47 protein-coding genes (1 of these 47 running past the window's edge) are annotated in these 57,671 nt (G+C 44.2%); 30 read left to right on the top strand and 17 right to left on the bottom strand.

Features of this window, described 5'->3' with window-relative positions; genetic code table 11:
• Positions 1 to 423, top strand: the 3' portion of a protein-coding gene (locus EWM62_RS18455) for a response regulator transcription factor (protein ID WP_129878156.1). Its footprint begins 270 nt before the window's first position; 423 of the gene's 693 nt are visible here — the last part of the coding sequence; its start codon lies off the left edge, out of view; its stop codon occupies positions 421 to 423.
• Here EWM62_RS18455 and EWM62_RS18450 read toward each other — a convergent pair.
• Positions 420 to 782, bottom strand: coding sequence for a bleomycin resistance protein (locus tag EWM62_RS18450; RefSeq protein ID WP_129878155.1), 363 nt, complete (start codon positions 780 to 782; stop codon positions 420 to 422). The two genes, EWM62_RS18455 and EWM62_RS18450, sit on opposite strands and share 4 nt — an antisense overlap.
• A gap of 119 nt (positions 783 to 901) precedes the next feature.
• On the opposite strand from EWM62_RS18450, the gene EWM62_RS18445 reads away from it, so the two are divergent.
• Together EWM62_RS18445 and EWM62_RS18440 are read left to right on the top strand one after the other, a co-directional pair.
• Positions 902 to 2,470 (top strand): M28 family metallopeptidase, encoded by a 1,569-nt coding sequence (locus EWM62_RS18445; protein WP_129878154.1) that lies wholly within the window; start codon positions 902 to 904, stop codon positions 2,468 to 2,470.
• A gap of 139 nt (positions 2,471 to 2,609) precedes the next feature.
• The gene (locus tag EWM62_RS18440) at positions 2,610 to 4,187 is read left to right on the top strand and encodes a Na+/H+ antiporter (RefSeq protein ID WP_129878153.1); all 1,578 of its coding nucleotides are present in this window, start codon (positions 2,610 to 2,612) and stop codon (positions 4,185 to 4,187) included.
• Positions 4,188 to 4,258: 71 nt separating this feature from the next.
• Here the strand turns inward: EWM62_RS18440 and dxs are convergent, their stop codons facing one another.
• The gene (gene dxs / locus EWM62_RS18435; RefSeq protein ID WP_129878152.1) at positions 4,259 to 6,190 is read right to left on the bottom strand and encodes a 1-deoxy-D-xylulose-5-phosphate synthase; all 1,932 of its coding nucleotides are present in this window, start codon (positions 6,188 to 6,190) and stop codon (positions 4,259 to 4,261) included.
• A 137-nt stretch (positions 6,191 to 6,327) separates the two neighbouring features.
• On the opposite strand from dxs, the gene EWM62_RS18430 reads away from it, so the two are divergent.
• The 3 genes from EWM62_RS18430 (at position 6,328) to EWM62_RS18420 (ending at position 11,580) form a co-directional block, all read left to right on the top strand.
• Complete coding sequence (locus tag EWM62_RS18430; protein ID WP_129878151.1) at positions 6,328 to 7,071, top strand: segregation and condensation protein A; 744 nt, start codon at positions 6,328 to 6,330, stop codon at positions 7,069 to 7,071.
• 90 nt (positions 7,072 to 7,161) lie between these two features.
• Positions 7,162 to 8,442, top strand: a complete 1,281-nt coding sequence (gene glyA, locus EWM62_RS18425; RefSeq protein WP_129878150.1) for a serine hydroxymethyltransferase — start codon at positions 7,162 to 7,164, stop codon at positions 8,440 to 8,442.
• A 9-nt stretch (positions 8,443 to 8,451) separates the two neighbouring features.
• Complete coding sequence (locus EWM62_RS18420) at positions 8,452 to 11,580, top strand: PAS domain-containing protein (protein WP_129878149.1); 3,129 nt, start codon at positions 8,452 to 8,454, stop codon at positions 11,578 to 11,580.
• Positions 11,581 to 11,724: 144 nt separating this feature from the next.
• On the opposite strand, the gene EWM62_RS18415 is transcribed toward EWM62_RS18420, so the two are convergent.
• The 4 genes from EWM62_RS18415 to rlmN are packed head-to-tail and all read right to left on the bottom strand — an operon-like array spanning position 11,725 to position 14,222.
• Complete coding sequence (locus EWM62_RS18415; RefSeq protein ID WP_129878148.1) at positions 11,725 to 12,423, bottom strand: ComF family protein; 699 nt, start codon at positions 12,421 to 12,423, stop codon at positions 11,725 to 11,727.
• A gap of 21 nt (positions 12,424 to 12,444) precedes the next feature.
• Positions 12,445 to 12,849, bottom strand: coding sequence for a type II toxin-antitoxin system VapC family toxin (locus EWM62_RS18410; protein WP_129878147.1), 405 nt, complete (start codon positions 12,847 to 12,849; stop codon positions 12,445 to 12,447).
• A gap of 2 nt (positions 12,850 to 12,851) precedes the next feature.
• Complete coding sequence (locus tag EWM62_RS18405; RefSeq protein ID WP_129878146.1) at positions 12,852 to 13,097, bottom strand: hypothetical protein; 246 nt, start codon at positions 13,095 to 13,097, stop codon at positions 12,852 to 12,854.
• Between the two features lie 54 nt (positions 13,098 to 13,151).
• Positions 13,152 to 14,222, bottom strand: a complete 1,071-nt coding sequence (gene rlmN, locus EWM62_RS18400; protein WP_129878145.1) for a 23S rRNA (adenine(2503)-C(2))-methyltransferase RlmN — start codon at positions 14,220 to 14,222, stop codon at positions 13,152 to 13,154.
• A gap of 144 nt (positions 14,223 to 14,366) precedes the next feature.
• On the opposite strand from rlmN, the gene EWM62_RS18395 reads away from it, so the two are divergent.
• The 13 genes from EWM62_RS18395 (at position 14,367) to sov (ending at position 35,164) form a co-directional block, all read left to right on the top strand.
• Positions 14,367 to 15,539: an amidohydrolase family protein gene (locus tag EWM62_RS18395; protein ID WP_129878144.1), complete on the top strand. Its 1,173-nt coding sequence runs from the start codon at positions 14,367 to 14,369 to the stop codon at positions 15,537 to 15,539.
• 57 nt (positions 15,540 to 15,596) lie between these two features.
• Entirely contained in the window at positions 15,597 to 15,929 is a 333-nt protein-coding gene (locus tag EWM62_RS18390; protein WP_238989390.1) for an acylphosphatase, read from the top strand.
• Positions 15,930 to 15,947: 18 nt separating this feature from the next.
• Complete coding sequence (locus EWM62_RS18385; protein ID WP_129878143.1) at positions 15,948 to 17,450, top strand: lipopolysaccharide biosynthesis protein; 1,503 nt, start codon at positions 15,948 to 15,950, stop codon at positions 17,448 to 17,450.
• Positions 17,451 to 17,470: 20 nt separating this feature from the next.
• Entirely contained in the window at positions 17,471 to 19,207 is a 1,737-nt protein-coding gene (locus tag EWM62_RS18380) for a tetratricopeptide repeat protein (RefSeq protein ID WP_129878142.1), read from the top strand.
• On the top strand, positions 19,185 to 19,985 hold the full coding sequence (locus EWM62_RS18375; protein ID WP_129878141.1) for a DUF4292 domain-containing protein: 801 nt from the start codon (positions 19,185 to 19,187) through the stop codon (positions 19,983 to 19,985). Before EWM62_RS18380 ends, EWM62_RS18375 begins: the two co-directional genes overlap by 23 nt.
• Positions 19,986 to 20,001: 16 nt before the next feature.
• Complete coding sequence (locus tag EWM62_RS18370; protein WP_129878140.1) at positions 20,002 to 21,297, top strand: murein hydrolase activator EnvC family protein; 1,296 nt, start codon at positions 20,002 to 20,004, stop codon at positions 21,295 to 21,297.
• A gap of 53 nt (positions 21,298 to 21,350) precedes the next feature.
• A complete protein-coding gene (locus tag EWM62_RS18365) occupies positions 21,351 to 21,848 on the top strand; it encodes a Sec-independent protein translocase subunit TatA/TatB (RefSeq protein WP_129878139.1) in 498 nt (165 codons plus the stop codon).
• A 38-nt stretch (positions 21,849 to 21,886) separates the two neighbouring features.
• Entirely contained in the window at positions 21,887 to 22,081 is a 195-nt protein-coding gene (tatA, locus tag EWM62_RS18360) for a twin-arginine translocase TatA/TatE family subunit (RefSeq protein WP_129878138.1), read from the top strand.
• Between the two features lie 104 nt (positions 22,082 to 22,185).
• Positions 22,186 to 23,610 carry an Asp-tRNA(Asn)/Glu-tRNA(Gln) amidotransferase subunit GatA gene (gene gatA / locus EWM62_RS18355; protein WP_129878137.1) on the top strand — a complete coding sequence of 475 codons (1,425 nt, stop codon included), beginning with the start codon at positions 22,186 to 22,188 and terminating at the stop codon, positions 23,608 to 23,610.
• A gap of 58 nt (positions 23,611 to 23,668) precedes the next feature.
• Positions 23,669 to 24,919: a lytic transglycosylase domain-containing protein gene (locus EWM62_RS18350; RefSeq protein WP_129878136.1), complete on the top strand. Its 1,251-nt coding sequence runs from the start codon at positions 23,669 to 23,671 to the stop codon at positions 24,917 to 24,919.
• A gap of 108 nt (positions 24,920 to 25,027) precedes the next feature.
• Entirely contained in the window at positions 25,028 to 27,331 is a 2,304-nt protein-coding gene (locus EWM62_RS18345) for an NADP-dependent malic enzyme (protein ID WP_129878135.1), read from the top strand.
• Position 27,332: 1 nt separating this feature from the next.
• Positions 27,333 to 27,917, top strand: a complete 585-nt coding sequence (gene ruvA, locus EWM62_RS18340; protein ID WP_129878134.1) for a Holliday junction branch migration protein RuvA — start codon at positions 27,333 to 27,335, stop codon at positions 27,915 to 27,917.
• A 245-nt stretch (positions 27,918 to 28,162) separates the two neighbouring features.
• Positions 28,163 to 35,164, top strand: coding sequence for a T9SS outer membrane translocon Sov/SprA (gene sov / locus EWM62_RS18335; protein WP_449406690.1), 7,002 nt, complete (start codon positions 28,163 to 28,165; stop codon positions 35,162 to 35,164).
• Positions 35,165 to 35,281: 117 nt separating this feature from the next.
• Here sov and EWM62_RS18330 read toward each other — a convergent pair whose 3' ends face one another.
• Entirely contained in the window at positions 35,282 to 37,090 is a 1,809-nt protein-coding gene (locus tag EWM62_RS18330; RefSeq protein ID WP_129878133.1) for a hypothetical protein, read from the bottom strand.
• Between the two features lie 152 nt (positions 37,091 to 37,242).
• Between EWM62_RS18330 and EWM62_RS18325 the strand changes: the two genes are divergently transcribed.
• The 9 genes from EWM62_RS18325 (at position 37,243) to EWM62_RS18285 (ending at position 46,623) form a co-directional block, all read left to right on the top strand.
• Positions 37,243 to 38,736: a MiaB/RimO family radical SAM methylthiotransferase gene (locus EWM62_RS18325; protein WP_129878132.1), complete on the top strand. Its 1,494-nt coding sequence runs from the start codon at positions 37,243 to 37,245 to the stop codon at positions 38,734 to 38,736.
• A gap of 41 nt (positions 38,737 to 38,777) precedes the next feature.
• Positions 38,778 to 39,149, top strand: coding sequence for a four helix bundle protein (locus EWM62_RS18320; RefSeq protein WP_129878131.1), 372 nt, complete (start codon positions 38,778 to 38,780; stop codon positions 39,147 to 39,149).
• Positions 39,150 to 39,182: 33 nt separating this feature from the next.
• On the top strand, positions 39,183 to 40,427 hold the full coding sequence (locus tag EWM62_RS18315) for a sigma-54 interaction domain-containing protein (RefSeq protein ID WP_129878130.1): 1,245 nt from the start codon (positions 39,183 to 39,185) through the stop codon (positions 40,425 to 40,427).
• Positions 40,428 to 40,534: 107 nt separating this feature from the next.
• The gene (locus tag EWM62_RS18310) at positions 40,535 to 41,092 is read left to right on the top strand and encodes an LptE family protein (RefSeq protein ID WP_129878129.1); all 558 of its coding nucleotides are present in this window, start codon (positions 40,535 to 40,537) and stop codon (positions 41,090 to 41,092) included.
• A 21-nt stretch (positions 41,093 to 41,113) separates the two neighbouring features.
• Positions 41,114 to 42,817, top strand: a complete 1,704-nt coding sequence (locus EWM62_RS18305; RefSeq protein WP_129878128.1) for a hypothetical protein — start codon at positions 41,114 to 41,116, stop codon at positions 42,815 to 42,817.
• A 12-nt stretch (positions 42,818 to 42,829) separates the two neighbouring features.
• Positions 42,830 to 43,195, top strand: a complete 366-nt coding sequence (gene secG / locus EWM62_RS18300; protein WP_129878127.1) for a preprotein translocase subunit SecG — start codon at positions 42,830 to 42,832, stop codon at positions 43,193 to 43,195.
• Positions 43,196 to 43,437: 242 nt separating this feature from the next.
• Entirely contained in the window at positions 43,438 to 43,731 is a 294-nt protein-coding gene (locus EWM62_RS18295; RefSeq protein ID WP_129878126.1) for a co-chaperone GroES, read from the top strand.
• Between the two features lie 102 nt (positions 43,732 to 43,833).
• On the top strand, positions 43,834 to 45,468 hold the full coding sequence (gene groL, locus EWM62_RS18290; protein ID WP_129878125.1) for a chaperonin GroEL: 1,635 nt from the start codon (positions 43,834 to 43,836) through the stop codon (positions 45,466 to 45,468).
• 366 nt (positions 45,469 to 45,834) lie between these two features.
• Positions 45,835 to 46,623 (top strand): mechanosensitive ion channel family protein, encoded by a 789-nt coding sequence (locus EWM62_RS18285; RefSeq protein WP_129878124.1) that lies wholly within the window; start codon positions 45,835 to 45,837, stop codon positions 46,621 to 46,623.
• Between the two features lie 83 nt (positions 46,624 to 46,706).
• Here EWM62_RS18285 and EWM62_RS18280 read toward each other — a convergent pair whose 3' ends face one another.
• The 6 genes from EWM62_RS18280 to EWM62_RS18255 are packed head-to-tail and all read right to left on the bottom strand — an operon-like array spanning position 46,707 to position 52,766.
• Positions 46,707 to 48,053, bottom strand: coding sequence for a DUF58 domain-containing protein (locus EWM62_RS18280; RefSeq protein ID WP_129878123.1), 1,347 nt, complete (start codon positions 48,051 to 48,053; stop codon positions 46,707 to 46,709).
• 6 nt (positions 48,054 to 48,059) lie between these two features.
• Positions 48,060 to 49,037, bottom strand: a complete 978-nt coding sequence (locus EWM62_RS18275; protein ID WP_129878122.1) for an AAA family ATPase — start codon at positions 49,035 to 49,037, stop codon at positions 48,060 to 48,062.
• Entirely contained in the window at positions 49,027 to 50,208 is a 1,182-nt protein-coding gene (locus EWM62_RS18270; protein ID WP_129878121.1) for a DUF4350 domain-containing protein, read from the bottom strand. Before EWM62_RS18270 ends, EWM62_RS18275 begins: the two co-directional genes overlap by 11 nt.
• Positions 50,205 to 50,957: a DUF4129 domain-containing protein gene (locus tag EWM62_RS18265; protein ID WP_129878120.1), complete on the bottom strand. Its 753-nt coding sequence runs from the start codon at positions 50,955 to 50,957 to the stop codon at positions 50,205 to 50,207. The genes EWM62_RS18270 and EWM62_RS18265 overlap by 4 nt, the downstream gene beginning before the upstream one ends.
• A 1-nt stretch (position 50,958) precedes the next feature.
• Positions 50,959 to 51,813 carry a hypothetical protein gene (locus EWM62_RS18260; RefSeq protein WP_129878119.1) on the bottom strand — a complete coding sequence of 285 codons (855 nt, stop codon included), beginning with the start codon at positions 51,811 to 51,813 and terminating at the stop codon, positions 50,959 to 50,961.
• Positions 51,813 to 52,766, bottom strand: coding sequence for a stage II sporulation protein M (locus EWM62_RS18255; protein WP_129878118.1), 954 nt, complete (start codon positions 52,764 to 52,766; stop codon positions 51,813 to 51,815). The genes EWM62_RS18260 and EWM62_RS18255 overlap by 1 nt, the downstream gene beginning before the upstream one ends.
• Positions 52,767 to 52,858: 92 nt before the next feature.
• On the opposite strand from EWM62_RS18255, the gene EWM62_RS18250 reads away from it, so the two are divergent.
• Positions 52,859 to 53,608, top strand: a complete 750-nt coding sequence (locus EWM62_RS18250; protein ID WP_129878117.1) for an RDD family protein — start codon at positions 52,859 to 52,861, stop codon at positions 53,606 to 53,608.
• On the opposite strand, the gene EWM62_RS18245 is transcribed toward EWM62_RS18250, so the two are convergent.
• Entirely contained in the window at positions 53,605 to 53,940 is a 336-nt protein-coding gene (locus EWM62_RS18245; protein ID WP_129878116.1) for a DUF2752 domain-containing protein, read from the bottom strand. The two genes, EWM62_RS18250 and EWM62_RS18245, sit on opposite strands and share 4 nt — an antisense overlap.
• Entirely contained in the window at positions 53,940 to 54,317 is a 378-nt protein-coding gene (locus EWM62_RS18240; RefSeq protein ID WP_129878115.1) for a DUF805 domain-containing protein, read from the bottom strand. Before EWM62_RS18240 ends, EWM62_RS18245 begins: the two co-directional genes overlap by 1 nt.
• A gap of 115 nt (positions 54,318 to 54,432) precedes the next feature.
• On the opposite strand from EWM62_RS18240, the gene EWM62_RS18235 reads away from it, so the two are divergent.
• Positions 54,433 to 55,863, top strand: coding sequence for an L-serine ammonia-lyase (locus EWM62_RS18235; RefSeq protein WP_129878205.1), 1,431 nt, complete (start codon positions 54,433 to 54,435; stop codon positions 55,861 to 55,863).
• 209 nt (positions 55,864 to 56,072) lie between these two features.
• Here EWM62_RS18235 and EWM62_RS18230 read toward each other — a convergent pair whose 3' ends face one another.
• Together EWM62_RS18230 and EWM62_RS19405 are read right to left on the bottom strand one after the other, a co-directional pair.
• Positions 56,073 to 56,606 (bottom strand): hypothetical protein, encoded by a 534-nt coding sequence (locus EWM62_RS18230; RefSeq protein ID WP_129878114.1) that lies wholly within the window; start codon positions 56,604 to 56,606, stop codon positions 56,073 to 56,075.
• 11 nt (positions 56,607 to 56,617) lie between these two features.
• Positions 56,618 to 57,671, bottom strand: a 1,054-nt coding sequence (locus EWM62_RS19405; protein ID WP_203235083.1) for a hypothetical protein, incomplete at its 5' end; no start/stop codon positions are given.

Raw genomic sequence — 57,671 nt, 5'->3', positions numbered from 1 at the left:
CAGGCTTTTAACCTTGGCGGCGACGACTACATAACCAAGCCATTTAGGATAGAAGAGCTGTTGCTGCGGATAAACGCGTTGTTGAAACGGTCGGACATCAGCGAGAAGAAAGGCGACGATAACCCATCACAGTTTAAACTTGGCAGTTATGATTTTGATTACACATCGCAGCTGATAACCCGGGGTGCCGCGCTGCAAAAGCTATCTACCAAAGAGGCCGAACTGCTGCGCCTGCTTTGCATCAAAAAAAACGAGGTGCTTACCCGCGAAGAAGCCCTGCTGAATATATGGCACGATGATAATTATTTTAACGGCCGTAGTATGGATGTGTTTTTAAGTAAGATCCGCAAGTATTTGAAGGACGACCCATCGGTAGAGATCATTAACGTGCACGGCAGGGGGTATAAACTGCTGATCAATTAACCCTCATCACCGGCGGATATATCTTCGCCAAAATGGATGATGTTGCCATCATTATCCAATATGCTGAATTGTCGCATTTCCCAGGGCATATCCTGCAATTCGCCGTTGGGATGAATAACGCCCTGTGCCCTATACTCGGCAAATAATTTATCAACCCCGGTTACATTTACATAACAACCTGTAGCTTTGGGTATCTCAGGATCTTTACAGGGCCACATGTGTATATTTACCCCATCGCGACTGAAAATAAGGTAGCCATCCCAACTATTATGAAATGTAAAACCCAGCTTTTCGGTATAAAATTTCACGCTTGCTTCCTCGTTTAACGAGGCTAAAATGGGGGTGGCTGATTGGAACATGGTAGCATTTTTATTAAGCACAATTTAAAACTAATTATTGCTTGTAACAACTTTGTTAAATCTGCACTGCAAAAATAACGGGGCAAATAGATAAGTTTGCTTAAACTAACTGACTCATTATGAAATTAAAACTACTTTACACCTGTATGGCCATTACAGGTTTTGCAGCAACCGCCCTTGCGCAGGAAACTGTAGACCAGGCCGCCACGCAAAAAATACGCGAGGAAGGCATGAACCACTCCAAGGTAATGGAAACCGCCTTTTATTTAACCGATGTATCGGGCCCGCGTTTGGCTAACTCGCCGGGTTTAAAACGCGCGCAAGCCTGGGCTGTTAACCAGCTAAAAAGCTGGGGACTGTCAAACTCCAAATTAGAGCCCTGGGGTAAATTTGGTAAAGGCTGGGAAGTTCAAAAGAATTACGCGGCTATAACCGTGCCTTACTACCACGCCATTATAGCTATACCTAAAGCCTGGACACCCGGCACCAACGGCGCTATAAAAAGCGATGTTATTTTGGTAAAGGCCGATAGCCTTGCCGAGTTGGACAAGTATAAAGGCAAGCTGGCTGGCAAAATTGTAATATTTGATACTCAAAACACCTTAAAACGTTCTGCCAAGCCCGATCTGGAGCGTTACACCGACGAACAATTGGCTGAGATGGCTGCTGCTAAACCACAGCCGGCCGGCCAGCGCAGGGCCTTCGACCCAAATTCGCCGCAGTTTGCCGCCATGCGTAAAGCCAGGGCAATGCGTGCTGCCATGAGCCAGTTTTTGGTTGACGAAAAGGTTGGCCTGATACTTAGCCAGGGCCGTGGTACAGATGGCACAACCTTTACAACCAATGGCGCATCGTATGCCGATACAGCCAAAGCCGTTGCGCCAGAGCTGGAAACAAGCGGCGAAGATTACCTGCGCATTTTGCGCCTTGTAAAATCGGGACAAAAAGTTGAAATGGAAGCAGACGTTAAAACCCAGTTTGTAACCGACGATTTGCAGGGGTACAACGTGGTTGCCGAAATACCCGGCACCGATAAAAAGTTAAAAGAGCAGGTTGTGATGATCGGCGGTCACCTCGACTCATGGCATGGTGCAACCGGCGCAACCGATAATGCCGCAGGCAGCGCGGTAATGATGGAAGCTATGCGTATATTAAAAACCATAGGCTTTAAACCAAAGCGTACTATCCGTATTGCATTATGGAGCAGCGAAGAGCAGGGCTTGTTCGGGTCGCGCAATTATGTCCTTAATCACTTTGGCGATCCTAAAACTATGGTGCTAAAACCCGAGCAAAAAACATTAGATGCTTACTATAACCTTGATAACGGTACCGGTAAAATTCGTGGTATTTATTTGCAGGGCGATAGCGCGGCAGGGCCAATATTTAATGCATGGCTGGCACCATTTAAAGACCTGGGCGCTACAACTGTTACCATAGGTAACACAGGCGGTACCGATCACCTTGCGTTTGATGCGGTTGGCCTGCCGGGCTTCCAGTTTATACAGGATGCAATGGATTATGGTACACGTACCCATCACAGCAACCAGGATACTTACGACAGGCTTAGCGAAGATGACCTGAAGCAAGCCGCTACCATTGTAGCATCGTTTGTTTACAATACATCAGAACGTGCAGAAATGATACCGCGTAAAGCGTTGCCAACCCCGCCACCTGCGCCGGGCAAGTAATAACACAAACTCCAAAAGTAAAGCCTGTTGAATATTCAACAGGCTTTTTTATTATACAATTTGCTTATGGCCGATGTTTATATGTAGATTGGAGGTAAAAAAACATTCATTTATTTAACATCTAATATTGTATTGATAAATGCATCAACAATTACCTTTTATACTTGCGCTTATAGCGGCGATCGTGCTGATAGAAATGCTGGCTTCCAGGCTACGCATTGCCTATCCAGTATTGTTAGTGGTAGCAGGGTTACTGATTAGTTTTATACCCGGGCTGCCGGTGGTGAAGATCGACCCGAATATGATCTTCTTTATATTTTTACCACCTTTATTATTTGACGCATCATGGAGCATTTCTTTTAAAGAGATGAAAAAATGGTGGCGCATTATCGGGAGCTTTGCTTTTTTAGTAGTGTTGTTTTCGGCATTTGCCGTTGCTATACTCACTAATTATTTTATACCGGGTTTTACAATAGTATTAGGGTTTTTACTGGGAGGGATCGTATCCCCTCCGGATGCGGTAAGTACCGGGGCTATTATGAAATTTGTAAAAATGCCAAAGTCAACGGTTGCTATCCTGGAGGGCGAAAGTTTACTGAATGATGCTTCGTCGCTTATTATTTTCAAGTTTGCTTTAATAGCCATAGGCACAGGGCAGTTTATTTTTCATGAAGCGCTGCTTGATTTTTCGTGGATGATAATTGGTGGTATTGGTATCGGGCTGCTGTTTGGGTGGCTATTTTTGCAAGCACATAAGCGCTTGCCTACTGATGCCTCTTCTGACATCGTGCTAACACTTATCGAACCTTATTTCCTTTATTGGGTTGCCGAGCAAACTCACAGCTCGGGTGTGTTGGCTGTAGTGTCGGGCGGCCTGTTTTTGTCTACGCGCAGGCTTTTCTTTTTAAACAGTGCCAGCCGTATAAAAGGTTATAGCGTTTGGGAGTCGTTTATTTTTGTGCTTAACGGAATTGTTTTTATGATCATAGGCCTGGAGCTGCCCGAGATTGTGGACGGGCTTCGTGCAGACGGCGTTGCTTTACATACAGCTATTATTTACGGTGCCTTAGTAACGTTAATTTTAATTGCTGCCAGAACCATCAGCTCGTACGCCGCGTTGCTTGCTACCCTTTTATTTAGGCCGGGCGTGGCCCCTCACCGGGGAAACCGGCGCAGGATGTTTCGCATACCGCTTTTGTTAGGTTGGACAGGTATGCGCGGGGTGGTATCCCTGGCAGCAGCTTTGGCAATTCCTATTACGCTGCATGGGGAGCCGTTCCCTCATCGCAGCCTTATTCTTTTTATCACTTTTGTAGTTATATTACTCACATTGCTGATACAGGGGCTAACACTTCCGTACATTATAAAACGATTTGATTTTGCAGGTTATACAAATGATATCCCGGAGGAAGAAGCTAAATTGGAGGTAAGAAATAAGCTGGTGATAGAAACAGTCAGGCTGTTAAAGGACCTGCACAAAAAAGGTTTGTGCGGCGATTTGCACTTACTATATATGATTGAACAGTGGGAGCGCAAATTAGACCAGCCGGAAAGACAGCGGCTAAGCGATGAATCGAAACGAAACTACCTGGAACTGTTGGAGCAGCAAAGAATTTTTTTAGGCGAATTAAATAAAAATCCCGAGTTGGATGAAGATATCGTTCGCTTGCAGATCTATCAGATCGATTTGGAAGAAGAACGTATCAAATTATTTTAATAACTATCCAACATTGCACGTTTACCCTTGCCGTTTAAATAATCGCGTTGCAATAAAGGTTAAAATCGCTTTTAAGAGGCTATAATATGCGTGTTATCCCTTTTAATAGCGTATTTTTTAACCTGGGCGGCAATACCGGCTGCATCATAACCACATTCGGCCCAAAGTTCGGGTTGTTCGCCATGTTCAATTACCTTATCGGGGATGCCTAAACGGGTTACCTGTGCCTTGTAATTGTTATCGGCCATAAACTCTAACACAGCAGTGCCCATGCCACCTTCCAGGCAGCCGTCCTCAACGGTAATTATGTGGTTAAATTTCTTAAACACCTCGTGCAGCAAGGCTTCGTCAAGGGGCTTTACAAAACGCAGGTCGTAATGGGCGGGGTAATAACCTTCCAAATTCAGGTTAGTTATAGCATTCGCGGCCTCGTTGCCAATAGCGCCTATAGTTAAAACGGCTACTTCTTCGCCATCGCAAACCTTACGGCCCTTGCCAACAGGGATAGCCTTCATTGGGCGTTGCCAGTCTACCATTACACCGTTGCCACGTGGATAGCGTATCACAAACGGCCCCATGTTGTCCTGCTGGGCAGTATACATCAGGTTGCGTAATTCCTCCTCGTTCATGGGTGCCGATACCGTCATGTTAGGTATGCAGCGCATAAAGGCAAGGTCGTAAGCGCCGTGGTGCGTTGCGCCGTCGGCACCGGCAAAACCGGCGCGGTCAAGGCAAAAAACAACGTTTAATTTCTGTAGGGCAACATCATGTATTACCTGGTCATACGCCCGCTGCATAAAACTGGAGTAGATGTTACAAAAAGGCACAAGCCCTTGTGTGGCTAACCCGGCGCTAAACGTTACCGCGTGCTGCTCGGCAATACCCACGTCAAAAGCACGGGTGGGCATGGCCTTCATCATCAGGTTTAACGAGCAGCCTGATGGCATGGCCGGCGTAATGCCCATTATCTTAGGGTTCTGCTCTGCCAGTTCTATTATGGTATGCCCAAACACATCCTGGTATTTAGGAGGCTGCGGTTTATCATTTTTAGATTTTTTGATCTCGCCGGTTATCTTATCAAACAAACCGGGGGCGTGCCATTTGGTCTGGTCTTTTTCGGCCAGGGCATAACCTTTGCCTTTTACCGTAACGCAATGCAATAATTTGGGGCCGGGGATATCGCGAAGGTCGCGTATTAATTTAACCAGGTGTTTTACGTCATGGCCGTCTACCGGGCCAAAATACCTGAATTTAAGCGCTTCAAAAAAGTTGCTACGTTTAAGCAACGTGCCTTTTATGCTTTTTTCTATCTTCTTAGCTATTTTAAAGGCATCAGGGCCCATTGACGAGATCTTGGCCAGTACAGTGGCAATATCATCCCGGAAACGGTTGTAAGGTTTTGATGTGGTAATATCAGTTAAATACTCTTTTAGCGCACCCACGTTAGGGTCTATCGACATGTTATTGTCGTTCAATATCACCAGCAGGTTCGAGTTTTCGATACCGGCGTGGTTAAGCGCTTCAAAAGCAAGGCCGGCTGTCATGGCGCCATCGCCAATAACGGCTACGTGCTGCCTGTCGGTTTCGCCTTTGTACTGCGATGCAACAGCCATACCCAATGCTGCCGATATAGATGTAGAAGAGTGGCCCACGCCAAAGGTGTCGAACACGCTTTCGCTGCGTTTTGGGAAACCACTTAAGCCTTTATAAATACGGTTGGTGTGAAAGTTTTCGCGGCGGCCGGTTAGTATTTTATGGCCGTAAGCCTGGTGGCCTACATCCCAAACCAACTGGTCGTAAGGGGTGTTTAATACATATTGCAGGGCTACTGTAAGCTCAACAGTACCCAGGCTGGCCGCAAAGTGCCCCCCGTTTACCGATACTACATCAATAATATACTGGCGCAGCTCGTTACAAACCTGTTCAAGTTCATCTTCCTTAAATTGCTTTAAATCAGAAGGATAGTTAATGCGTTTTAAAAATTCACCGGCGGGTACCTGCATTGGATGATATTCACTCTGTTATAACTTACAAAGTAAGCTATTTAATTGCTAATAATTGGAATATATTAAAGGTAATTATTGTTTTGAATTTAACAATTTATAATTTTTTAAATCGTAAATAGCTGTATTTTTGGCACATGACCGAAGATGGGTTCTCCATAAAGTTATCGCAGTTTGAAGGCCCCTTTGATCTTTTGCTGTTTTTTATAGAGCGGGATGAACTCGACATCCACGATATCCCCATCGCTAAAATTACCGACGATTTCCTGAACTACATTCACCAGATGACGGTTTTGAACATGGAGCTGGCCAGCGAATTTATCTTTGTTGCCGCTACGCTGATGCGCATTAAAGCCAAAATGCTGCTGCCACGCTACAATGCCGATGAGGAAGAGAACGAGATGGATACCAAAGAGGGGCTTATCCGTAAACTTATCGAATACAAAAAATTCAAGGTGCTTTGTGAGGAGATCCGCCCTTTTGAGGACGAGCGTTTTAAACAGGAAAAACGCGGAAATATCAAACTCGACCTGGAGCAGGTAGAAAAGGTTACCGTACCCGGTGAGGAACTATCGGACCTGAACCTGTACAAGTTAATGATGGTGTATAACCGGCTGATGCGCCAGTACCTTACCCGTACCGAAGAAGTGCACCATACCGTTGTGCAATACCCATACACTATAGAGCATCAAAAGGAGGCTATTAATAACCTGCTGCGCATCAACAAAAAAATGGATTTTAAGAACATCGCCGGCAACAGCGAGAACAAAGTGCATTTTGTATATAATTTTTTAGCCGTGCTGGAGATGCTTCAGCAGGAAATGATAGATATAACGATAGGGTTGGGGTACAACAATTTCTGGATTTCGCCGAAGGGCTGAAAGCTAAAAGACTAAAGCCGAAAGCTTTTTGCTTTGGACTTTCAGCTTTTAGCTTCTAATAACTAACTTAGCGCCGTTTTACACACAACAATGAAAAGAGACAAATTAATATTCAAGCTGTTAGACGAAGAGCAGCAACGCCAGGAAGAAGGAATTGAGCTTATTGCATCAGAAAACTTTGTAAGCAAGCAGGTGATGGAAGCAGCAGGTTCTGTGGCTACCAATAAATACGCCGAAGGCTTACCGGGCAAGCGCTATTACGGCGGCTGCGAAGTGGTTGATGAAATTGAGACCATTGCTATTGAGCGTGCCAAACAATTGTTTAACGCGGAGTGGGCAAACGTGCAGCCGCACAGCGGCGCGCAGGCCAACGCGGCAGTAATGCTTGCGGTGCTAAACCCCGGCGATAAAATATTAGGATTCGATCTTTCTCATGGCGGTCACTTAACGCATGGTTCGCCGGTTAACTTTTCGGGTAAACTGTACGAGCCGCATTTTTATGGTGTTGTAAAAGAAACCGGCCTTATTGATTACAAACAGCTTGAAAAAGTTGCTTTAGCAGAAAAGCCTAAACTGATCATCTGCGGCGCATCGGCATACTCGCGCGATTGGGATTACGCCTTTATCCGTAAAGTTGCCGATAAAGTTGGCGCTTTGGTACTGGCCGATATTAGCCACCCGGCAGGTTTAATTGCCCGTGGTTTATTAACAGATCCGTTGCCGCACTGCCATATTGTTACCACTACTACACACAAAACCTTACGCGGCCCGCGCGGCGGCCTTATTTTATTGGGTAAAGATTTTGTAAACCCATGGGGCTTAAAAACACCAAAAGGCGAGGTGAAGATGATGTCGGCCTTATTGGATATGGCCGTGTTCCCGGGTACGCAGGGCGGCCCGCTCGAGCATATTATTGCTGCCAAGGCAATTGCCTTTGGCGAAGCTTTAACCGATGGTTACATGAAGTATATTGCCCAGGTAAAACTAAACGCTGCCGCCATGGCGAAAGCATTTGTTGCCCGGGGATATGATATTATATCAGGCGGTACCGATAACCACTTAATGCTGATAGACCTTCGTAATAAAAACATTACCGGCAAAGCAGCCGAGAATGTACTGGTTAGCGCGGATATCACCGTTAATAAAAACATGGTGCCATATGATGATAAATCGCCATTTGTAACTTCGGGCATACGGGTTGGCACAGCGGCCATTACCACACGCGGTTTAAAAGAAAAGCATATGGAAACCATTGTTGACCTGATAGATGCCGTATTAATTGATCCTGAAAATGAAACATCCATCAAAAAAATTCGTAAAAAGGTTCACAAGCTGATGGAAGACTTCCCGTTATACAGGGATAAAGATTAGCACTGATAGATGGGGATAAAGCAGGGACACTCTTTTGATATGGAGAACAGGCGTTTAAACGCCCTGGACTCGTACGACGTGCTGGATACGCTGCCCGAGAAAGAGTACGACGCTATAACCCGCCTGGCATCGTATATATGCCAGGCGCCTATTGCCCTTATCACCTTAATTGATGGCGAAAAGCAGTGGTTTAAATCGAAAGTTGGCCTTGAAATAAACGAAACGCCCCGTGCCGACGCATTTTGTAATTACACCATACAGGGCGACGAGATATTTGAGGTGCCCGATGCCTTAGTGCATGACGAGTTAAAAGCTAATCCGTTTGTTGATACTAATGATGGGATCCGTTTTTACGCGGGTGCCCCGCTCATAGATCCCGAAGGCTTTCGCCTGGGTTCGCTTTGCGTAGTTGACCATATCCCCCGTAAATTAACCGCCGAACAACGCGATGCGCTGCGCACGCTTGCCGACGAGGTGATGTCGCACCTTACCCTGCGCAAGCAAAAAAAGGAACTCGAAAAAAGCCTTGAGGTACATAAAGAGTTTTCTAACCTGTTCAACAGCTCGTCAGAGATCCATTTTATAGCGGGTGCCGATTCTAATATCGAAACCATTAACGATGCTGTTTTGCCTATTTTGGGTTACACGCCGCAACAGGCAATGGGTAAATCGTTGTGGGATTTTGTTGTGGGCAAAAACCGCGAGCAATACGTCCCGCTTATTGAAGAAGCCGTGAGGTCGCAAAAGCCCTTTGAACTGGAAACCAAAACAGTAACCGCAGGGGGCGAAGTAAAGCATATTAGCTGGACAGCGGTTAACAAAGGTGGTAAATGGTATGCCAGCGGGCGCGATACAACCTATCAGCAAGCCCTTATCGACCAAACCCGGCAGCTATCGTTAGTAGCCAGCAAAATACGTAACGGCGTTGTGATAAGTAACGCTGATGATGAGGTGGTTTGGATAAACGACGCCTTTGAACATATTACAGGTTACACTTTACAGGATGTAGAAGGGAAATTTTTAGGCGAAGTTTTAAAAGGTAAACCAAAGGATGCCGAAGCAGAAAGAATATTGATAGAGGCAAGGGATAAAAACCAGCCTTACGAAGTAGAGCTATCTATGGTAAGTAAGGATGGCCGGCCTTTGTGGATACTGGTTACTAATACAGTGCTTTATAATAGCGAAGGCGGATTAGAAAAGTATATCCGCATCATCACCAACATTACAGCCCGCAAGCGTGCCGAAAGTGATGTGGAGATACTGTCATTCGCCGCACGTAAATCGCCAAGCGGTATTATGATACGTGACGACAAAGGCAAGATAATTTGGATGAACGAAGCCCTTGAACACATTATTGGTTATACCCTTGAAGAACTAAAAGGGCAAACGGTAGGCACAAAACTGATTGGAAAAGAAACCAACCTGGAGGTTTTCCAGGCAGCTGTAGAGGCTGTTAAAGCAAATAAACCTTACGAGGTAGAAATAAAGATCTATAAAAAGGACGGATCTAACGCTTGGGTATTTATATCAAATAGCCCGCTGTTTAACGAAGTTGGCAGCGTTGAACGCCAGATAGGCGTAATGGTTGATATAACCGAACGTAAAAAAGTAGAAGAAGAGCTTACCATGCTATCGCTTGTGGCCAGCAAAACAACCAGCGGCGTGGTTATCAATAACAGCGATGGTAAAGTAGAGTGGGTGAACACCGCCTTTGAACACATTACCGGCTACAGTTTAAATGATGTTAAAGATAAGCACCTGGGCGATTCGCTTAAAGGTGAGCTGACAGATGTTTCCATTATACAAAAAACACGCGAACTATCTGCAAAAAAGCAATCGTTCGAGGTAGACCTGCTGATATACCGAAAAGATGGGCAGCCACTTTGGATATCGGTTATCAACTCGGTAATAATGGGCGAAAACGGTAAGGTTGATAAATACATTGAAACCATTATTGACATTACCGCCAAAAAGAAAGCCGAACTTGACCTGATAGCAGCCAAAGAAGAAGCGCTGCAGCTTAACCGCGCCAAAGATATGTTTATAGGCGTAATGAGCCACGAGATACGTACGCCACTGAACGCGGTTATCGGCATGTCGCACTTGTTGCTGAATGATGACCCGCTGGAATCGCAGAAAGAAAATTTAAGCATTCTTAAATTTTCGGCCGAAAACCTGATGACCCTGATAAACGATGTGCTCGATTTTACAAAGATAGAGACGGGGAACATCGAACTGGAGAAAGCAAAGGTTGATATCCGCGAGATGATCCAAAGCATCATCGGCTCGATGAAATATAAGGCGCACGAAAAGGATATTTACCTTACTTATACCGTTGATGATGCTGTGCCGCCCATTGTTATAGGCGATAGGGCAAGGCTTATTCAGATATTATTGAATTTAGTAAGTAATTCTGTTAAATTTACCGCCAAAGGGGGTGTAAATATCGACCTGAAGATAATTGAGCAAAATGATGATACCGTACGTATACGTTTTGGCGTATCAGATACCGGGATTGGTATTGCTAAGAACAAATTAAACACCATATTTGAGTCGTTTAAACAGGCAGAAGCCGATACAACACGTAATTATGGTGGCACGGGGCTTGGGTTAGCTATAAGTAAGCGCTTAATTGAACTGCACGATTCTCGTATAAACGTAGACAGTGTACTTGGGGATGGTTCAACATTTTGGTTTACTATTACTTTTAATAAGCTGGCCAACCATACTATTAATAACAACAAAAAAGTGGAAACAGGATTAAGTATTAATGTACTTGTAGTTGACGACAACCAGATAAACAGGTTGCTGATCAATAAGGTACTGAAAAAATGGGGGGCAACCGCCGATTTTGCCGAGAACGGACAGGAGGCTATTGATAAGCTTGAACTGCATAAAAACTTTGATGTTGTACTGATGGATATACACATGCCGGTAATGGGCGGCTTAGAGGCTGCCGGCGTTATCCGCGCCAAGGCCGACGCTTATTTCCAAAACCTGCCCATTATTGCCCTAACCGCATCTATGCTGAGCAACCAAATGGGGCAAATAGAAGATGCCGGTATGAACGATTACATCCTGAAACCCTTCGACCCAACCACCCTATTCGAGAAACTGAGCAGGTATCAGAAGCAGTAAGTGTGGCCCCCTAATCCCCTGAAGGGGGAATAGTATTTAATGATCTTTTTGTCATGCTGAGCGATAGCGAAGCATCTAAACGCGTGATGCTATCAAAGTTGCAAATCAAATCCCCTTAATCTGAAGAATCCACTTAATCCCGGTCTACTCCGCATAAGCAATAGTCGCTATACTTAGCTTCAGCCCCGGTACCTTAAGTAATTCGATCCCGCATGCTTCCAGCGTTGCGCCGGTGGTAACGATATCGTCAACAAGCAGCACATGTTTATGTTCAAGATCTTTTGGGCGGGCTACAGCAAAAACTTCCTGCATATTTTGGAACCGTGCAAACCGCGATTTGTGGGTTTGCGTTTTGGTGGATACTGTACGTATCAGATTATCCGGTTCTACAGCCGCATTTAACTTATCGGCTAACCCTTCGGCAAAGCAGGCGCTTTGATTGTACCCCCGGGTTTTTAAACGTTTTTTATGCAGCGGCACCGGGATAATATAATCAACCGTGCTGAACACAGAGTTTTGTAATAGCTGCTGGCCGGCAATATTCCCCAGCAAATTACCTATCCGGTGCATGCCATTGTATTTAAACTGGTGCACCATGTTTTGCACTTTGCTGCCTTTGTTGAAATAATAAAGGGAGTAAGCCGCCTCAATGTTAAGTTTACCCCAAAACTGTCGCGCAACAATATTATCGGGCTGCTGGTGAAAATTGGTGAATGGTAAATTATAAAGGCAATCGGTGCATAAAATATCCTCGTTTGCTACCAGGCTGGCCCTGCATGCCGCGCAAAGCTGCGGGAACAGCAGCGAAACAAAATCGGCCAGGTAAGTGCGTAATAAGGGCATTTTATATATGATATAGCAATATCAAATAAAGTGGATGTTTAATGTAGTATAAGGCTTAATACGTTCAAAATCTTTGAAATTACATGTGTAAAGATCAGTGCAATGCTGCTCGGCAATTGCAGTATGCAAGCAGTCATTAAAATCCTTAAAACCAATGATTTTAGCAAGTTCTGTTGCTCTGTTAAATGCAACTAAGCCGTATTCTGCCGGTTGTAAGGCTATCAGGAAATCAATATTTAATGAAATAGATTCTATTGGTTGATTTAGTTTCCCCAATACAAAGGCTGTTTCTTGAATGCTTAGCCAGGATATGCTTAGTTTGTTATCCTCAACAAATTGATCAAGTAAATTTTTCACCTGCAAATGTAAGGAAGGGTTTTGCTTGATCATCGAATGAATTAGAACGTCCGTATCAACGTAAAACATATTTATATGCTGCCAGGGTTTTGTGAAGCATCTATTAGGGTGCGAATATCGATATCCGGAGATATAACGGGAGCGTTATTGCTGTTCGCTTCAATCATTTGCAGCAGCTTCTTTTTATTCTTTACAGGGGTTTTGTTGTTTACCGATTTAACAGTAATTTCTAATTCCTGCCCTGTAAACATAGATTTTAAAGACTCTAAAAAATCCAGGCTTAATTCTTTTGCTTTCAGTCTGTAAGTTGTTTGCATAACTATCAAATATAATTAATAAAAAACAAAAGCAATAGTTTAGCTCATTTAGTATTAAGCCTTTGCAACTTCCTTTTCCTTCTCATTAATAGCCAATTGCCCGCAAGCGGCGTCAATATCCTTGCCACGGCTGCGGCGCAGGTTGGTGTTAATGCCCTGGCTGCGCAGGTAATCGGCAAAGGCTTCTACCTTATCTTCACCGGCATTAATAAATGCCGCCATCGATATGGGGTTGTATTCAATAATATTAACCTTGCAGGGCAGGTGCTTGCAAAAACGTGCAAGTTCCATGGCGTCCTGCAGGGTGTCGTTTACCCCATCAAAAATAATATACTCGTAAGTAACCGGGTTTTTGGTTTTGGCAAAGTAGTATTTTAAAGCGTCGGCCAGCGCTTTCAACGAGTTTTGCTCATTAATGGGCATTATGGTGTTGCGCTTTTCGTCGTTAGCGGCGTGTAACGAAAGGGCCAGGTTAAACTTTACTTGGTCGTCGCCCAGTTTACGTATCATTTTAGCAATGCCCGCTGTAGACACCGTTATGCGCTTTGGCGACATGTTCAACCCATCCTCCGCCGTTATGCGCTCTATCGATTTTATCACGTTGGCATAATTAAGCAAAGGTTCGCCCATGCCCATATACACAATGTTTGATAATGGGATACCATAATTTTCGCGGGCTTGCTTATCAATCAACACCACCTGGTCGTAAATTTCGTCGGGATTAAGGTTGCGTTTGCGGTCCATATAACCCGTAGCGCAAAATTTACAGGTAAGGCTGCAGCCCACCTGCGACGACACGCAGGCCGTCATGCGGTCGGTAGTCGGAATTAAAACACCTTCAATTAGGTGAGTATCATGTAATATAAAAGAATTTTTTATAGTTTTATCAGCACTAACCTGTGATGTATTTATTTTAACATTGTTAATTACAAATTTGTCATTAAGTTTAGTACGGAGTTCTTTTGAAATATTGCTCATTTCGTCAAAAGAGATGCATGATTTTTCCCAAAGCCATTCATAAACCTGTTTAGCCCTAAAGCTTTTTTCATCCATGCTGATGAAATGTTGCTGTAAGGCTTCGGGGCTTAGGCTGCGGATATCTATTTTATCTTTTTTGTTGTTCACAATGCAAAAGTACTTAAATTTAAAAAATCTGTTCTTTTTTTAAAGTCATTCTTTTCTAACATTAAAAACAATAACTAAAAGTTAATTGTAATTGATGTATGGATTGGATTTAAAAAAAACATTGCTGATGCTAAGTTATATTTAATGAAAAGTTTTAAAGCCGATTACGTTTACCCTGTTTGTGCCGATCCGATAAAGAATGGAATTGTAACTGTGGATGATAATGGAACGATCATTTCAGTTACCGACGACAAAACCCCTCCAGCATCAAACACCCCCATAGAACAAGTTAACGGTATAATTGTACCGGGTTTTATAAACACCCATTGCCATACCGAGTTATCGCATATGAAGGGCATGATAGCAGCCGGGGGCGGGCTCATCAGTTTTATAAAAGATATATTGTCCTCAAGAAGCGCCGAAGCAGCCGATATGCTCGCCGCTGCCGAAGCAGCCGACCAGCAAATGTATAATAATGGTATAGTTGCCGTTGGCGATATTTCAAACACAGGCATTACCGCCCCTATAAAAGCCAAAAGCAAACTTTACTACCACACTTTTATCGAAATATTGGGGTTTTTACCCGAAAGTGCTGATAGCCTTTTTGAAAAAGCGCTTGAAACCGCCGAAGAATTTAAACCACAGCCAACATCGATAACCGCGCATGCGCCGTATTCTGTTTCTAAAGAATTATTTAAGCTGATCAAGAAACATTGCGATACCGGCACAAACCTGTTAAGCATCCATAACCAGGAATGCGAGGATGAGAATAAATTTTACAGGTACAAACTGGGCGGGTTTATTGATCTGTATAAACATATGGGGGTCGATATCGGGTACTTTCGCCCGCAGGCGCGTAACTCCCTGCAGTCTATTATCCCACTTTTAACAAACAGGCAAAAAATATTGCTGGTACATAACACCTGTACCAACTTAAAAGATATTTACTTTATTAAACGGTTCGATCGTAAAATAAACTGGTGCTTTTGCCCTAACGCTAATATATACATTGAAAAGCGCTTACCTAAGATAGAGCTTTTTGTAAATCAGGGCTTTAATATCACCCTGGGTACCGATAGCCTCGCCTCAAACAGCAAGCTTTGTATTTTGAGCGAAATGAAAACGCTGCAGCAAAACTTCCCATCGTTAAGTATTGATACCCTGTTGGAATGGGGCACTATAAACGGCGCCAGATTTTTAGGGATAGATAGCGACAAAGGCACTATAGAAGCCGGCAAAACTCCCGGATTAAACCTGCTTACCGGTTTAGACGGGGTTAAACTCACCCCCGATACCAGCGTTAAAAAACTGGTTTAAATCCGTATTAGGTTGATTGCGTTGGATTAAGTTAATTTGCATCCAACAAAATAGCGGATGAGTGCGTTTAAGAAAAAGCGCTCATTCAAAAAATCAACCATTCGCAAAATGATGAAACACCTGGATATAACGGTAAAGGGCAAAGTGCAGGGCGTATCTTTCAGGGTGGGTGCAAAAGCCGTAGCCGACCAGCTTGGCGTGCGTGGCTTTGTAAAAAACGAACTTAACGGCGATGTATTTATAGCTGCCGAAGCAGATGATGTTATGATGGAGATGTTTGTAGAGTGGTGCCACGAAGGGGCCGAACATGCCGTAGTAACCTCGGTTGAAACCCATGAGGGCGAATTGAAAAACTATCGTAATTTTGAGGTCGTAAAAAAGAGTTTATAAACGCTTACATTTTCCTAATTGTCAACAGCTAAAAAATTTGCCGGGCAAACCGCACTTTATGGTTTAAGTACTATTGCCGGCCGGGTACTTAATTTTTTTTTAACACCTATCTACACACGCACCTATCCTGCTAAAATATACGGGGTATTTGGTAACCTTTATGCCTATGCATCAATGCTTAATGCACTTTTGTCGTTTGGTATGGAAACCACATTTTTCAGGTACCTAAACAAACGGGCTGATGATAAGCAGTTGGTTTACAACAATACATTTGGCGCTATACTTATTGTATCATCAGTATTTTTCCTGTGTACCTTTCCGCTTGCCGGCGTAATAACCAACTGGATAAGAATAGGCAACGTAACCCCGCTGCCCGATTATATTTTATACATTAAGTTTTTTATAGGCACGCTTATACTTGATGCCTTGTGCGTAATACCTTTTGCCAAATTGCGCGCCGATGGCCGCCCCGGGCGCTATGGTCTGCTTAAGCTTATCAATATTATTATTTTTGTAGGCCTAAACCTCACCTTTATATATGTAATACCCTTTATTATTAATCATGGCTTGCCCGGCGGTGCATGGATGAGCACCTGGTTCAGAAAAACCTGGGTTGGCTACGTTTTCCTTTCAAATTTAATTGCCAGTGCGGCAACATTTTTAATGCTGCTGCCCGAGCTTATGAAACTGCAGCCAAAGTTTAGCCGGGCCTTGTTTGCCGAAATGTTAATATACAGCTGGCCGGTGTTAATAGCCAATTTCTCGTTTCTGGTTAACGAAAATTTAGACAAAATACTGCTTGGCAAACTGCTACCCGAAGATATCAGCGCCCAGCAGGTAGGTATATACACAGCTTGTGCAAAAATATCTATCTTCCTCAGCATCTTTGTAAACGCCTTCAGGCTTGGGGCCGAGCCATTCTTTTTTAGTCACGCTAAAAATAAAAATGCCACCCATACCTACGCCCGGATAATGAATTACTTTGTTATTGCCGTATGCCTGATATTTGTTGCACTGGTAGCTAATATAGATCTGCTGAAATATTTTATAAAAGGGAAGGATGCTGCCCAAACGGAATTTTATTGGTCAGGTATAAAGGTTATCCCGGTGTTGTTGTTTGGTTATGTAAGCCTGGGTATTTACATGAATTTATCTGTTTGGTACAAGCTTACCGATCAAACCAAATACGGGTTGTACATTTCAGGCATAGGGGCTTTACTTACCATTGTTCTTAACGTTGTTTTTATACCTTATTATGGTTACATAGCGTCGGCATGGATCTCATTGGCTGCTTATGCCAGTATGATGATAATGTCGTACCTATGGGGGCAAAAAAATTACCCCATACCCTATGATATAAAAAAGAACCTGGGTTATATTATAATATCGGTCGTGCTCGTTTATCTGTCATTCAGCGTATTTAAGCGTAATATATATATAGGTAATGGGTTGTTAATTTTATTCGGCTTAGGGGCTTTATTTAACGAACGCAAAGAACTAAAAGCTATCTTTAGCAGATAATACACCGGTGTAATAATGATATGAAATTAGCGGCAGCATTAATATTATTTATGGGGATATCGACAGCCGGTATTGCGCAAACCAACTCCGGGAAAGATAATACTGCCATAGTAATTGCCGCCAAGCCCCTCTCGGCTGCCGATAGCGGTATGGTAAAGCAATTGTTTTTTTCGGCCCTGCGCGAAAAAACCATCGATAATTCTAAACTGGCCTTCGAACTGTTTAACCGCATATTACAGATAGACCCAACTAACGATGCCACTATGTTTGAGCTGGCCAACATGGAAAAAGCGCGTAACAACATCAAGGCCGCGCAGCCCCTGTTAGAGCGGGCCGTAACGGTTAACCCAAACAACGAGTGGTACTGGATAGCCCTTGCCGGCAGCTACGAAAAAAACAACGACATTGTAAAGCTGGAAAACGTTTTTAACGAACTTATCCGTATTAACCCAACCAAGCCCGATTATTACTACGACGAGGCCAACGCCCTGTTTATTCAAAAAAGATATGACGAGGCCTTAAAAATGTACGATAAGGTAGAAGAGCTTGCCGGCCCAAGCGAAGAACTGCTGGTAAACCGGCAGAAAATTTACATCAGGCAGGGTGATGTAAAAAAAGCCACCTCGGCGTTAGACGAATTGATAGCCGCCAACCCTACACAGGTAAAATATTACCTGATGCAGGCCGAAATATATAACTCCAACAATTTAAACGATAAGGCAATTGCCGCGCTGCAAAAGGCAAAAACCATCGATCCTAAAAACGGGGCGGTGCATTTGGCGTTTGCAGATATCTACCGCGAACAAAATAACCCTGAAGCCAGTTTTGACGAATTGGAACTGGCCTTCGCCATCCCTGATGTGGATATTGAACAAAAAATAAGGATATTACTGGGCTATGTGCCCAAATTCCCCGAGCCAAATGCCAAGGCCAGCGCGCTGGAACTTAGCCGTATTTTAGTAGTTGCGCACCCGGCAGACAGTAAGGCTTATGCCATGTATGGCGATATGCTGCTGCAAAGCGAAAAGGTGCCCGAAGCCAAAGCGGCATACAAAAAAGCCATATCGCTTAACAACCAGGCATACAACGTTCAGGAACAATTGGTAAGGATAGACCTAAGCGAAAATGATTTGGATGCTGCCATAAAAGATGGCGAAAGTTCGCTGTCGTTTTTCCCGAACCAGGCCTGGATGAACTACATGGTTGGTATTGCATGGCAGCAAAAACGCGGGTATGCCAAAGCTATAAGCTATTTAAAAAACGCGGTATCGTTAGAAACGCAGGATAAAGAACTGCTTACGCAGGCGTATTCGGCCCTTGGCGATTGTTATCATTCGTTAGGAGAGAACACAAACTCAGACAGCGCTTACGAAAAAGCTATCGCCATAAGCCCCGATAATGCTTTCACCCTGAACAATTATGCCTACTATTTGTCGTTAAGGAATGAGCGTTTAGAGAGCGCCGCGCAAATGTCTAAGCATTGTAACGATCTGCAGCCCAACACGGCATCGTTTGAAGATACCTACGCGTGGATACTTTTTAAGCAGAAAAACTACACAGAGGCTAAACTTTGGATAGAAAAGTCGCTCTTACATGATAAAGGGAACAGCGCTGTAAAAACAGAACACTACGGCGATATCCTGTTTTTCCTGGGAGACGTTGATGCCGCCTTACAAAACTGGGCGAAGGCAAAAGCACAGGGGGGCAAATCGCCGGTTTTAGAACGGAAAATAAATGAAAAGAAATACTTTGAATAAAATAGCCATTGTTTTTTGCCTGATGGCTTTAGTAGCCTGTAAATCAAAAAAACTGGTTGTTGTAAACCGCCCCACTACCACGGTAGATTCGGCGGCAATAAATAAGGAAAACAGCCTGCGTGCCAGGCTGGCAGCCATACGGGCAAAGCAAGTTACTTTTAACACCTTTTCGGGCAAGGCAAAAACCAAGCTGGATATAAACGGTAACAGCAACGATGTAACGCTAAACATCCGCGTAGCGCGCGATCAAAAGATCTGGATCTCGATAACTGCCATTATCGGCATCGAGGTTGCCCGCGCGCAAATAACACCCGATAGTATCATAGTGGTAAACCGCCTGCAAAGTGTTTACCTTAAAAAGCCATTTAGCTATGTATATACTTATGCAAGCAGGCAGGTTAATTTTAAAACATTGCAGGCGCTATTGGTTGGTAACGCCATCCCCGAATTGTTGAACACTAACGCTAATTTCCAAACCGAAGGTGCCAATACGGCGCTTAGCGGTAACTTACAGGACCTTGTTTATAAGCTTTTATTAGGGCCCGATTTGAAAGTTACCCAAACAAACCTGTCTAACGCTGTGGCCAGGCAAACCTTACAGGTAGCAAACAACGTTTTTATACAGGCCGATAACAGGGTGATACCGTCGCAGATAGATATTGCATCAACCGCAGGCGATAAAAAGATACAGGTGAACCTGCGCTACACACAGGCAGAGTTTGATAAGCCGCTCGAATATCCTTTTAGTATCCCAAAAAGTTACGAACCTGCTAATTAAATTATATTTTTGGTGAATGAAATTTTTTAAAGCGGCTTTATTTATTTTTTTGGTGTTGGCAACCTCGGGTGTTTTTGCACAAACCAGCGCCGAACTTAAACGCAGGCGCGATAAATTAAACGATGAACTGGAGCAATTGAACCGCGAATACCAGGAAACAGCGAGCAATAAAAAAGTATCGTTAAAACAGCTTAATATATTAAAGGCGCAGATAAACCTGCGCGAAGAAAAGATAACCAATATCAACTCCGAGGTAAGAAATTTAGATAATCAAATCTCTGAGAGCAATAATACCGTACATAGCTTACAAAACCAGTTAGACCAGCTGAAGAAGGATTACGCCGGGATGGTGTTGTTTGCATACCGAAACCAAAGCGCTTATAATAAATTGATGTTTATTTTTGCATCAAAAGACTTTAACCAGGCATACAGGCGTTTAAAGTATTTACAACAGTTTGGCACCTACCGCGAGCGGCAGGCGGGGTACATACAGGGCACCCAAAAGGACTTGCATGTTAAGATAGTTGAACTGGATAAGGATAAAAAACAAAAGAACGAACTGCTGCAGAGCCAGGAAAAAGAAAAGGCAGAGTTAGGCAAAGCAAAAAATAACCAGGTAAAGGTTATCAGCAACCTGTCTAAACACCAGGGCGAGCTAAAACAGCAGCAGCGTGATGTTCAAAAACGTATAGCGCGCAATAACAAGGAAATTATAAATACTGTTAGGCGCGAGATAGAAGAGGCAAGGCGCAAGGCCGAAGCAGAAGCCAGGGAGGCGGCAAGAATAGCCGCTGCCAAAGCAAAGGCCGAGAACCGCGAGGTTGTTGCCCCTACAAAAAAGGCGATAACCAAAAACTCTACCAACAGCGAGATCCTGAACTCAACGCCCGAGGCGGCCAGGCTATCTAACGACTTTTTGGGCAACAAGGGCCGTTTACCATGGCCCGTAGCTGCCGGCCAGCTGGTGCATGGTTTTGGTACTTATAACGATGCCGACGGCATACGTAACGAAAATACAGGTTACGAAATAAGGACCAATACAGGCGCGGCAGTAAGGGCGGTTTTTGAGGGCGAGGTAAGGACTATAATGGATATTAGCGGTACCTACCTGGTAGTTATAAAACATGGTGAGTATTTTACGGCTTATCAGAATCTAAGAACAGTAAACGTTGCCAAAGGGCAAAAGGTAAGTACTAAACAAACAATTGGCACAGTGGCGGTAGATGCATCAACAGGAGATGCAACTATTATCTTCCAGCTATATAAAGATAAAGGTTTTGTTGACCCGAGGCTTTGGCTGGCACCAAATTGATTTAAACTTATACTGTTCTAATTGTTTATATTTGTAACCTTAATTTAATACAGATGTTAAGTTCAGTTTTTTTATTTTTAAATATAGGCGGCAGCGAAATGATTTTGATATTGTTTGCTGCACTGATGCTGTTTGGGGGCAACAAACTGCCCGAGCTTGCGCGTGGGTTAGGAAAAGGCATCCGCGATTTTAAAGATGCATCTGAAGATGTTAAACGCGAGATAAACAACCAGATAAACAATTACGAAGACAAGAAGGTAGAAAAAAAGGAAGAGCTTGCCGAAATAAATGACGGTACAGAACCCGCAGGGCATACTTACGAGCCTGTTGCCGGTACTTTACCCGCGTTTGAGGGCCAGGCTGTTGCTACCGATGCTATTGAACAAACAGAGGCCGAACTTAAAAAAGAGGCTGCCGAAGATGATACTTTTGAGCACCATCCCGAGGAAATAAAACACCCGGTTACCGGCAGTGCCAACCGTAATACTATTGATTTAACCAAGGGCGATGACGAGCCGGTTAAAACTACAACTGAAGAAGAATATAAATAATAACAAAAAATATTAACATAACATAAAACTTAAAAATCATGGGTGGATTAGGCGCACCAGAAATCATTCTGATCATCGTTGCAATATTAATTATGTTCGGTGGTAAAAAAATCCCTGAACTAATGAAGGGTTTAGGCAGAGGCGTTAAAGAATTTAAAGACGCGCAGAACGGCGAAACCAATACTGCAAATACAACAACAACAACTACTACAGAAGATAAAACCAAGGTTTAATTTTCTGTGATTTTATTGGTACAGCTAACCCTTAGCTGTTAAACGTATAAACTTATCTGTTGAAATAGTTATGCTTCAACGGATAAGTTTTTTATTTTAGGCCCATGGCTAAAAACTATTCCTCTTACGCCGAAGTTAAGGGCGGTTTGAAAAATGGGGAGATCACTGTAGCGGGCCTGGTACAGGGCTACCTGCGTCAAATAAAGGCAAATGCACATTTAAACGTTTTTAATGAGGTTTTTGAAGCCGGCGCGTTAGCTTCTGCAAAAGATATTGATGCACGTATAAGCAATGGCACCGGCGGTAAACTTGCCGGGATGGTAATTGCCATAAAGGATAATATATGCTATAAAGGGCACAAGGTTACCGCATCATCAAAAATTTTAAAAGATTTTACATCTATATATTCATCAACAGTTGTTGAACGCCTGCTGGCCGAAGATGCTATTATAATTGGCCGCTGTAATTGCGATGAATTTGCCATGGGCGCCGCTAACGAAAACTCTTTTTTTGGCCCTGTAAAAAATTATGCTGATGAAACCCGCGTTTCCGGTGGTTCCTCCGGCGGTTCGGCGGTAGCGGTGCAGGCGGGTATGTGCCACGCGGCTATCGGTACCGATACGGGCGGCTCGGTGCGGCAGCCGGCCTCGTTTTGTGGGGTTGTAGGCTTAAAGCCAACCTACGGGCGCATCTCAAGGCACGGTATCATCAGCTATGCTTCGTCGTTCGATCAGGTAGGTACATTAACCAAATCGGTTGCCGATGCTGCTTTATTGTTAGAGGTTTTGGCAGGTGCCGATGAATACGACAGCACCCTGTCTCAAAAACCGGTTCCCGGGTCCGAAAGTTTAAAAAAGGAAACCGGAAAAAAGAACATAGCCTACCTGCAGGAAGCGCTATCCAGCCCCGGTGTAGATGCCGAGGTTAAAGCCACCCTTACCACTTATATAGAAAAATTGCGTGCCGATGGGCACACGGTAAGCCCCATCTCCTTTGAGTTTTTGGATTACCTGGTGCCTACCTATTATATTTTGGCTATGGCCGAGGCTTCATCAAATCTTGCCCGTTACGATGGTGTGCACTACGGCTACCGCAGCCCTAATGCAACTGATCTGGAATCGACCTATAAGCTTTCCCGCTCCGAAGGGTTTGGCAAGGAGGTAAAGCGGCGCATAATGCTGGGCACATTTGTTTTAAGCGCCGGGTACTATGATGCGTATTATGCTAAAGCGCAAAAGGTGCGCAGGCTTATCCAAAGTAAAACCAACGAGATCTTAAACGATTTTGATTTTATATTAACCCCAACCGCCCCCGAGCCGGCATTTGCTTTGGGTGTAAAAGAAAAAGACCCGGTAGTTACCTACCTGTACGATATTTTTACAGTACAGGCATCGCTGGCCGGCATGCCGGCAATTTCGCTTCCGGCGGGCAATAACAGTAAGGGTTTACCGTTAGGGTTACAATTATTAACTAAAAGTTTCGACGAGCAGGCGCTGCTTAATTTCTCTGAATATTTCATGCAGCTATAATTATTTAATATATTAGTAAATAATTGTCAAAACTTTTTTTGAGAGTTTACCCTAAAGTATGAAGAAACTGTTTTCTTTTATTATTTGTGCGTTATTTATACAGATAGTTAAAGCAGATATTAAAATTGAATTTGCCACCGCCCCGGCAGATCTTATCCAGCAAGATACTAACGTACTGTTGCCCGCTATACAGGCCCCGGTATCCATCTATCAAAACAATATTTTTAAACGCCGGCTCGATTCTATCCAGCAGGAGGTGCCATTAGATTATAATGGCTACGTGCAGGCTTATATAGACAACTACATGCGCCGCCGCGACGAGATGGGCCGCATGCTGGGCCTGGCCAGATACTACTTCCCTATTTACGAAAAGGCTTTCCGCGATGCCGGGATCCCCGACGAGATCAAATACCTGTCGATCGTAGAATCGGCGTTAAACCCAAATGCTATTTCGCGCGTTGGTGCCGCGGGTCCTTGGCAGTTCATGTCAGAAACCGCTAAGATCTATGGGCTGGCTATGACCGATTATGTAGACGACCGCCGCGACCCCGTACAGGCGAGCGTTGCCGCTGCCGCATACCTTAAAGATGCCTACCTGCAATTTGGCGACTGGCTGCTGGCCATCGCCTCATACAACTGTGGTAAAAGCAATGTATTACATGCGCTGGAACAAACCGGCACCCACGATTTTTGGTCGATACGCGAACTGCTGCCTGCCGAAACACGTGGGTACGTACCCGCCTTTATCGCCATAAATTATGTAATGAAGTACCACAAGTATCATTACATAGTACCGCAAACAGGCAACCTGGCCATTGTTACCGATACCATAATGGTGAATAAATTTGTATCGCTTAGCCGCGTTGCACAGGCTTTGGGTATGCCGTTAAAGGATATCTGCGTACTAAACCCATCTTACAGGCAGCAGCTGGTTAACGGTACTGCGGCTGTTCCGCGCAGGATAGTGATCCCAACCATTGATAAGGAGCGCGATAAAATTTTGCGCGGTGCTATTACCGACTTAAACGCACCCATACCCGTGCTCAGGCCAATTCAATATGTTGCAATTGTACCGCCACCACCGCCAATGCCCGTAAGGCAGCCCATAATAGCAGCACAACAGGCTGTGGTTGGGGGTAAAGTTATTACACCCGCTATCCATACCACAAAAAGGGGCGAAACATTGTTGAGCATTGCTGCCTTGTATGGTGTAAAGGTTGAACAATTGATGCAATGGAATAAGGCTTTGGGGAATAATGCAACGCTGCCGCTGATGCCGGGTTTAGCGGTAAATATCGGCAGGGGATAAAAATATTTTTATAGAAGCCCGGTTTTGATGTATTTCAAGACCGGGCTTTTTTTATTAGCCAGTTCAGAAAAAGTTAACGTAATTTTGTGCGCTTGAATTTTTGAGACCATGAATAAACCCAACCGTAAACAGGAAGCCCTTAATTATCACTCAAAAGGCCGCCCTGGTAAAATACAGGTAGTACCAACCAAACCTACCAACTCTCAGCGCGATTTAACCCTGGCCTACTCGCCCGGTGTTGCCGAGCCATGCCTGCGTATTGCTGATAATGTAGAGGATGTGTATAAATACACTGCCAAGGGTAACCTGGTGGCGGTTATAAGCAACGGCACAGCGGTACTTGGTTTAGGTAATATTGGCCCCGAAGCCAGTAAGCCGGTTATGGAGGGGAAGGGCCTGCTCTTTAAGATCTATGCTGATATCGATGTATTCGATCTGGAGATCAACGCCAAAACGGTTGACGAATTTGTAAATATTGTAAAGGCGCTTGAGCCAACCTTTGGGGGGGTAAACCTCGAAGATATATCTGCCCCAACCTGTTTCGAGATAGAGCGCAGGCTAAAGGCCGAAATGAAGATCCCGGTGATGCACGACGACCAGCACGGTACGGCCATTATATCGGGCGCGGCATTGATGAACGCCTGCGAGATCCAGGGTAAAAAGCTTGATAAAATAAAAATGGTAGTGAACGGCGCCGGGGCGGCAGCGGTTTCCTGCACAAAAATGTACCTGTCGTTGGGGGTTAAAAAAGAGAACCTGGTGATGTTTGACATTAACGGAGTACTTAATAACGACCGTACGGACCTGGACGACATGCGCATGCAGTTTGCTACCGACCGTAAAGATGTTACCACCCTTGCCGATGCCATGAAAAACGCCGATGTGTTTGTTGGCCTGTCGGCAGGTAACGTGGTTACCCCTGCAATGCTGGTAAGCATGGCTAAAAACCCAATTGTTTTTGCCATGGCCAACCCCGAGCCCGAAATTTCATACGATTTGGCAATAGCCGCCCGTAAAGATATCATTATGGCCACCGGTCGGTCAGATTTCCCTAACCAGGTAAACAATGTATTGGGGTTTCCTTACATTTTTCGCGGTGCGCTTGATGTAAGGGCTACCGCCATAAACGAAGAGATGAAGATAGCGGCGGTAAAGGCAATAGCCGAAATGGCTAAAAAACCCGTGCCCGAAGCTGTGAACCTGGCATATGGCATTACCAACTTAAAGTTTGGCCGCGATTATATTATTCCAAAGCCAATGGACCAGCGTTTAATTACCGAGGTTTCTTCGGCAGTTGCAAGGGCGGCTATCGAGTCGGGTGTGGCGCGTAAAGCCATTACCGATTGGAATGCTTATAACGAAGAACTGTTATCGCGCCTGGGTAATAAAAATAAAATACTGCGCGATGTTACCAATAAAGCCAAGCAGAACCCCAAACGCGTGGTATTTGCCGAGGCTGATACCTATAAAATATTACGTGCCGCCCAAATTGTTAAGGACGAAGGCATCGCTATACCTATACTTTTGGGTAACGCCGAGAGGATCAAAGAGATCATAAAGGAAAATGAGCTTGACCTGGACGATATCCAGATCATCGACCCTAAGATACGGACCGAACGCTCGCTTGAGTTTGCACAGTTCCTGTTCAATAAGCGCCAGCGTAAGGGGGTAACACTGTTCGAGGCTAAGAAGATGATGGTAGACCGTAACTATTACGGCGCCTGTATGGTCCATTTTGGCGAGGCTGATGCATTGATATCGGGCTTAACAAAGGATTATGCAACAACCATTAAACCTGCCCTGCAGATAATTGGTACCGAGGCCGGTGTAAACCGCGTTGCGGGCATGTACCTGATGATAACCGAAAAAGGCCCTGTTTTCTTTGGTGATACAACGGTAAACATCAACCCTACCGCGCAGGAACTGGTAGATATTACCGTGCTGATGGAGCGTTCTGTCGCGCAGTTTAATGTTAAACCACGTATCGCGATACTATCGTACTCCAACTTTGGCTCAAACGAAGGCGATATCCCTGAAAAAACAAGGGAAACCGTACGCATCCTTCACGAAAAGTACCCGGATATGGTTGTGGATGGCGAAATGCAGGCCAACTTTGCCTTAAACCCGGCGTTACTGGCCGATAATTTCCCGTTCTCTACCTTAAACGGTACACCTGCAAATACCTTAATATTCCCGGGTCTGGCATCGGGTAACATCGCATACAAACTGTTACAGGAAATTGGCGGCGCCGAAGCTGTTGGCCCTATCCTGCTGGGCATGAAAAAGCCCGTGCATGTGCTGCAGTTAGGTAGTTCCGTTCGCGAGATCGTAAACATGGTTACCATTGCCGTAATTGATGCGCAGGTAAAATGCGCCGAAGCAAAACCATCAAAAAACCGTAAAGCCAAATAGCATGTACGATTATATTGATGGTAAATTAGTGTTTAGGGGAGGTGCCCACGTGGTGATTGATGCCGGAGGGGTTGGCTATCACATCAATATATCATTAAATACATACGGCCAATTGCCCGAGGGCGAACGCTGCAAACTGTATATCTGGATGCATGTAAAAGAAGATGCCCACACCCTTTACGGTTTTGCTACCGAGGGCGAACGCCGGTTGTTTACGCACCTGATATCGATATCGGGCATTGGGCCTAATACGGGCCGCATGATGTTGTCGTCTATAACGCCTGCCGAAATACAGGCAGCCATTGTACAGGGTAATGTAGCGGCCATACAGCGCATAAAAGGCATCGGGCCAAAATCTGCCCAGCGTGTCATTTTAGAACTTCAGGATAAGCTTAAAAAAGAAGGGCCGGATACGCTTACCGTAATGCCAGGGTTAAAAACGGCAAAAGATGAAGCCCTTTCAGCCCTTGTAATGCTTGGATTTGTTCGTAACCTTGCAGAAAAGGTTTTAGAGCAGGAAATAAGCAAAAATAACGGTGTTTTAACTGTTGAACAATTGATTAAATCTGCTTTAAAAAGCTTATAATTACCTTGCAATAATTTATACACTTGATTAGAAATTTTACTACTAAATTTTTTGTAGTTATACTCTTTTTGTCTGCTTTTGGCGGGGTGGGAGAATTATTTGCACAAACACCATTTCAGCAACCAACCGGCCAGCCAACAACCGGCCAGCAGCCAACTAACCAGCGGCCCAATCAACAGATCCCTAACCCGCAGCAACAGCAAAATCGGCCACAGCAACAACCTCAAAGTCAGCAGCAACAACAGGTGCCTGGCCAACGCCCCATAGCGCAGCCAACCCAACAGCAAACAGCCACTACTTCTGCCAGGATAGATACCGGGATAAAACTTGGCCCGATTAGCCTTGCCGAGCCGCAAAGTAAAAGGCAGCGGTCGGGGATATTTTTTACCGACCCACCGGGACTGGTGCGCACCGTTGAATACGACCCAGCTACCAATAAATATATATTATACGAACGTGTAGGCAACCTGCTATACCGCTCCCCGCAGTACCTTACTTTTGGCGAATACCTGCTGTTACAGCAACGGGGTGTAAAACGCGAATATTTTAAGCAACTGGCAGATAATTACGCTTACGAGTCGCAGCAGCCGGGCTTTATACCGCAGATGAAGGTGAGGAGCAAAACCTTTGAACAGATCTTCGGCAGCTCTAACATCAATATCCGCCCGCAGGGGTCGGCAGAGGTGATACTGGCCGGGCAGATAAACAAGAACGAGAACCCGCTTTTTAACACCCGCCAGCGCAACCAGTTCAACTTTAACTTCGACCAGCGGATACAACTGAACGTTACCGGCGAAATTGGCGATAAATTAAAGATCACCACCAACTATAATACCGAGGCCCAGTTCCAGTTCGAGAACCAGATAAAGCTTGATTATACCGGCCACCCCGACGAGATCATCCAGAAAATAGAGGCCGGTACCGTTAGCATGCCATTGAACACTACCCTTATTTCGGGCAGCCAGGCATTATTCGGGGTGAAAACCAAGTTGAAATTCGGTAAACTGGATGTAACCAGTATTTTCTCGCAGCAGCGCTCGCAGTCTAAAAATTTAACCATTAATAATGGCGCGCAGCAGCAAAACATAAACATCACAGCTGCCGATTACGAGAGTAACAAGCACTTCTTTCTGTCACAATACTTCCGTAATAATTACAACAGGGCGCTGGCAAATATCCCCATTATCAGCTCTAATATAAATATTACAAAAATTGAGGTTTGGACAACCAACCGTACCAATGTAACTACCGATTCGCGCGATATATTAGGCTTTATCGATCTGGGTGAGAATAGGCCCTATAATACTGCTTTGGTACAAGGCGGGGCCGGTTTTAGCAATTTGCCGGCGGGATTTAAAGGGCCGGGGTTTGCCCAGCAATCAAACTCGCTCTTAAACGGCCTGCCTGCCTCGGCTCGTAATACCAATTCAAATGATGTTACCAATTACTTTAGGGCTACCGGTGCAACAGATAACTATGCCAAGCTAACCTATGCCCGTAAGCTTACCGATAAAGAATTTACCCTGCACCCGCAATTGGGTTATATATCACTTAATTACCCGCTTAATAACGACGAAGTGCTGGCGGTTGCCTACCAGTATTCGGTTAATGGCGTGCAGTACCAGGTGGGCGAGTTTAGCAGCGACAGGGCTGTTGACCCAAACACTCCAACAGTGCTGTTCACCAAATTGTTAAAGAACGAATTGCTTAAAACCAATTTGCCTACCTGGGACCTGATGATGAAAAACATTTACTCGTTAGGTGCCTACCAGATAAGCCCGACTGATTTTAAACTGAACATTTCGCGTTTGGATGATAAATCGGGTATCGAAAAAACGATAATGGACGAGGGGCAAAACACCAAAAGTAAACGCTGGATGCAGCTTACCGGCGTTGATAACCTTGATCAGCAAAATGATAAACGCCCCGATGGTTACTTCGACTTTTTAGAAGGCATCACCATCGATTCGCAGCAGGGGCGTATCATGTTCCCGGTGCTGGAGCCTTTTGGCAGCGACCTTGCCAAACAATTTTTACCGTCAGAAGCCGACCTGGCGGCACGATATTCCTATCAGCCGCTGTACGATTCTACCAAAACCATCGCGCAGCAATTTTTTCCTAAGCTGAACAGGTATCTGATAAAGGGTACGTACACCTCCCAAAGCGGATCGGAGTACCAGCTGAACGCGGTGAATATTCCGCAGGGCTCTGTTGTGGTAACCGCCGGCTCGGTAAAATTACAGGAAGGTACCGATTATACTATTGATTACAGCGCAGGCCGCATCCGGGTTTTAAACCAAGCGTTGCTTTCTTCAGGCCAAAGCATTAATATAAAATTAGAAAATAACGAGCTTTTTGGCGTGCAGCAAAAATCGCTGTTCGGGTCGCGGTTCGACTACCATTTTAACGATAAGCTGTTATTGGGCGGTACCATTATGCATTTAACCGAGCAGCCCATCACCCAAAACGAAATTGTGGGCGAAGAGTCTATCTCTAACACTATTTGGGGCCTTGATGCAAATTACAGTACACAATCGCGCTTCTTAACCCGCCTGGTCGATAAAATTCCGTTCATTAACACCAAAGCGCCATCAACCATCAACTTTAGCGGCGAGTTTGCAAAGCTGATGCCCGGCAGCCCCGGCGCGCTTAACTTTGCAGGGTCAAAAAACGGTACATCCTACCTGGACGATTTTGAGAACAGCCGTTCGGTTATCGATATAAAAAGCGCGGTTAACTGGCAGATCTCGGGCACCCCGCAAATGTTCCCGGAGTCGGATAGGTTTGACGACCTTAGCTATGGTTTTAACCGTGCCCGCCTGGCGTTTTACAATATCGACCCGATATTCTACACCAATTCGGGCACCGCTAATGTATCGCGTAACGAACTTTCTAACCATTACGTAAGGCAGGTTATAGAGCAGGAGGTATTCCCCTACAAGCAATCGACAACCGGGCAGCCGCTTAGCCTTGCCACCCTTAACATGGTTTTTTACCCAACTGTGCGTGGCCCTTATAACTACGTTACCACCGGCATAAATAACGATGGTAGCCTGCAAAACCCCAGGGACAGGTGGGGCGGTATGTTCCGTAAACTGGAAACAAATGATTTTGAATCGTTAAACGTAGGGTACATCGAGTTTTGGGTAATGGACCCGTTCATTTACAAACCAAATTCGGCTGGTGGCGACCTTTACTTTAACCTGGGCAGTGTATCCGAAGATATCCTGAAAGATGGCCGTAAAAGCCTGGAGAACGGTTTGCCCATAGATGCCGCAAGTGCCGGTAATGTTGAAGAGACCAACTGGGGTAGGGTAACAAAGCTGCAGCCGGTTATAAACGCTTTTGACAACAATCCCGACTCGCGCAAACTACAGGATGTGGGTATAGACGGGTTGAACGACGCCGACGAGAAGGTTAAGTTTGCCCCGATAGTACAGCAGGCGCAGGCCCAGTTAAGCCCCCAGGCAGCAGCCGTACTTTCAAACGACCCATCGTCAGATGATTACCAGTACTACCAGGGCGCAGCGCTTGACCAGGCCGGCGCAGGTATCTTAGACCGGTATGCAAAATACAACGGTACCGAGGGCAACTCTAAAACAGCAGAGCAATCGCAGGCCGAGCTGGGTATCCAAACATCGGCATCAACATCGCTGCCCGATGGCGAAGATATCAACCGCGATAATAACATGAGCCAAACCGACGAGTACTTTCAGTACAGGGTATCTATCCGCCCGCAGGATATGGTTGTTGGCCAAAATTTCATTAATGATAAAATAACATCAAACATAAAACTGCCAAACGGCACCACACAGCCCGTAACCTGGTACCAGTTCAGGATCCCGATAACCGAATACCAAAGCAAGGTGGGCAACATCCAGGATTTTAAAGCCATCAGGTTTTTGAGGATGTTTATGACCAACTTTGCCGATACCTCTATTCTGCGTTTTGCAACCCTGCAGTTGGTAAGGGGCGAGTGGCGCACCTTTAACAACGAAAACAGCCAGACAAACGTAATTGCCGACCCTGCCATCCCCAACCCGGTTGTGGATGGCTCGACACTTGATGTGCAGGCCGTAAATATTGAGGAGAATGGTAACCGTTCGCCTATACCTTACGTAGTGCCACCGGGTATAAACCGCCAGCGTAATTATAATAACCTGCAAACCGATACCAAGCTTAACGAGCAATCGTTATCGCTTAATGTTGCCAACCTGCGCGATGGTTACTCGAGGGCGGCTTTCCGTACCTTCTTTAATGACCTGCGCTCGTACAAACGTATCCAGATGTTTATCCACGCCGAAGGCGACCAGCTGAAGGATAACGACCTGAACGGTTTTGTACGCCTGGGTGTAGATTACCAGGACAACTATTACGAATACGAAGTGCCTTTGGCCATTACACAACCCGGCACACGCGACCCCGGCGCAATATGGCCGGAAAGTAACGAACTGGATCTGCAACTATCCATATTGGTTGACGCCAAACTGGCACGTAACAATGCCAAACTAAACGGTCAGCCGTGGCCATTTACCGTGCCGTTTGTTTATACCGATGGCCGTAACAAGGTAACCATTAAAGGCCAGCCCGACCTGAGCAGGCTGCGTACCATAATGCTGGGTGTGCGTAACCCGTATAAACCCGGCGGCCTGCCCGGCGATGACGGGTTGAATAAAACCGGAACAGTTTGGTTTGATGAATTGCGTTTAACCGATTTTGACCAGCGTGGCGGCTGGGCGGCCACTGCAAGGGTTGATGCCGCGCTGGCCGATTTTGCTAACATCACTGTATCGGGCAGTAAAAGTACAATTGGTTTTGGTACGCTGGATTCGAGGGTGAGCGACCGTAACCGCAGCGATAACCAGGCTATAGATGCATCGGCAAGTATCGAGCTGGGCAAATTCTTCCCAGAGAAAAGCGGCATCCGTATTCCGGCTTACGTAAATATATCAACCCAGGTAAGCACCCCGCAGTACGATCCCGGGTCGCCCGATGTGGAACTGAAAAAATCGCTGGCAGCGGCGCCAACCAGCCAGGCGCGCGATTCTATAAAGAATGTCACTACCGATTACACCATGCGCAAAAGCATCAACTTTACCAATGTGCATAAAGAGCGTACCAATACCACCGCGCCGGTGCATTTATGGGATATCGAGAACTTTGCGGCAACTTACGCCTACACCGAATATCAGCACCACGATTTTATTGTAGAAAATGATTTTGCCAAAACCTACCGGGTAGCGCTTAACTATAATTATAACAAGGAGCCAAAATATTACGCGCCGTTTGCCAAGATCATCAAGAGTAACCTGCTTGCGCTCGCACGCGATTTTAACTTCAGCATATTGCCATCAAGGTTAAACTTCAGTATCAATTTCGATCGTTTTTATTCGGAGAACACCCTGCGTAATAACGACCCTAATAACTTTATTCCTATCCCAACATCGTTCAACAAAAGCTTTAACATTACCCGTGTTTATGGTATAGGCTGGAATTTATCAAAATCGTTAACACTGGATATAGATGCCACAAACCTATCGGTAGTGGATGAACCGGCAGGCCGTTTGAACGGTTTAAAACGCGATACGCTCTGGGAAAACCTTTGGAAACTGGGCCGTACCACTAACTATAACCATACCATTAATTTAAATTGGACCGCGCCGGTAAATAAATTACCCGGCCTTGACTGGACCGCTTTAACCGTACGTTACAGTACAAACTTTAACTGGCAAAGCCAGCCCGAGTTTGCTATAAACAACCCAAGTTATGATGTAGGTAACAGCATCCAGAACGCGCGCACCATACAGTTGAACCCGAACCTTAATTTCGCTAACTTTTACAACAAGTTTAGCGCGCTGCGTAAGGGTAAGAACGAGAAAACGGGCGCCGCCAAATTCTTCCTCGGCATTTTAACAGGGATCAAAAACATCAGCGGTACCTACACCCGTACCGAGGGTACATTCCTGCCGGGATATTTGCCGCAATCAAACCTTTTTGGGCAGGACCTGACCTACGATGCGCCGGGCATTGGCTTCCTGCTGGGCAGCCAGGCCGATTTGCGTGATAAAGCGGTAGCCAACGGATGGATAACTAAAGATACCCTGCAGAACCAACTGTATATTAAATCGTTTAACGAGGATATACACCTGCGCAGTATCATCGAGCCTATATCTGATCTTCGGATCGAGCTTATCGCCTTTAAAACGCAGGACCGCAACTATCAAACCAACTTTAAATACCTGGCATCAACCAACAGTATACAAAACCTTAGCCCGGTAACATCGGGTACATATAGCATCTCGTTCATGTCGCTGGCTACGGCCTTTACCAAATCAAGTGGTATCAATAATACATCGGCAACGTACCAGAAGTTTTTAGAGAACCGTACCGTAATTTCGCAAAGGCTGGGCCGCACCAATCCAAATTCGGCCGGTGCTGGGGGTGGGTTTGCCGATGGTTACGGGCCTAATGCGCAAAACGTTTTGGTGCCTGCATTTTTGGCGGCATATTCAGGTAAGGATGCAGGTTCATCAAGCACCAGCCAGTTCCCGGGCATCCCTATTCCTAACTGGCAAATATCATACAGCGGCCTGGGCAGGCTGCCATTTTTCGCCGACCTGTTCGAGTCGTTCGACCTGAAGCATGGGTACCGGTCATCGTATAACGTAAGCAGCTACACCACGCTGCTGCAATACCAGGAAGCAAACGGGGCTGCAAGTTCAAGGGATTTTAATAACGATTTCCTGCCTTTTTACCAGTTTTCGCAAGTGGCCATATTTGAGCAGTTTGTACCGTTGCTTGGTGCCGACGTCCGTTTTAAAAACAGCATGACCGCTAATTTTGAGTACCGTAAAACGCGATCGTTAAACCTAAGCCTGCTGAATAGCCAGCTGGCGCAGCAGGAAGAAAACATATTGGTATTCGGCTTTGGCTATCGCCCAAAAAACTTCAGGATGCCATGGGGATTGTTCGGCACCGGCAATCGTACCAATAATGATATCAATTTTAAGCTTGATGTAGCGGTGCGGGATAATAAAACGCTTATTTACCGTGCCGATGTGCCCGCTGCCGAGGTATCATCTGGCGCGCAAAACATAACCCTGCGGCCTTCTATCGATTATGTGATCAATCAGCGCTTTAACCTCAATTTGTTTTACGATAGTAACATCACCAAGCCTTACACCTCGCAGGCGTTTAATACTTCTTTCACCAACTTTGGTATTAATTTGAAGTTGCTTTTACAATAGGGAAAGTAATTGTCATGCTGAACATAGTGAAGCATCTATTCGCCGCCATGGATGTAGGCGATTGCACAGTTCGTGAATGGATTCTTCGCTCTCGCTCAGAATGACAAGGAAATTTAATTAATCCTTCTTCCCCTTCTTTTTATCCTCCACCGCTTCCTTAAACTTCTTATCCTCTTTTTCCTTTTCTTTAACAGCTTTTTTGATGATCTTTTCCTGTTCTTTTTTATCCCCGGTATCGGCTTGCCCGTTAAGTTTTTTCTCCTGTGCCGGGCCAACGCCGGCGCAGTTTTTTATGCCGTTGAGCAGCACATGCCACACCGTTTTAAAGAACGGGAAATTAGCCGGGCGGATATAAACTACATTTGCCAGCCGAGGTGTTTTGTCGCCATCATCGGGGTTGTCGTGTTTAATGATCACGGCATTGGCCAGTGCGCTTATCAGGGTCTTTTTGGTATAATCAGGCCGTAGTACATCAACTTTAAGGTCGTGGTATAAAAACGATACTGTACCTTTTGATACCTTTTGTGTGCTATGCACATTAAAATCAAAGCTTGTTACCCTGCCCGATGTTATTTTAACCATCGATAGCGGCATTAAAACCGGGTTAACATCGGCCATGTTCATCGGTGCCAGGTGGCCTTTGTAAGCGTAATTGTAAGTGGCATCGTTCAGGTTAAAAACAAAATGCAGATCAAGCTTTGCCTTGCCCATAAAATAGCTGGTAAGGTTAGCCGTGGTAATGTTGTTCTTTGCAAGATCTTCCTTACGGTTGGTGAGGTTAAGAAACCGGCCGTTGATGTTGTCAAACTTTAAATGCCCAAATTTTTTAGACGCTTTGTTAAGCTGCGAGTACATTACGCTCATGTGTTTCAAATCAAGCGTGTCGATATTCAGCGTAGCTTTAATAGCGTGGCGGATGGCCCAATGCGGGAAAGTAACCAGCCTGTCGGTAGTTTGCAGCGGGCCGTTATAATTGCTAAACACTTCAAATTTCCCTTTATTTATCACCATCTTTTTAACATCAATAGTTTGCGATTTTTGATAAGTGATGTAATCAAAGTTATAAAGCGTAATATCCTGCATGCGGAGGGTGAAACGGTCCTTTTTACTTTTTTGAAAAAACAGGGTATGATCAATAGGTTTAAGATCTAACCCGGCTATGGTTAATTTTTTTGTTTGGGTTGATAACTTTACCGATTTAACCTTGAAATTATATAAGCCATCGGCTGATTTGCTATTATAATTTTTCAGCTCTGTAGTAATATCCCTTGAATATAAAAAGCGCGAAGTATCTGTTTGGGTGGCCGAATCTATCAGCAGGTCAGTCACCTTTACATCCATTTCTTTTAATTCGGATTTGGCTACTTTGGGCCCGGTGTAATTAAATTGCTTGTAATTGATATTGGTAAAAAGTATTTCGCCAACGTGTATTAATTTAAGGCTTTTCGAGATCTTTTGATAAAGGGTTCTGTCGTCCTTTTTAGCGGTATCTGCTTTCTTCTCTGCATACTTATTTATTCGTATCTCGGGTTCGTTCAGCGCAATTCGGCCAATATTAAGCTTCTTTTTAAAGTAAAGCTCAAATGGGTGCGCGTTGGAAATAATAAGCCGGTTTACATGCAGCTCGTACAAGCTACCGGGGGCGGTGCCGCTTTTTTCCATGCGGTTGTAAACGGCGGTATCGGGCTTAAAGGTAATGCCATATAACACTGCTTTGCCCTGCAAAATATTCAGGTCAAGGTCGGTGTAATCAATAGTATAAAGGCTATCGGTGCCTTTTAATACCGCTTCTTTTAATTTGCCGGATAATTTGGGCGCCAGGAAGCTGTTAAGGAACAGCACCGGTATAAGTACCAGTATTACCAATACCCCAACTACTATAAGCAGTACTTTTTGCCACTTGTGCTTTAAAAATTTAACAGCCATTTTTTGTTCGCTTAAATATTTATCAATGCAGCGACCCCTATGGCGGCTTCAGGTGATACAACAACAGAAAACGGAAATTGTTAAACGCTGACAAACTGTCACATCATTATATAAAAATTATGTATTTTTGCGGTTCAATTTTTTAGATGACAATGGATTTGCTTATTCCGGATAAAGTGCATGACGAGAGCAGGCAGGGCGAGGCTTTAATATTAGAGCCTGTTGGTAAACACAATGGCCGTAAGCTTTATATAGAAAGCTATGGCTGCGCCATGAACTTCTCTGATAGTGAGATAGTAGCTTCGATACTGGCCGAAAAAGGCTTCGAAACCACAGCAGATTTTAACAATGCCGATGTGGTTTTTATAAATACCTGCTCGATACGCGAGAATGCCGAAGTGCGCGTACGTAACCGCCTGAAAGAATTTGCCGGGGCAAAGTTTAAAAACCCCGGTATGGTGGTTGGCGTACTGGGCTGCATGGCCGAGCGTTTAAAAGCCAAATTTTTAGAAGAAGAAAAACTGGTTGATGTTGTGGTTGGCCCCGATGCCTACCGCGACCTGCCAAACTTAATAGAACAGGTGGATAGTGGGCAGCGTGCCGTTAACGTACTGCTTAGCCGCGAAGAAACTTACGCGGATATTAGCCCGGTGCGGTTGAACAGCAACGGTATTAATGCCTTTGTATCCATAATGCGCGGCTGCGATAACATGTGTTCGTTTTGCGTGGTGCCGTTTACCCGTGGCCGAGAACGCAGCCGTGATGCATACTCGGTTGTTGCTGAGTGCCAGGCTCTTTTTGATGCCGGCTACCGCGAGGTTACTTTGCTTGGCCAAAATGTGGATTCGTATAAATGGACGAAGCCTCTCCCTGCCCTCTCCGAAGGAGAGGGTTCTGAGGAAGCTAATCAAAAAGTCTCTCCGCTAACCAGCGGAGGGGATTTAGAGGGGGCTGGGGTGGTAAACTTTGCCAACCTGTTAGAGATGGTGGCTTTGGTTAGTCCGGAGTTACGCGTACGTTTTTCTACATCGCATCCAAAAGATATTACCGACGAGGTTTTGTATACCATTGCTAAATACGAGAACATTTGTAACTATATACACCTGCCGGTACAAAGCGGTAATAGCCGCATACTGGATATTATGAATCGCACTTACGACCGCGATTGGTACATCAACCGTATTGATGCTATCCGCAGGATAATACCGGGTTGCGCCATTTCAACAGATGTTATTACAGGTTTTTGCACCGAAACTGAAGACGAGCACAACGACACCGTAAGCATGATGGATTATGTGAAGTATGATTTTGCCTACATGTTTAAATACAGCGAAAGGCCCGGCACGTTAGCCGCCAAACGCTACGCGGATGATATCCCGGAGGAAATAAAACAAAAACGACTGGCGCAAATTGTAGCCAAGCAGCAGGAGTATTCGTTCTACAGGATGCAGGCGCGGATAGGCATGGTTGAAAAAGTGCTGATAGAAGGTTACTCCAAAAAATCTGACAAAGACTACTGCGGCCGCAGCGACCAGAATGCCATGGTGATATTCCCGGTAAGCGAAAATTACAAACCAGGCCAATATGTAAATGTATTGGTGGAAAGAACTACATCGGCTACGTTGATTGGGAAAATTGTAGGATAGAATCAAGAAACAAGAATCAAGAGCCAAGACAGGGAAATTGCATGAGACATAACCTTAAGAGTTTAAAAGTATGGCAGAAAGCAATGGATTTAACAGACATGACTTTTGATTTTTGCAAAGAATTACCAAGTTATGAAAGATACAATCTTATAGATCAAATTAATAGGTGCTCTTGCTCTGTCCCTTCAAACATCGCAGAAGGTTCAGGAAAAAACACCAATAAGCACTTTGCGGAATTCTTATCTATATCGATATCTTCATCTTTTGAACTCGAAACACAATTATTGATATGTGAGCGAAGAAATTATGGGTCCGAAGAAAAATTAAGAAACTGCCTGGAGCTTTTATCCGGGGTTCAAAGAATGATATTCTCTTTTAGAGAATACGTTTTAAAAACCGAAGCGATTTCTTGATTCTTGACTCTAACATCTTGACTCTTTTTAAATATGGATATTCAAGACATCAAACAACGCTTTGGCATTATCGGCAATTCGCCGTTGTTGAACCGGGCAATAAATATTGCAAACCAGGTTGCACCTACTGATATCTCGGTATTAATTACCGGCGAGAGCGGGAGCGGCAAGGAGGTTTTTTCGCACATCATCCACCAGATGAGCCCGCGCAAGCATGGGCCGTTCATAGCGGTTAACTGCGGAGCCATTCCCGAGGGTACCATTGATTCGGAACTATTCGGGCACGAAAAGGGCGCTTATACCGGTGCTGTTGGCGAACGTAAAGGTTACTTTGAAACCGTTAACGGCGGCACTATATTTTTAGATGAGATCGCTGAGATGCCTTTGGGCACCCAGGCGCGTTTACTTCGTGTTTTAGAATCGGGTCAGTACATCAGGGTGGGGTCGTCAAAAGTAGAAAAGACCAACGTGCGTGTTATCGCCGCAACCAATGTTGATGTTTACGATGCCGTAAAGGCAGGTAAGTTTAGGGAAGACCTTTACTACCGCTTAAATACCGTGCCCCTGCGCATACCGCCCCTTCGCGACAGGAAGGAAGATATTTTTCTGCTGTTCCGTAAATTCACATCAGATTTTACCGATAAATATCGCACCCCGCCCATACAGCTTGATGACGAGGCGCAACAGGTATTGATCAATTACTCGTGGCCGGGCAACGTACGCCAGCTAAAGAACATGGCCGAGCAATTAGCCGTTTTAGAGCGCGACCGGGTGATAACCGCGCCAACCTTATTAACCTACATACCGCACGAAGCCAGCCGCAGCAACCTGCCCATGCGTTTGGATAAGCAGCCAAAAGATGATTTTTCTGAAAGGGATATCCTGTACAAAGTGCTGTTTGATATGAAACGCGATATGGTGGAACTTAAGAAACTGGTTGCCGAAATTATCGAGCATGGGGGTGTTAGCACAAATTTCCAGAACAACTCGCAGGCTATAACGCAGCTGTACCGCGATATTGAATTACCTGCCAATAACCACGAAGCACAATTTACCCTGCAACAGCCCGTTAACAATAACGCCGGCAATAACAATACCGACTACAACATAACGCAGGAGGCGGAAGAAGTTGAGGAATCGTTATCGCTGGTAGAAAAAGAATCGGACCTGATACGCAAGGCGCTAAAAAAGCATAAAGGCAAACGTAAGCTGGCGGCTAACGAACTGGGTATATCAGAAAGAACTTTATATCGTAAAATAAAAGAATTAGATTTATAGGAAACAACGGGCCCCCACTAATCTCCCCCGGCAGGGGAGACTTTTTAAAGCCCCTCTCTCCCGGAGAGGGGTTTGGGGTGAGGCTGAATTAGATTTATAGGAAACAGATGAGGAAAAGGCTTTTTTTAAGTTTAATAACAATGTGCTCGGTGGTTATGCTTTTTAACTCATGTGCCTATAAACTATCGCTTAACGGGGCATCCATCCCCCTGGATCTTAAAACCATTGATATACAGTTTTTTGAAAACAACGCGCCATTGGTAGTAAGTACCTTAAGCCAAACCTTTACCGAGGCATTAAAAAGCCGCATCCGTTCGCAAACAAGCATCAGTATAGTTAGGAGCGAGGCCGATGCGGTAATGAGCGGGGCCATTGTAGGCTACAATATTGCACCGGTTTCTATACAGGCTACCAACAATAACGCGCCGCCAATTGCGGGCGCCAGCAGGTTAACCATAACCGTACAGGTAAAATATGTTAAGTATCTTTATAATAAGGAAGGTAAAAGGACCGACGATCCTGATAAAATTCTTAGTTTTGAAGAGTCGTTCACAAAATATAAAGAATTTACGGGCGAAAGTTCATCGCAGGAACAAGCTTTGATACAGGATATAGTTAAGCAGTTAACTGATGATATTTTTAACAGGGCCTTTGCCAATTGGTAGGCACAATAGTTTAAAACCAGCGTGGATCAATACGTAGATAGCAGGCAAAAAGAGATTTTCTGGGACTTGTTGGCAAACCCTGCCGATACAGGTTCGGCATACGCCCAAAGCCTGGAGCGTTTGGTTCACGATCATCCGCAAAGCGGGATACTGCAGGTGTTGCTTGCCCGCGCGGGCGATAAGCAACAATTGAGCAAAGCGTCTGTATATTACAACCCACGCACATTACATAAACTGATCAACCACCCCGGGCATATAACAGAGGTGGCGAGCGAAAACATTATTGCCCTGCCTGCAAATGTTTATTCCCATGCCGGTAACGCAGATAATAATACTGCGCAGCAAGAAGTTATTGTAGCCGCCGAACTTGAGCTGCAGGATATTGACCGGGCCGAAAGCGACGAAGAAACAACTTACACCGAAGAAATAAGTACTGCACCGGTTATAACTGATGATGCCGGCGAAACCACGGATTTACCTGAGCAGCGGCCTGAAGCAGGAACAGACGGGACTGTTGAAGAAGTTTCAGAACCATCGGGTACCGAAAACGATACTATAGAAGATACTTATCACCCGTTTGAAAACAGTGAAACCCCGGATGCCGGAGAACTGCCGGTAACAGCCGAAACGGATAGCGCGGGTGATATCCCTGAACCTGAGCCGGTCATAGAAACGGAACAGGCAATAGAAGAAACAACCGAAAATATAACCCCGGCGCAGGCCCCTTCACAACCCGAAAGGCCAGTATTTGGTTCGCGCTTCCCAAAAAGGGATGCCGGGAATATACCCCGGGAACCCGGGTACCCGCAGCAGGATATCGAGGACGATGTATACGATGAGATAGTAAGTATAGAAGATATTGGTTTTGAAGCAATTGCCAGCGAGGAATATACTCCTCCTGCTGAACCTGCAGCTGAAGCAAGGTTTAGCGATCCTTATGTAGAATCGGGGCCTGAAGAGGAAGAAGCTTCGTCGGTGCTGTTCCACCAGCCGCAGCCTGTGGTAGAACCCGTGCAGAATTACGACCAGAATATTGCCGACCAGGAAGAACGCCTGATATTAGGCGGTATAGTAAATGCCGATTACCTGTCGTTTGATAAAAAGCTGGACGAATTGCGTGGTATAGCCCCTGCAGACAATGCCCCCGCCGTAACCGGTCAGCCCCAACAGGTTGCGCAGGCTTCCGAAACAAAAGAAGTATCGCGTTACGATGATGATAAAATGCCATACACCTTTATGTGGTGGCTTGATAAAACCCGTAAAGAGCATGCCGGCAACTTTCAGCCGTATGCCGCCGATACCGAAAAAAAAAATGACGAACCAGTACCCGCTACCGGCAAAACAGGCCCTACCGACGAATTGCAGCAACAGTACTACGAAAATATATTCAGCCTTACATCAGTAAGCGGTGTTGACAGGGATACCGACCCGGCAAGGGTGGAGTTTGACCACACCAGGAAAGAGGATGTAATTATTGAACGCTTTATACATACCGAGCCGCAGATAAAACCCTTGTCGGCAGATAAGCTGGATAACGAGAACAAGGCAAAGAAAAGCTCGGAAGACCAGAACGAACTGGTTACCGAAACCCTTGCCCGCATCTACAGCGACCAGATGCTATATCATAAAGCGATAGCTACTTATAAAAAATTGATATTGAAATTTCCGGAAAAAAAGCTTTACTTTGCATCCCAGATTGAACAGTTAGAAAAGAAAACCAATTGATATAATAAAGAAATGTATTTAATTTTAGTAATCATCACCATTATTTTATGTGTCCTTTTAGGATTCATTGTACTTATCCAAAACCCTAAAGGCGGCGGCTTATCTTCAAATTTTTCAAGTTCATCGCAATTAATGGGCGTACAAAAAACGGGTGATTTTTTAGAAAAAGGAACCTGGGTGCTGGCTATCAGCATAATGGTATTATCGCTTATCATAAACGTATCTGTTAAAGGCGGGGCGCAAAAATCAGATAACCCCCAGTTAATTGAACAAATTAAAAAGGATTCTAAACTACCGGGAACATCAACTGCGGCACCGGCAACACTGCCAGGGGCGGGTACAACTCCTCCACCGGCGCAGGCTACACCAAAAAAATAAAAAGTATTTTAACTTACACCAAAAGGCTTTGGATTATTCCAAAGCCTTTTTTGCTGAAATTAGAGCTACTGACACGATGGCACTTTGGCAATACGTTCACATGAGCAGGTTGTAAGCACACCTGCAAAAAGTGACAATTAAACAGTAAAGCATGCCAATACATAAAAATTTTGTTGCTTGGCATAATTGATGTGAAAAGCTTACACGAAAACTTAAAATTATAAAATCAAAATAGTATTACTATGTCATTAAACATTAAACCCCTTGCGGATAGAGTGGTTGTAGAAGCTGCTGCTGCTGAAACCAAAACCGCTTCTGGTATTTACATCCCTGAAACAGCCCAGGAGAAACCACAAAAAGGAACAATAGTATCTGTAGGCCCCGGTAAGTATGCTGATGTTTCTGGCGCACTTATCCCTATGACCATTAAGGTTGGCGATTCTGTTTTATACGGAAAATACGCAGGTACCGAGATCAACGTAGACGGGAAAGAATACCTGATCATGCGCGAATCTGACATTTACGCGGTATTATAATTTGTTGTAAAGTTTCAATGTTAAGGGTTGTAAAGTTGCCTTTTAACATTGGATTTCATAACATTCAAACTTTACAACATTTAAACATTCAAACAAAATAAAATGGCAAAACAAGTTAAATATAATGTTGAGGCACGTGACGCTTTAAAGCGTGGTGTTGATATTTTAGCTAATGCGGTTAAAGTTACATTAGGCCCTAAAGGCCGTCACGTAATTATCGATAAAAAGTTTGGTTCACCGGCTGTTACTAAAGATGGTGTTACCGTAGCTAAAGAAATTGAACTGAAAGACCCTATTGAAAACATGGGCGCGCAAATGGTTAAAGAAGTTGCATCAAAAACTGCCGATATTGCAGGTGATGGTACTACTACTGCTACCGTTTTAGCACAAGCTATTGTTACTGCAGGTATCAAGAACGTTGCAGCAGGAGCAAACCCAATGGATTTAAAACGCGGTATTGATAAAGCGGTTGCCGAAGTTGTAAAAAACTTAAAAACCCAATCACAAACCGTTGGCGAAGACAATAACAAAATAAAACAGGTAGCTTCTATATCTGCTAATAACGATGAAGTTATTGGTTCGTTAATAGCTGAGGCTATGGCTAAGGTTGGTACATCGGGTGTTATTACTGTTGAAGAAGCAAAAGGTACCGAAACTGAAGTAAAAACAGTTGAAGGTATGCAGTTTGACCGTGGTTACCTTTCTCCGTACTTTGTTACCAATTCAGACAAAATGGAAGTGGAATTAGAAAACCCTTACATTTTGATCTACGATAAAAAGATCTCTTCAATGAAAGAGTTACTTCCTATCCTGGAGAAACAAGTACAAACAGGCAAACCACTTTTAATTATTGCTGAAGACCTTGACGGCGAAGCATTAGCTACATTGGTAGTTAACAAAATTCGTGGTTCACTAAAAGTTGCTGCTGTTAAAGCACCAGGCTTTGGCGACCGCCGTAAGGCAATGTTAGAGGATATCGCCGTATTAACAGGTGGTACCGTAATATCTGAAGAGCGTGGTTACAAACTGGAAAGTGCAGACCTGTCTATGTTAGGCCAGGCCGAAAAGATCACCATCGATAAAGACAACACTACACTGGTTAACGGTGCAGGTGATGCCGATTTGATCAAAGGCCGTGTTGGTGAGATCCGCGCGCAGATCGAAACTACTACATCTGATTACGATAAAGAAAAATTACAGGAGCGTTTAGCCAAATTATCCGGCGGTGTTGCGGTATTGTACATTGGTGCTGCATCTGAAGTAGAGATGAAAGAGAAGAAAGACCGTGTTGATGATGCTTTACACGCAACCCGTGCGGCTGTTGAAGAAGGTATTGTTGCAGGTGGTGGCGTTGCCTTTATCCGCGCGGTAGCTGCTTTGGCAGATTTGAAAGGTGCAAACGAAGATGAGAACACTGGTATCCAGATCATCCGTCGTGCTATTGAAGAGCCTCTACGCCAGATCTGCGATAACGCGGGTATCGAAGGTTCGATAGTTGTGCAAAAGGTAAAAGAAGGTACTGCCGACTTTGGTTACAATGCACGTACCGATAAATACGAGAACTTAATTGGCGCCGGTGTTATCGACCCTACTAAAGTAGGCCGTGTAGCATTAGAGAACGCAGCTTCTATCGCGGCTATGTTGTTAACCACCGAGTGTGTGTTGGCAGACGAGCCTGATGACGACAAAGGTGGCATGCCACCAATGGGCGGCGGCGGCATGGGCGGCATGATGTAATCTTGCTAAGCCTCAAGTCAAAAGTCGACTTAAGACAATATACTTAATAAAAACCCCTGTCTGATAAAACAGACAGGGTTTTTTTGTTTGTACAATATTTTATGCTCTTTCAAATACATATATGATGTTTTTAGACTGTTTTGTTAACCTGTCGCACAGCGTTTGGTGCATTTGTATTAATCTTTTGTAACATTACCGGTGTTTTGGTACTTAGGCACAGCATTTGAATATGTGCTGGTATGAAACAAATAGTTAAAAACCGGAAGCATATCCATAGCCGCATTGTAGAATGGGTGCTGTTTAAAGGCCCCGAGCTGTTTGTGGTCATCTATGGTAAATAAAAAATCGTAATTTTGGCTTCTATCTATGGAGCTTAAAGAATTTTATCATCAATTTCATGTTTGGCTTGTAACTAACGGGCCAAGGTATCTCTTCGGAATAATCCTCTTTCTTTTTGGGCTTTGGGCAATCGCGTTCATCAAATCGCGCCTTACCAGGCGGATGAGCAAACGTGAGATCCATTCATCGTTGCAGCCATTTTTTCTGAGCCTTTCTATCACGGCGCTATATGCGGTGTTGATCATCACAGTGTTTAACATCATAGGCTTCCAGCTTACTTTTATCAGTACGGTTATTGGCGCGCTGGGTGTTGCCGCAGGCTTAGCCTTATCGGGCACCTTGCAAAACTTTGCAGGTGGTGTTTTAATACTGTTGCTAAAACCTTTTGACATCGACGACCATATTATTGCCCAGGGGCAGGATGGCCGCGTGCAGGGTATACAGCTTTTTTATACCGAGATACTTACGGCCGACAACAAAACCGTTATTATACCCAACGGCAAGCTTTTTAACGAAGTAATAACCAATATTGGCCGCCAGGGCAAGCGCCGCCTTGATGTTGATTTTAAACTGAATTTTGGGGTGGATATCGATCAGGTAAAAGGCATTTTAGAAAAATCCATCAAGGGCGTACCCAATGTTTTGGGCGAGCCCGCTACCAAAGTTGGCGTACTTCTTTTAGAATCTGATGGTATGCGCTTCACCGTACGGGTTTGGGTAGATCCCGCCCATTTCCTGGCCACCAAAATGGTATTACAGGAAAAAATAGTTAATGATATAAAAGCCGCCGGCATTAAGTTTCCGGGAATGGCGTAGGTTAGTGATCAGAGGTCAGTGATTGGTGAATAGTTTATCAAATATCCGCCTAATCTCCAATCACCAACCACTAATCACTAACTTTAAATCTTCTGCTTCGCTTTCAGCTCCAAATACCGGTTAATGGTATTAATAGTAAGGTTTTGCGGTGTGCTTAATATGGATTGAATGCCGTGCTTGGCCAACTCTTTTACGATAACCTTTTTATCGTAGGCGAATTTTTCGGCTATGGTTTTTATGTATATCTCTTCTACATTACCGGCGTGTTGCTCGCTTAGCTGTTTCAGTTCGGTATTCTCAAAAAACACTACCAATAACAGGTGGAACCTTGCTATCCGTTTTAAGAATGGCAGCTGCCTTTGCAGGGCGTTCATACTTTCGTAATTGGTGAAAAATACCACCAGGCTGCGCTGTTTTATCACCCCGCGGATGGTGGTGTAAAGTGCCTCCATATTGGTTTCCAGGTAGCGGGTCTTCTCTTTATAAAGCACCTCCAGTATCTTGTTCATTTGCGCGTGGCGGCGGTCGGCGGGGATAACCGCGCCTATCTTTTCGGCAACGGTTATCAGCCCGGCCTTATCTTCCTTCATCAGGGCGATGTTGGATAGTACCAGGCTGGCATTAATGGCATAATCCAGCAGGCTTAAACCATCAAAAGGCATTTTCATGGCCCTCGATTTATCGATAACACAATACACCTGCTGCGATTTCTCGTCGGTGTAAAAGTTGGTCATTAAATTACCCTGGCGGGCGGTAGCCTTCCAATTGATGGTGCGGTAATCATCCCCTGCAACGTAAGCTTTTACCTGTTCAAACTCCATGCTATGGCCCAGGCGCCTAATTTTTTTGATGCCGATCTCGTTCAGCCGGTTTGATATGGCCATTAGCTCGTATCTGCGCATCTGCAGGAACGATGGGTACACCGGCAAGATTTCGGCCTGGTCGAAATTAAAACGACGGCTTATGAGGCCAATTGGCGACCGTGCATAAACCCTTATCAGCCCAAAAGAATATTCACCACGTTTAGTAGGCCGCAGTATGTAATTTATTAGTTTGTGCTCGCCGGGGTTTAAAAAGGTTTTAAACCAAACATCTCGTTTCTGAAACTGGAAAGGGATCTCATCTATAATACCTATTGATACGGCAAACAGATATTTGTTTTCGATATAAATGCCAAGTTCATTATCGTCGCTGTTGCTTAACCTTTCGGGCGCATGGCGCCTTGCAAATATTGGTTTGTTAGCGCGGTATAACATTACCATATCTGCCAACACCAATAATACAAGAACAAAAAAGGCCATATCCGGAACTATGCCCAGCCACGGAAAGAAAAACGACAGCAGGAAAAGCACCACGCAGCAGGCCACGGCAGTAAATAACCTGCGGGTTAAAAATAAATTTGTATAAAATAGGCTAATGATGTTCTTCACCTGCGTTTATCGTGGTATTTCAATTTTTTGGATGATCTGCGCTATCACCTCATCAGGTGTTACGCCTTCCATTTCTTTATCAGGCGTAAGCATAATGCGGTGCCTCAGTACAGGTTTTGCTACGCCTACTACATCATCCGGAGTTACAAAATCGCGGCCTTTTATAGCGGCCATAGCTTTAGCAGCATTGATTATAGCCAGCGAAGCCCTTGGCGATCCACCCAAAAACAACGACTTATTGTTACGGCTTTCGTGGATGATCTGCGCGGTAAAGGCTAAAATTTTAGGCTCTACATGCAGTTCCCTCACCTGTTTGCGCAGGGCAACGATGTCGGCTCCGGCCAAAATAGCATCAATATGCGACAATTGCTCGGTTGTTTTTTGCTGGTGCTGCTGCGTAACAATAGCAATCTCCTCTTCCAGTGATGGATATTTGATCTCTATTTTAAACAAGAAACGGTCCAGCTGCGCTTCGGGCAGGCGGTAGGTACCTTCCTGCTCAACAGGGTTTTGAGTAGCCAGCACAATGAACGGCTCCTGCATTTTATAGGTTTGCCCGTCGATGGTGATCTGGCGTTCTTCCATTACCTCAAACAAAGCCGACTGTGTTTTGGCAGGCGCGCGGTTGATCTCATCAATCAGGATGATGTTACCGAATATAGGCCCCTGCTTAAATTCAAAAGCGGTGCTTTTGGGGTTAAATACCGATGTGCCCAGCACGTCCGACGGCATCAGGTCGGGCGTAAACTGTATGCGCGAGTATTTGGCATCTATAGCCTTGGCAACCAGCTTGGCGGTGAGCGTTTTGGCCACACCAGGTACACCCTCTATCAGGATATGCCCGTCGGCAAGTATGCCGGCTATCACCAGTTCAATAGCATCCTGCTGGCCAACAATAATTTTGGCAAGGGTTGCTTTTATTTGTTCTACAGCGGCGCTTAGCTTGCTAAGGTCTGTTCTTTGTTCAAAATTCTCATTTTCCATATGATCCGGATTGGATATAAAATTTTTCAATTAATTGGTTCAAAACAATAAGCTCATGGTCGCTAACGCGCGACTGGTGGGTAAGGTAATTGATGTGGTTCATCAGGTCCTTCGCCAGGGAAGCTTCAACGCCGGTTTTATTAATAAAGGCATCTATAAATTGCTGGTCGAACGCCGTTTTTAAGCCGAATACGCTACGCAGGTGCTCGGCAAAGTACATGATCTTTTTGGCGGCCAAATTAGTGTTATCGCGCTGCTCGTAATATACCTTCCCTACTACGCTCACAAACTCTACTGTAGAGTTTTTTAGAGGTTCTACAATAGGAATAATGCGTTGTCTGCGTTTAATTTCGTACAATAGGAAAATGCCCATGCCGCCAAGGCTTATATAAAATGCCCATTTAAGAGCCTGGTAACTAAAAAATACCCGCAGGGTAGATTCGTCAACATCTATATCGTTGTTTTGATGCTGGTCCCAATAAACATTATCTGCCGTTGGTAAATACGAGAGTACTTTAGCAGCATATGCAGCCCCCGTTGGTTTAAGCAGGTTATAGTTTGTGAAAACCCTGGGGTTTGCAAATACAAATAAGTTTCCCTTGCCGTATGTGTAGCGTAAAAAAACACTTTTGCCATATTGATTTTTACTAACAACCTTTGCTTTTAACGTATCAAAACTGTTAAAATAGCTGTTTGCAATACGGTTATCTAATTTGTAATCGGCAACTTGTTTAAGCGATGGACTGGTGAAATTAAGGCCGATGTTTCCTTTTTCAAATTCGTGGGTAGTTGTAAGATCAAGCGTATCTGAGAGGTAATCATTCCAGCTATCAGACGATATAAAAACCGAATTGCCGCTACTGATAAATTTGGTAAGCGCCTTAAAATCTTCTTTACCAATATTGGTGGAGTTTGTTATGATGAGATAATTGCCCGCTAATGTATCCCCGGCATTAAAAACCTGGTATAACGATTTGTTGGTGTTGCTAACATCGGCCGTTGGGAAAATATCATGCAGCTGTTTATACAAAATATATGTGCCGTAAGGTATTTTATCGGCACGCCTTAGTGTCGAATCCCAGTTAATACTTTTTGGTCGGTTGTATTCGGCTACAAAATAGAGTATCAACAAAATAGTGATGCCCGCAAGGTATGCTTTATAACCTTTCATTTAAGCATCCTCCTAAAATCGCTAAATAAAGCATCTATGGTTTTAAATGAATTATTGTCTATTGGTAAATCTCCGTACCACACATATTCAAACTGGCGGGTAAGCAATTTAAATGATTGTTTTTGAGCGGCGTCGGTTATTTCGTGTATGTATACGCTATTGGTTTTACTTATTTGCCAATCAATAAGGCGGGCATCATTAAGTAGTTTTAAACTTTGCAGGTAAAGTAGCCTTACAGCCAACCTATAGTTGCGGATAGCCGTAGCATTAGCAATATCTTTATCAAAATCGATGATGTTAATATCCTCTGCCGATTCTGAATAAGCAAGGGTTGCATCTTTAGGTTTACGCTTAAATAACCCGTCGAGCTTAAGCATTTTCAGCAGCGCGTAAATAATGAATACGCATGCTGCTATCATTAAAATATCACCTAAAATTTTATTGCCGCCCGTAGATGCTTTCCCCTTTTTGCTGAATATTTTTAAAATAAATTGCCACACCCGGTCCCAAAACCTTTCCCAAAAGTTTGTGCCTTTAACTTCGGTATAATCAAAATCCTTAAGCTTTTTATAGTTATTTAAGGCCTCGTTATTAAAACCGCGTTTTACAATGGTTGAACTATCAGCCTTAACAACGCCCTTAAAATTGTTTTTGGCAACCTTGGGTATTACCATAGGTTGAGGTTGCTTGCCTAAAACATTTAGGGCAAGTAAAAAAGTTGTTGTAAAAAATAATAATAACCTGCGCATATCAATATTCCTCTAAGGGCAGGTCGTCCGGGTTATGTGCAGTAGTGGTGCCCAACATATTAATACGTTTTAAAAGGCTGTTGTCGTCTTGCTGTTCGTTAAAGCTGTAAAAACTTAATGCCGTTACAATAACAGGTAACAGGTAAAGCACCTGAGCAAAACTAACTGTGAACGATAACGCAAGATAAAACGCGTTCTTATCATCCATATGTGCGAAAAAATATATCAGGAAAAAAATAATGGAAACAGGGATGCAAATTAACACCAATGCTGCTACGTTAACGAAGGTGATAACTAAAAGGGAGCTTACTAATGTCCACCAGTTCTTACTTATTAATTGATTGGCTCTGTTATACGAATAGCGTAGCCCGGCATTCTCTATAACCATAACGGTTATAATGAGCATATTTAGCGGGATGCAATAAATGCCCGGAAAAAAGCACAGTAAAAACGCCAGCGCGTTGATGATAAGCAATACAACCGCGCTGCCCAGCAACCGCAAAAAGTAATATTTTACGTACGACCAAACATCCGCTACACTTGGGGGCTGCTTATCATACTGCTGGTATAGCGATATGTAGGATAGGGTGGTAAGTGTTGTGAGCAGGAAATTAATATACACCAACACCATGGTTATAATAAAAGTGTAACTAAAGGCAGATTCGCCCCTGGCTTGCAGCTGAAACATTTGGGTTTGGCTAAGCATAGCGCTTGCAATGCCTGCAACCCAAAACATCCCGCATATATAAAAATATGCTTTTAACAACGGGCGGTAGTTTTGCTTTAAAAACAGGATGCTGTCATCCACCACTTCGCTTAACTTCCGTATCCTCACCAACTCAACCTTAGGTAGCATTAATTATTATAGTTTAATTTTTTAGAAAGATAAATAGGGTAAATAACAACATACCATACAATAAAGCAAAATGAAGCAGTAAGTATAAATATGCTTAACCATGCAGGCATTTCGGTGTGGCGGGTTAAAAAGCTTTCAAATATGGCGGCTACCACAACAATTGGCAAAATGCCCACTATTATTTTAATACCGTCTTTGGCGCCCTTCATCATAGATACCATGCGTGTATAAGTTTTTGGGAATAATATACTGTTACCCAACACCAGCCCTGCACCACCGGCAATAATAATGGCCGAAATTTCGAGCGTGCCGTGTATAAACACCACCAATACCGATTGGAGGCCCAAACCTTTCGAGATAAAAAAGTATTCGAAAGCGCCCAGCATAATGCCGTTTTTAAAAAGGATGAAAACCGTACCTAACGAAAAAAACAGCCCGGTTACATAAGTTACAACAGTAATGTACAGGTTGTTACTTGCAATCCCATAAAGCATCCAAAAAGTACTTTTGTCCTTGTAAACTCCAAATGGGTCGCCTTTTGCAATATTGGCACTGGTCATATCTATATAAGAATCGCCCATAATAAGCCTTACAAAAGTATCATCGTATTTTGCAGATATCATTCCCACAAAAAAGAAGGTCATGAAAAAAAAGAACGACCAAAGGATCTCCTTATGATACCTCTTGAAAATCAAGGGTAATTCAAACTTCCAAAATAACAAGAAACGGTTATTATTCTCTTTGCGGTTTTTGTAGATGGTATGATGAAAGCCAGCCGCCAGTTTATTTAGGTAAGCCGTAGTTTTAGATTCGGGATAGAATGTTTTTGCATAAGCCAAATCATCGGTTATAGCAATAAACCTATCGGCAAGCTCGTCCGGATTTTTGGTTGTCGTGTTTTTATACTCCGTCCAACGTGTATTATTTTGCTTTACAAATAAGGCTTCTCGCATTTTGCAGCGGCGGTTGATTTATGTGGTTAAAATAACAACAAAAATTAAATTAACAGCTATAAATATTTACTTTGGCAATATATATTTGTTACATGCCCACTATAAAAATAACAACCACCCAAAACATCAATATTGAGTATGATGTAGCAAACTTTAGCGACCGGATTGCCGCGCGGCTTATAGATTATTTTTTATTTATGATAGTCTATTCGATCGCGATAACTACTATAACGCTTTTCATAAGGGATAATTATGGATCGGATGCTAACGAAACCGTAGGGATCATAACCATTGTAATATGGCTGGCATTAAGCGTTTTTTATGACCTGGTTTGCGAGTTATTTATGAATGGGCAAAGTTTTGGTAAACGCTCGTTAAAAATAAAGGTGATAAGCCTTAATGGTGGCAGGCCAACGGTTGGGCAGTATTTGCTTAGATGGGTTTTTAGGATAATTGATATGGGCATAAGCTTTGGCTCTGCAGCGGTGTTGTGCGTTGCCTTTACCGATAACAAGCAGCGTATAGGCGATATAGTAGCCGGTACATCTGTAGTTAAAACCACCCCAAGCCATAATTTTGACGAGTTGGTTTTTGCCCCGTCACCAGAAGATCATGAACCCGCGTTTGCCGAGGTTGCACAATTAACCGACAGGGATATTGTATTGATACATGATGTTATCAAAAACTTTAACCGCACCCGCAACAGTTTATTGGTTTATAAGCTGGCAATAAAAATAAAAAAGTTTTTGAATGTAAGCTACCCATCCAACGTTAACGAATATCAATTTTTAGTGATGGTACTTAACGATTATAACCACTATGTGGGCAATACGCAGCTTTAGTAGTTTATTATAAGCATTGCTATTTTAATAAGATAATTGCAGGTAAACAAAGTTATCGTTGCCAGAAAGGCGTATCGTTTTACATCCGTATTTTTAACGGAAATGTTTTTGCCGGAGATGGAAGCCGCGACACAAAATATAAGAAGGATTGTTGCCGGGTGATATTTAAAACTTTGGTAAATATCGCCGTGTAATAACGCAATTACTGATCGTTGCAGGCCGCAACCGGGGCAATCTAAACCTGTAAGTTGTTTAAAAGGGCAGGGTATTAAATGATTTTGCAGCCACTGTATAAAACTAAAGCGGCTGCAAAATTCAATAAATAATATCATTAAGCGTTAGTTTCAACGTCAGTAGGTTTTTGATAATCCCACTCGCCAAAGCCTTCGCGGCCTTTAGGGTCAGGGCCGTATTCGTTGTCGCCCGGGGTGCCGTCTGTACAAGCTAAAATTAAGTTGTAAAGAGGGATAAGAATAAACCAGCCACTTTTACCAACATCGTGCATACGGCGTACGCCAACTGCTATAGAAGGGATAATTACACCTAACGAATAAATGCTGTCTAAAAAAGGTGACCCCGCCGCAATACCGACGTACTTTAAAGCTAAACTGATAATAGTACTGAATAATGCAAAATACCAATACTCGCTACGACGGGCCCTGCCGCTAAACTGTGCGTATTTTTGCAGGACCATAAAATAATACTTCATGCTTTGTAAATTAAGGTTTGAGATTTTTAAATATAAAAAGAAGTTTTATTTATTTCGTGCTGTTTAAACAATTTCACCCAAAAAAATCTCCGATACTATCCGTAATTTTATGCCGATGCAACAACGCGAGCAAATTTCTGTATTTGATATGTTTAAGATAGGCATAGGCCCATCCAGCTCGCATACGCTTGGCCCGTGGCGTGCCGCCCAGCAGTTTGTTGACTTGTTGATACAACAGGATGCGCTGCCGCTGGTTGTACAGGTTAAAATACTGCTTTATGGCTCGCTGGCCAAAACAGGTAAAGGCCACGGTACCGATATTGCCATACTGCTTGGCCTTAGCGGCGATGACCCGGTTACTTTTGAGGTTGACCAGATAGATACCAAAATTGCCGGCATCAACAATACCCATAAATTACTTTTAGGCGGCAATAAAGAAGTAAGCTTTTTTGCCGACGATGATATGCTGTTTTTGTTTACCGAGAGCCTGCCTTACCACCCCAACGCGGTAACCTTCCAGGCGTTTTTGAGTAACGAAACCGCCGTATCGGCCACGTTTTACTCTATAGGTGGTGGCTTTGTGGTAAAAGAGGGCGCGCAAACCCAGCAAAAAACGGAAGTCGACCTGCCCTTTCCCATTGATACCGCCGGCGACCTGCTGCACTGGTGCATAAAAACCGGGCTAAAAATATCCGAAGTGGTAATGGAGAACGAACTGGCCTGGCGCAGCGAACAGGAAACCCGTAGCGGAGTGCTCAATATATTCACGGTAATGCGCGATTGTATGTACCGCGGCTGCCATACTGCCGGTAACCTGCCGGGCGGCCTTAACGTGGCGCGCCGCGCATCGGCATTAAATAAGCGCTTGCTTACAAATAAAACTTATACCAACTATGCCGAGTGGGTGCAGGCCATGCGCCAAACCGGCAACGGTTTCCAGAACATACTCGATTGGGTAAGCTGTTTCGCGCTGGCCGTGAACGAAGAAAACGCTTCGTTTGGCCGTGTAGTTACCGCGCCAACCAACGGTGCCGCCGGGGTTATACCCGCCGTTTTGCAATACTATATCTCGTTTTGCGATGGTTTTAACGAGGAGCGCATCATCCAGTTCCTGCTAACCGCATCCGAAGTAGGCAGCATCTTCAAAAAAGGCGCTACCATATCCGCCGCGATGGGCGGTTGCCAGGCTGAGATCGGTGTATCATCTGCCATGGCAGCAGCGGCGCTTACCGAATGTTTGGGCGGAAGCCAGCGACAGGTATTAATGGCTGCCGAAATTGCCATGGAGCACCACCTTGGCCTCACTTGCGACCCTATTGGCGGGCTTGTACAGGTGCCCTGCATCGAACGTAACACCATGGGGGCCATAAAGGCCATAACTGCAAGCCAGCTGGCCCTGCAAACCAACCCCGATAAAGCAAAAGTAAGCCTTGATGCCGTGGTGCGCACCATGTGGCAAACCGCGCAGGACATGAACTCCAAATACAAAGAAACATCAGACGGCGGGTTGGCGATTAATATCCCGATAAGCTTGCCGGAGTGTTAGGAAAACGTATCAAATTTTATATACATTACCGTCCTCGCAGGCTCTTCGGAACGAGACCCTGCGTCCGTATGCAAGGCATCGCCGGGTCCCCGCAGTCGCTCGGCTCCAGCCGGGTGACGACTATTAGGCGGCATCCTGCCGCCGTAAATATGCGGCCAGAGGCCTTGTAATAATGGTCACCCGGCTGGAGCCGAGCGAATGCGATATCGTTATTTTGTAAATCGGATATTTTTTAATACTTCTTCTAAAAGTGAGTTAGCTTTAGCTGAATCTAGTTTACTATATTCTATTTTACCCGATAGAATAAGCGTTTTTGATGCGTTCTGACAGTAGAAACGAATATGTCCTGTATTTTTAATATCATACCTAACAATGAGGGCATGGTTATTATTATAAGTATTTTTTATCATCGACTCATAAGTCCTGTTAGGCTTACTTTCCGATGAAAGATATAGTTGGTCTATAAATTTTTTCACCCCAGGCAGGTTATTATTTATTGAATCTTGATTTACATTATTAAATCCCAATAGTATATTATCCTTTTTATAAAGATTGTGCGGATACACTTTTACTATTTTATTTACCGATTTAACATTAGAAATTGCATCAACTTGTTGTTTGTTCAATTTAAATGTACCATTAGGTAAATTGACTTTAACCAGATCGCTTGTGTACGCAATTTGCGCCTTACATGTAGTTGCACTTATTATGCTTAGAGCAATTATTAAAATTATATTTTTCATTTTAATTTAGTTTAATTAGGACAAGAAATAAGAATTAATTTACCATCTTGATCAATACCAGCAACTGCAAAATTTATTGAGGAATTAGGTGCTTTAAAAACATTTATAGCATCTCCAAATAATTTAGCTAACGCATATTCTGTTGCTATATTTTGACTAACATTGTTATCTACTTGATATTGTACAGCAATATCTATAAAGATATCATCGAGTTCGTCTGCGTGAGTTTGATAATTTTGCAATTTTTCCCAATCATTTACCGTTATAATGTATGTTGTGGAACTCGTAAGGATAGTTCTATATGCATTAGCCTTGTAAAAAGCTTTAGCAGTTATTCCAGCGGACACTAATTGAGGATTGCTCAAATTATTTACCAACGCCAAAACATCACTTGGAGACGGTGCATTCCCCGCTGGATGTCTATGTGAAGCACCTATAGTATATCCACTTGTACTATTCCAAGTAAAATTGGGTGACCAGGAATTTGGTGAATTAATCGTCGTAATTGGTGTATTAACATAGGTATTAGAAGTTAAATTTGCTAATTTTAAATCAGTACCATATTCATTGTTACCCGGTTTTGCCAAAATTTCTGTGTTTTTTGCAGTGAAATTAGTTGGAAGTTTTTGCTTTTGCTTTTTCATTTTAGCGCAAGGGTCTTCCGGAGATGGTGGTATGGTGCATGGATCAGGCGATACAGGAGGCGGAAAGCCACCATCACCCGGGTTAACTAAATTTATTTTTATGGAGTTAATAACTTTACCGTTTTTAATACTTGATGGATTCTGACCGGCACAAGGGTTAGGCGGATTACCACCCGATCCGCCACCTCCCGAATCACCGCCGCCACTTGTTGGTGGTATGCCTGGCGAACTTGTATCAATTGGCAGGTCATAACAATCAAGGCCTCCGTAAAAGCATTGAACGCTTGTGGGGAAACCATCCAGTGTGCTGATAGTACAATAATACCATGATGTGCATGTTTGCGCTAAATTTACTTGTTTGTCAGTACTTTGTGTTATCTGGACATTACTGCCTGGTTGTATTATACTTTTTACAATTTGA

Origin of the sequence: Mucilaginibacter terrigena (assembly GCF_004168255.1) — a bacterium.
GTDB lineage: Bacteria > Bacteroidota > Bacteroidia > Sphingobacteriales > Sphingobacteriaceae > Mucilaginibacter > Mucilaginibacter terrigena.
The sequence above is the reverse complement of the archived record's forward strand: the minus strand, read 5'-3'. Positions and strand labels throughout refer to the sequence as shown.

Bases quoted from the DNA above. Each gene is read 5' to 3' on its own strand.
- EWM62_RS18380 (WP_129878142.1), top strand. From the start codon at position 17,471: ATGAAATTAGCGGCAGCATTAATATTATTTATGGGGATATCGACAGCC.
- ruvA (WP_129878134.1), top strand. From the start codon at position 27,333: ATGTACGATTATATTGATGGTAAATTAGTGTTTAGGGGAGGTGCCCAC.
- EWM62_RS18295 (WP_129878126.1), top strand. From the start codon at position 43,438: ATGTCATTAAACATTAAACCCCTTGCGGATAGAGTGGTTGTAGAAGCT.
- EWM62_RS18270 (WP_129878121.1), bottom strand. From the start codon at position 50,208: ATGAAAGGTTATAAAGCATACCTTGCGGGCATCACTATTTTGTTGATA.
- EWM62_RS18255 (WP_129878118.1), bottom strand. From the start codon at position 52,766: ATGCGAGAAGCCTTATTTGTAAAGCAAAATAATACACGTTGGACGGAG.
- EWM62_RS18245 (WP_129878116.1), bottom strand. From the start codon at position 53,940: ATGATATTATTTATTGAATTTTGCAGCCGCTTTAGTTTTATACAGTGG.
- EWM62_RS18405 (WP_129878146.1), bottom strand. From the start codon at position 13,097: ATGCAAACAACTTACAGACTGAAAGCAAAAGAATTAAGCCTGGATTTT.
- EWM62_RS18365 (WP_129878139.1), top strand. From the start codon at position 21,351: ATGTTAAGTTCAGTTTTTTTATTTTTAAATATAGGCGGCAGCGAAATG.
- EWM62_RS18410 (WP_129878147.1), bottom strand. From the start codon at position 12,849: ATGTTTTACGTTGATACGGACGTTCTAATTCATTCGATGATCAAGCAA.
- groL (WP_129878125.1), top strand. From the start codon at position 43,834: ATGGCAAAACAAGTTAAATATAATGTTGAGGCACGTGACGCTTTAAAG.
- EWM62_RS18260 (WP_129878119.1), bottom strand. From the start codon at position 51,813: ATGCTACCTAAGGTTGAGTTGGTGAGGATACGGAAGTTAAGCGAAGTG.
- secG (WP_129878127.1), top strand. From the start codon at position 42,830: ATGTATTTAATTTTAGTAATCATCACCATTATTTTATGTGTCCTTTTA.
- EWM62_RS18420 (WP_129878149.1), top strand. From the start codon at position 8,452: ATGGGGATAAAGCAGGGACACTCTTTTGATATGGAGAACAGGCGTTTA.
- EWM62_RS18440 (WP_129878153.1), top strand. From the start codon at position 2,610: ATGCATCAACAATTACCTTTTATACTTGCGCTTATAGCGGCGATCGTG.
- EWM62_RS18395 (WP_129878144.1), top strand. From the start codon at position 14,367: ATGAAAAGTTTTAAAGCCGATTACGTTTACCCTGTTTGTGCCGATCCG.
- EWM62_RS18450 (WP_129878155.1), bottom strand. From the start codon at position 782: ATGTTCCAATCAGCCACCCCCATTTTAGCCTCGTTAAACGAGGAAGCA.
- EWM62_RS18230 (WP_129878114.1), bottom strand. From the start codon at position 56,606: ATGAAAAATATAATTTTAATAATTGCTCTAAGCATAATAAGTGCAACT.
- gatA (WP_129878137.1), top strand. From the start codon at position 22,186: ATGGCTAAAAACTATTCCTCTTACGCCGAAGTTAAGGGCGGTTTGAAA.
- glyA (WP_129878150.1), top strand. From the start codon at position 7,162: ATGAAAAGAGACAAATTAATATTCAAGCTGTTAGACGAAGAGCAGCAA.
- EWM62_RS18430 (WP_129878151.1), top strand. From the start codon at position 6,328: ATGACCGAAGATGGGTTCTCCATAAAGTTATCGCAGTTTGAAGGCCCC.
- EWM62_RS18310 (WP_129878129.1), top strand. From the start codon at position 40,535: ATGAGGAAAAGGCTTTTTTTAAGTTTAATAACAATGTGCTCGGTGGTT.
- EWM62_RS18315 (WP_129878130.1), top strand. From the start codon at position 39,183: ATGGATATTCAAGACATCAAACAACGCTTTGGCATTATCGGCAATTCG.
- EWM62_RS18375 (WP_129878141.1), top strand. From the start codon at position 19,185: ATGAAAAGAAATACTTTGAATAAAATAGCCATTGTTTTTTGCCTGATG.
- tatA (WP_129878138.1), top strand. From the start codon at position 21,887: ATGGGTGGATTAGGCGCACCAGAAATCATTCTGATCATCGTTGCAATA.
- EWM62_RS18330 (WP_129878133.1), bottom strand. From the start codon at position 37,090: ATGGCTGTTAAATTTTTAAAGCACAAGTGGCAAAAAGTACTGCTTATA.
- EWM62_RS18240 (WP_129878115.1), bottom strand. From the start codon at position 54,317: ATGAAGTATTATTTTATGGTCCTGCAAAAATACGCACAGTTTAGCGGC.
- EWM62_RS18325 (WP_129878132.1), top strand. From the start codon at position 37,243: ATGGATTTGCTTATTCCGGATAAAGTGCATGACGAGAGCAGGCAGGGC.
- dxs (WP_129878152.1), bottom strand. From the start codon at position 6,190: ATGCAGGTACCCGCCGGTGAATTTTTAAAACGCATTAACTATCCTTCT.
- EWM62_RS18350 (WP_129878136.1), top strand. From the start codon at position 23,669: ATGAAGAAACTGTTTTCTTTTATTATTTGTGCGTTATTTATACAGATA.
- EWM62_RS18415 (WP_129878148.1), bottom strand. From the start codon at position 12,423: ATGCCCTTATTACGCACTTACCTGGCCGATTTTGTTTCGCTGCTGTTC.
- EWM62_RS18445 (WP_129878154.1), top strand. From the start codon at position 902: ATGAAATTAAAACTACTTTACACCTGTATGGCCATTACAGGTTTTGCA.
- EWM62_RS18345 (WP_129878135.1), top strand. From the start codon at position 25,028: ATGAATAAACCCAACCGTAAACAGGAAGCCCTTAATTATCACTCAAAA.
- EWM62_RS18235 (WP_129878205.1), top strand. From the start codon at position 54,433: ATGCAACAACGCGAGCAAATTTCTGTATTTGATATGTTTAAGATAGGC.
- EWM62_RS18265 (WP_129878120.1), bottom strand. From the start codon at position 50,957: ATGCGCAGGTTATTATTATTTTTTACAACAACTTTTTTACTTGCCCTA.
- EWM62_RS18250 (WP_129878117.1), top strand. From the start codon at position 52,859: ATGCCCACTATAAAAATAACAACCACCCAAAACATCAATATTGAGTAT.
- EWM62_RS18285 (WP_129878124.1), top strand. From the start codon at position 45,835: ATGGAGCTTAAAGAATTTTATCATCAATTTCATGTTTGGCTTGTAACT.
- EWM62_RS18390 (WP_238989390.1), top strand. From the start codon at position 15,597: ATGAGTGCGTTTAAGAAAAAGCGCTCATTCAAAAAATCAACCATTCGC.
- EWM62_RS18320 (WP_129878131.1), top strand. From the start codon at position 38,778: ATGAGACATAACCTTAAGAGTTTAAAAGTATGGCAGAAAGCAATGGAT.
- EWM62_RS18370 (WP_129878140.1), top strand. From the start codon at position 20,002: ATGAAATTTTTTAAAGCGGCTTTATTTATTTTTTTGGTGTTGGCAACC.
- EWM62_RS18275 (WP_129878122.1), bottom strand. From the start codon at position 49,037: ATGGAAAATGAGAATTTTGAACAAAGAACAGACCTTAGCAAGCTAAGC.